Here is a 57,045-nt window from a genome sequence, read left to right on the forward strand (position 1 = left end):
TCACTATAAACGTATCGGGACGGTTAAATCAGGGACTGCTAATGCTGCAATGACCTTCACGATAAATCAATATTAATAAAACTTAAAATGAACTGTGATGTGAACCTAACCTCACAGTTCATTAAGCAGCAATAATTCATGTAAAGATGAGTTGAAAAACAGAATTGGATATTTATTCTGTAACGGCTTCCAGTAACAGGAATGCTTCTTGGCATTCACGTTATATTATTGACCAATGTATATTGATTAATAAGGAAGAAAATATTGGTTCGATCTAATATACAATTGTAAGTTTTATTCTTTTTTCAAGGAGCATTAATGAAAGAGTTATCAGTAATTGAAATGGAATCCATTGCTGGTGCATACAGCTGGGATTTTTCCTCCCTGGGTTCAGCACTGACTTCTATCGTATCAAACGGCGTTGAAGCGGTAGCATCCGCGGTCACTCTGGGATCGATTCTTGCTAGCTACGGCAGTTCTATTGGTGGAACTCATGGCAGCGATAACGGCGGGATCTTCGGCGTTGGTACCATTGGTATGGCCGTTGGTGGCTTATGGGGGCTGATCGCTGGCGGTATTATCGGTGCTATTACCGGTGCCTTACTTGGTTGGGATGATTCTATGCAACTGACCATGGACGGTTATAAAGGTTTGATTGATGGAACAACCGGCATTTTCTAATTTCACCACTGATTAAAATAAGGACATAAAATGAAAGAATTATCTGTAATTGAAATGGAATCAATCTCTGGTGCTTATAGCTGGGACTTCTCATCCCTGGGATCGGCGATTTCATCTATTGCATCAAACGGCGTTGAAGCAGTCGCTTCTGCTTTGCTGTTAGGTGCAATTACCGCAGGTGGTGGTAGCATCGTTGGTGGCTCCCACGGCAGCGATAACGGCGGTATCTTTGGCGTTGGTACCATCGGTATGATGATCGGTGGGCTCTATGGCATTATCGTTGGCGCAATTAACGGTGCCGCAGCAGGTTTCTTCCTGGGCTGGGATCAGTCAAAACAGATCGCGATTGATAGTTTAGAAGGTATCTTTAACGGTACTCCGGGCATTTATTAATCTCGATTTATTTTTCAACATAAAAAGGTACGACGTTGTACCTTTTATGTTTTTTCCCATTTCAATTTTTTATTTGAAAAATTTATCACTTCTTTTTTATTAGCAAATCATTCTAAAAAATAAAACATCATTATTATAAATTTCATCTATAGGTTTATTACAATAAACCAATTTAGTGATTAGAATTGATCAACACATCAATAGAATATAAGAAACTTATTACATTTTTTTATACTTTTAATACCCCGTTCCAGTAGCAAATCTTTTCACACATCAATTTCCATTTATAATTATTAATTAAGCTTATGTAATTTTAAACTGATTATTCTCCTCCCTTAACACAGTACCAGACTAAACAGGAAAATCAACGGATAACCCGTTAATTCAATCACTTAATAACAGCCTGAACATTCACTGGCTTCTGTCACTAGAAGAGGCGCAGGACGATCTCGAGAACTGGCGCAGGAATACAATCAATGAGAGAAAGTATTAATCAGTAAATGACATGATCCGGATGAATTTATCCGAAGTCTCCGAAAAGACGAAGATCACTGATTTAGCACAGCACTGATTTTGTACCAGGGTTACGAAGAGGATGATTAAAAATAACAATAAAAAACCCCCAGCCATTGCTGGCCAGGGGTTTCTGCTTTTTTAAGCCGTAGAGCGCACGATTACATCATGCCGCCCATACCGCCCATGCCACCCATGCCGCCGGCAGCACCTAAATCAGGCGCATCACCTTTCGGCAGGTCGGTCACCATGCACTCGGTGGTGATCATCAGACCAGCCACGGAAGCCGCGTACTGCAGAGCTGAACGGGTTACTTTGGTTGGGTCCAGGATACCGAAGTCGATCATGTTGCCGTATTCTTCAGTTGCCGCGTTGTAACCGTAGTTACCGTCGCCTGCTTTCACGTTGTTTGCCACAACAGACGGCTCTTCACCGGCGTTGGACACGATCTGACGCAGCGGTGCTTCCATTGCACGCAGCGCAACTTTGATACCGACGTTCTGATCTTCATTCTGACCGGTCAGGCCAGTGAGTTTCGCTGCAACGCGAACCAGCGCTACGCCGCCGCCAGCCACCACGCCTTCTTCAACCGCAGCACGGGTTGCGTGCAGGGCGTCGTCGACGCGTGCTTTTTTCTCTTTCATTTCAACTTCGGTAGCCGCACCGACTTTGATTACTGCTACGCCGCCAGCCAGTTTAGCGACACGTTCCTGCAGTTTTTCACGGTCGTAGTCGGAGGTCGCTTCTTCGATCTGCTTACGGATCTGAGCAACACGGCCCTGGATTGCGGATTCTTCGCCAACGCCATCAATGATGGTGGTGGTGTCTTTGTTGATAACCACGCGTTTCGCCTGGCCCAGGTCTTCCAGAGTCGCTTTTTCCAGCTCCATACCGATCTCTTCAGAGATAACGGTACCGCCAGTCAGAGTGGCGATATCCTGCAGCATAGCTTTACGACGGTCGCCGAAGCCCGGTGCTTTCACCGCAGCCACTTTAACGATGCCGCGCATGGTGTTAACCACCAGGGTCGCCAGCGCTTCGCCTTCAACGTCTTCAGCGATGATAACCAGCGGTTTGCCCGCTTTCGCTACGGCTTCCAGAACCGGCAGCATTTCGCGGATGTTGGAGATTTTTTTGTCAGCCAGCAGGATGAACGGGCTTTCCAGCTCAACGGCACCGGTGTCCGGCTTGTTGATGAAGTACGGAGACAGGTAGCCGCGGTCGAACTGCATACCTTCAACTACGTCCAGTTCGTCTTCCAGACCAGTACCGTCTTCAACGGTGATCACGCCTTCTTTACCAACTTTATCCATCGCTTCCGCGATCAGTTTACCTACGGTTTCGTCGGAGTTAGCGGAGATAGTACCAACCTGAGCAATCGCTTTAGAGTCGGAGCACGGTACGGACAGCGCTTTCAGTTCTTCAACAGCAGCAACGACAGCTTTGTCGATACCACGTTTCAGATCCATCGGGTTCATGCCCGCAGCAACAGCTTTCAGGCCTTCGTTCACGATAGCCTGAGCCAGTACGGTTGCGGTGGTGGTACCGTCGCCTGCCGCGTCGTTCGCTTTAGAGGCAACTTCTTTCACCATCTGCGCGCCCATGTTTTCGAACTTGTCTTCCAGTTCGATTTCACGTGCAACGGAAACACCATCTTTGGTGATGGTCGGCGCGCCGAAGGACTTATCCAGAACCACGTTACGGCCTTTCGGACCCAGGGTTACTTTAACTGCATCTGCCAGTACGTTTACGCCGCGCAGCATTTTTACACGAGCGTCGTTACCGAATTTTACGTCTTTTGCTGCCATTTCTTTTATTCCTCAAATTCGTTCAGGGTCGTGCGAATTACGCTTCAACAATTGCCAGGATGTCGCTTTCGGACATGATCAGTACTTCTTCGTTGTCGATCTTTTCAGTCTTCACGCCGTAGCCATCGTTGAAAATCACGATGTCACCAACTTTAACGTCCAGCGGCTGCACAGTCCCGTTTTCCAGGATGCGGCCTTTACCGACAGCGATGATTTCGCCACGCGTTGACTTAGCTGCTGCAGAACCGGTCAGAACGATGCCGCCCGCAGATTTGGTTTCAACTTCTTTACGTTTGACGATCACACGATCATGTAACGGACGAATACTCATTGATAGCTCTCCTTCGAGAAAGTCATTATCAGTTATGGGTGACGCCGGGCCGAACGCGGTTTACCGGCTAGTGCAGAGAGAGATGGGGATGGCCATTTCCGGCTTCAAGGGCAAAATTAAAAAAAATTTTTACCTTTGCGCTGGCGCACAAAAAGCGGCCATGCCAGGCAATCGGTCATAAGGAAAAGCGATTGTGATACTCTCTTTTTTTTCACTGGCGCAGGATTGAATCATGAGTGGTTTAAAACAGGAGTTAGGGCTGGGACAGGGAGTCGGGTTGCTTTCCACCTCATTGCTGGGTACTGGCGTCTTCGCTGTCCCGGCGCTGGCGGCGCTGGTCGCTGGCGATAACAGCCTGTGGGCATGGCCGCTGCTCATTCTCCTCGTTTTCCCGGTCGCCATCGTGTTCGCCCTGCTGGGCCGCCATTTTCCCAGCGCGGGCGGTGTAGCTCACTTTGTCGATATGGCCTTTGGCCCACGTCTGGCCAGCGTCACCGGCTGGCTGTTTTTATCGGTTATCCCGGTCGGGCTCCCCGCCGCCCTGCACATCGCCACCGGCTTTGGCCAGGCGCTGTTCGGCTGGCACGATACACAGTTGCTGCTGGCGGAGCTGGGTACCCTGGCCGTCGTCTGGTGGGTCGGTTCGCGTGGCGCCAGCTCCAGCGCCAACCTGCAGACGCTGGTTGCCGTACTGATTGTGGCGCTGATCGTCGCCGTCTGGTGGCGCGGTGGAATAAGCCCGGCGCTGATCCCCTTCCCGGCCCCGGCGGAAATTGACCGCGGGCAGCTCTTTTCGGCGCTGTCGGTGATGTTCTGGTGCTTTGTTGGTCTGGAAGCCTTTGCTCACCTTGCCTCGGAGTTTAAACATCCCGAGCGTGACTTCCCCAGGGCGCTGATGATAGGCCTGCTGCTTGCCGGTTCGGTCTACTGGGCCTGTACCGTGCTGGTGCTGCACTTCCACGCCTTTGGCGAGGAGATGGCGGCGGCGGCGTCATTACCGAACATCGTGGTCCGTCTGTTCGGTGTCGAAGCGCTGTGGGTGGCCTGCGTCATCGGCTATCTCGCCTGTTTCGCCAGCCTCAACATCTATATTCAAAGCTTCGCCCGCCTGGTCTGGTCGCAGGCGCAGCATAAGCCCGAAAGCTACCTCGCCCGCCTGTCGCCGCGGCAGATCCCGCGCAACGCCCTTAACGCCGTGCTGGGCTCCTGCGTGATCAGTACCTTGTGTATTTATTTGCTCGATATCAATCTGGACGCGCTGATCGTCTATGCCAACGGCATCTTCATCATGATCTATCTGCTGTGCATGCTGGCGGGCTGTCGTTTGCTGCGCGGACGCTATCGGCTATTGGCGGTGGTGGGCAGCATTCTCTGTTTGCTGCTGTTAACGATGGTCGGCTGGAAGAGTCTGTACGCGCTGGTGATGCTCGCGGTGCTGTGGCTGTTTTTACCAAAGCGCAGGCTGGCGACGGGAAGCGTATAGATCTGGAAAGAAAGCGGCCCGGACGCCTCTGCTGACCGGGCCGCTGTATGTTATTCGCGGCGATCGTCCTTATGGTCCAGACGGTCGTGTTGCTCATCCTTGCGCTGGAATTCCCCTTCGAAGGTCTCCCCGCCGCCAGTTCCGGCGCTAAAGCCGCCGCCCGGCATCCGGCTGAAACGCAGATGCGGCATCAGCTTCATCGTCAGGTGCTTTTGCACCGGCGGCAGAAGCAGCAGCAGGCCGAGGAAGTCGGTAAAGAATCCCGGGAGCAACAGCAGCAGACCGGCGATAATCAGCGATACGCTTTTGATCATCTCCGCCGCCGGACTCTCGCCCGCGGCCATCTTCTGCTGCATCAGCAGGAAGTTTTTGAAGCCCTGGTTACGCACCAGCGACATCCCCACCACCGAGCTAAAGATCACCAGAATCAGAGTCATAAAGACGCCCAGCACGTGCGCGACCTGAATAAAGATCGATATCTCAATGTAAACGTAAAGAAAAAAGGCAATAAACGGAATCCAACGCACTGGCGTCTCCTTCATCGACGGGCGCTGCGTTCAGCGCCCGTAATCATCAATTTGCTGATCGCATCCCACTAAGATGGGGGTAATGCGCGAATTTTCAATCAGCGGAAATGCTTATTTTTCTCAGGAATAGAAAAGCGGTGATTCATTTCACAGATTAATAAATCTTCACATACCCGCGATGTAATAAGTGATCAAGCTTACTGATATTCGCTATCATCAGCATATGATCTTGGGCACCGGGCCGGTTAAGGAAATAATCGTCGGCCAGAAAATATACTGAATCCTGGATATTCTGTGTATTTGGTGAATTCATTGGCAGCTTGAAAAGAAGGTTCACATGTTAAACAACATTCGTATCGAAGAAGATCTGTTGGGCACCAGGGAAGTTCCCGCAGACGCTTACTACGGCGTTCATACTCTGCGAGCGATTGAAAACTTCTACATTAGCAACAGCAAAATCAGCGACATACCAGAATTCGTGCGCGGCATGGTGATGGTGAAGAAAGCCGCGGCGCTGGCGAACAAGGAGCTGCAGACCATTCCCAAAAGCGCGGCAAATGCAATTATCGCCGCCTGTGACGAGGTCCTGAATAACGGCAAATGCATGGACCAGTTCCCGGTCGATGTCTTCCAGGGCGGGGCCGGCACCTCCGTAAACATGAACACCAACGAAGTTTTGGCAAACATCGGCCTTGAGCTGATGGGCCACCAGAAAGGCGAATACCAGTACCTGAACCCAAACGATCACGTCAACAAATGCCAGTCTACTAACGATGCCTACCCTACCGGGTTCCGCATCGCGGTGTATGCTTCCATTCTGAAGTTAATCGATGCGATTAAACAGCTGGGCGAAGGCTTCCAGGCGAAAGCCGTGGAGTTCGAGGACATTCTCAAAATGGGCCGCACCCAACTGCAGGATGCCGTGCCGATGACCCTCGGCCAGGAGTTCCATGCCTTCAATGTGCTGCTTAATGAAGAGACCAAAAGCATTCTGCGCACTGCGGAGCTGCTGCTGGAGGTGAACCTCGGCGCCACCGCGATCGGTACACGCCTCAACACTCCGGACGGCTATCAGCAGCTGGCGGTGCAGAAGCTGGCGGAAGTGAGCAACTTACCGGTCGTCCCGGCGGAAGACCTGATTGAAGCCACCTCGGACTGCGGGGCATACGTCATGGTTCACAGCTCGCTGAAACGCCTGGCGGTGAAACTGTCCAAGATCTGTAACGACCTGCGTCTGCTCTCTTCCGGACCGCGCGCCGGCCTCAACGAAATCAACCTGCCGGAGCTGCAGGCTGGCTCTTCTATTATGCCGGCGAAGGTTAACCCGGTAGTGCCGGAGGTGGTCAACCAGGTCTGCTTTAAAGTCATCGGCAACGATACCACCGTGACCATGGCCTCCGAAGCCGGCCAGCTGCAGCTGAACGTGATGGAGCCGGTGATCGGCCAGGCGATGTTCGAGTCCATTCATATCCTGACCAACGCCTGCTACAACCTGCTGGAGAAATGCGTTAACGGCATCACCGCCAATAAAGCGGTGTGTGAAGGCTACGTCTACAACTCCATCGGCATTGTCACCTACCTCAACCCGTTTATCGGCCACCACAATGGCGATATCGTCGGCAAGATCTGCGCCGAAACCGGCAAGAGCGTACGGGAAGTGGTGCTGGAGCGTGGACTGCTGACGGCGGCGGAGCTGGATGATATTTTCTCCGCGCAAAACCTGATGCATCCCGCTTATAAAGCGAAGCGTTATACCGATGAAAGCGAACAGTAATCTTTCAGGTTAGTCATTGAAAGGCATGTCAGCGATGACATGCCTTTTTTGCTTTTAAGTTTTACTAAAATACAACAATCCAATATCAACTTGTTAAAAAACAAGGAAGGCATATATGTTTGGTGCAGAACTGGTTATTGTCCTGCTGGCGATTTATCTCGGCGCCAGGCTGGGCGGCATCGGTATCGGCTTTGCCGGTGGCCTTGGCGTCCTTGTCCTGACGCTTATTTTTCAAATTAAACCGGGCGCAATCCCCTTCGACGTTATTGAAATCATTATGGCGGTGATTGCCGCTATCGCCGCCATGCAGGTCGCCGGCGGGATGGATTATCTGGTTAGTCTCGCCGAACGGATGCTGCGTCGCCACCCGAAGTACATTACCTTCCTTGCCCCGCTGGTGACCTGGTTTATGACCGTGCTCGCCGGCACCGGCCATACCGCCTTCTCCACGCTGCCGGTGATAACCGAAGTGGCCAAAGAGCAAGGTATTCGTCCCTCTCGCCCGCTATCGATTGCGGTGGTGGCCTCCCAGATAGCAATCACCGCCTCGCCTATCTCCGCGGCGGTGGTGTTCTTTGCCGGGCTCCTGGAGCCGCTGGGCGTCAGCTACCTGATGCTGCTGGCCATCTGTATTCCCGTCACCCTGCTGGCGGTGATGCTCACTGCGATTGTCTGCAACTTTCTCGGCTGCGAGCTGAAAGACGACCCGGTTTATCAGGAACGGCTGGCCAAGGGGGAAGTCAGACTGCGCGGCAGCCAGGTATTTGAGCTGAAGCCGCACGCCAAACGTTCCGTCCTGCTGTTTTTGATCGGCATTGTGGCGGTGATGTTCTACGCCACCGCCATCAGCGATACCGTCGGCCTGATCAAGAACCCGGTGCTGCCGCGTAACGAGGCGATCGTGGTGTTTATGCTGACCATCGCCACCCTGATTAGCATCACCTGCAAAATCGACACTGGCGAGGTGCTCAACGCCAGTACCTTTAAGTCCGGGATGAGTGCCTGCGTCTGCGTACTCGGCGTCGCCTGGCTGGGAGACACCTTCGTTAAGGCGCATATCAGCGATATCCAGGCCGTGGCTGGCGACCTGCTGCACAACTATCCGTGGCTGCTGGCGGTGGTGCTGTTCTTCGCCGCCACGCTGCTCTACTCGCAGGCAGCCACCACCAAAGCCCTGATGCCCGCCGCGCTGCTGCTGGGCGTCAGCCCGTTAACGGCGATTGCCTCGTTTGCCGCCGTCTCCGCGCTGTTCGTCCTGCCAACCTACCCAACCCTGCTGGCGGCGGTAGAAATGGACGACACTGGCTCGACGCGCATCGGCAAATATGTCTTTAACCACGCCTTCCTGATCCCTGGCGTTATCGCTATCACGCTGTGCGTGATCCTCGGCTTTATCTTTGGCGGGATTATGCTGTAAATACCGCTGGCGGCGGGTCTGCTGAGGGCCCGCTTCCCGTTTGCCTCCTTTCCCCGCGCGTTACCCTGATCTCCCCGCATCTTGCGTGTTATAGTGCCTCTTTCGCTGATACGAGGTTCATAATGACTACGCCTGATGCTGTTGTTGTTCTCTGTACCGCGCCGGACGAAGCGACCGCCCAGGATCTGGCGGCAAAAGCCCTGGCGGACAAGCTTGCCGCCTGCGCCACGCTGCTGCCGGGCGCCACTTCGCTGTATTACTGGGAAGGAAAGCTGGAGCAGGAGTATGAAGTTCAGATGCTGCTCAAAACAGACCTTGCCCATCAGCAGGCGTTGCTGGACTGTCTGAAGGCTCATCACCCGTATCAAACCCCTGAACTGCTGGTTCTGCCCGTCACGTATGGAGACAACGATTACCTCTCATGGCTTACCGCATCATTACGCTGATTCTGCTGCTGTGCAGCACGTCAGTTACCGCCGGGTTATTCGATGCGCCAGGGCGCTCGAACTTCGTGCCTGCTGATCAAGCTTTCGCCTTTGACTTTCAGCAGCAACAGCACGACATCAACCTGAGCTGGCAAATCAAGGATGGTTATTATCTTTATCGTCAACAGTTTACCTTCAGCGTCGCTGGCGCAACGATCGACGAACCGGCGCTGCCGGCGGGAGAGTGGCATGAAGATGAGTTTTACGGCAAAAGCGAGATCTTTCGCCAGCGCCTGACCGTGCCAGTGACGGTAAAGCAGGCGGATAAAGACGCCACCCTCACCGTCACCTGGCAGGGCTGCGCCGATGCTGGATTCTGTTATCCGCCGGAGACCAGAGTGGTCCCGCTGAGCGCCGTGCTGACGGTCTCAAGCGACGCTCAGTCAACCGTCGCCGCTCCCATGTCGTCGCCGAACCCTCGTCCAGCCTTCAACCCGCCGCTGCCGGTCGAGCCGCGCCCGGCGGCGCAAGCGCCTGCCTCTGCGCCGCCAGCGGATACTCCCGCTCGCCTGCCGTTTACCGCCCTGTGGGCGCTGCTGATCGGCATTGGCATTGCCTTCACCCCCTGCGTGCTACCGATGTACCCGCTGATTTCCGGCATCGTGCTGGGCGGGAAACAACGGCTTTCCACCGCGCGGGCCCTGCTTCTGGCCTTTATCTATGTTCAGGGGATGGCCTTAACCTACACCGCGCTGGGGCTGGTGGTGGCCGCCGCCGGGCTGCAGTTCCAGGCGGCCCTGCAGCACCCGTATGTTCTGGTGGGCCTGTCGGTGGTGTTTATACTGCTGGCGCTCTCCATGTTCGGCCTGTTCACGCTGCAGCTGCCGTCGTCGCTCCAGACGCGGCTGGCGCTGCTCAGCAATAAACGCCAGGGCGGCTCGCCCGGAGGCGTTTTCGCGATGGGCGCCATTGCCGGGCTGATCTGCTCCCCCTGCACCACTGCGCCGCTGAGCGCCATTCTGTTGTATATCGCCCAGAGCGGTAATCTGTGGCTGGGCGGCGGCACGCTGTACCTGTACGCGCTGGGCATGGGGCTACCATTGATCCTCGTGACCGTGTTTGGCAACCGCCTGCTGCCGAAGAGCGGCCCGTGGATGAGCCATGTGAAAACCGCCTTCGGGTTTGTGATCCTTGCCCTGCCCGTCTTCCTGCTGGAGCGCATTATCGGCGATCGGTGGGGATTGCGTCTGTGGTCAATGCTTGGTGTCGCCTTCTTCTGCTGGGCGTTTATCACCTCGCTGGGCGCTACCCGGCCGTGGATGCGGCTGGCACAAATTGTTCTGCTTGCCGCCGCGTTGGTCAGCGCCCGTCCTCTGCAGGACTGGGCGTTTGGTGCCCCGGCGGCCGAACAGCAGGCGCATCTGGCTTTCACCCGCGTCAGTTCGGTAGCCGAACTTGACCGGGCGCTGGCGCAGGCAAAAGGCCAGCCGGTAATGCTCGATCTCTACGCCGACTGGTGTGTGGCCTGCAAAGAGTTTGAAAAATACACCTTTAGTTCACCTGACGTGCAGCAGGCGCTGAAAGGCACCGTGTTATTACAGGTTGATGTGACGAAGAACAGCCCGCAAGACGTCGCGCTGCTGAAACACCTGCAGGTGCTGGGTCTGCCGACGATCCTGTTCTTCAACGCTGAGGGTCAGGAACAGCCTGAGCGGCGAGTCACCGGTTTTATGGATGCCGCGGCATTCAGCGCCCATTTGCGCGATTGGCAAGCGTGAGCGACACTTTAGGAGGAAAGATGGAGGAGAACACCGTGCAACGTGAAGACGTCCTGGCAGAAGCCATTAAAATTCTTGAAATTGAAGGTATCGCCAACACGTCGCTGGAGATGGTCGCTGAGCGTTTGTCCTGCCCGACGAGCGACCTGAAACGCTTCTGGCCTGACCGCGAAGCGCTGCTGTACGACGCGCTTCGCTATCTGAGCCAGCAGGTGGACGCCTGGCGTCGACAGCTCCTGCTGGACGAGACCTTAAGCGCGGAGCAAAAGCTGCTGGCACGCTATGCCGCCCTCACCACCTGCGTCAGCAACCAGCGGTACCCGGGCTGTCTGTTTATCGCCGCCTGCACCTTCTATCCGGATCCTCAGCACCCGATTCATCAGCTGGCGGAACAGCAGAAGCGAGCCTCGCTGGCCTACACCCATGAACTGCTGACGCAATTAGAAGTGGACGACCCGGAAATGGTCGCCAAGCAGATGGAGCTGATCGTCGAGGGCTGCCTGAGCCGTCTGCTGATCAAGCGTAGCCAGACGGACGTGGATACCGCCCGGCGGCTGGCAGAAGATATTCTGCGCTTCGCCCAGTGCCGCATGGGCGGGGCATTAACCTGATTCTGATATCCTAACCGCCACGTCGCGCCTATAATTTCCCCCTCACTGATTGCTGACAGGGATTGATATGCGCGCGTTCTTCTGGGCTGCCTGGCTGGGGCTTTGTTCCACGCCCCTGCTGGCGGCTCCCCTGCAAGGTTTTTCCTTTGCGCAAAATGACTGGGAGCTCGCCTGCGATAACACCGGCACCTGCCGGGCAGCGGGCTACGGTGTCCGCATGGGCGAAGTCAGCATACTGTTAACCCGCAACGCGGGCAGCGAACAGCACCTCACCGCCACGGCCACCTTCGCGCAGATCGAACACGATATCCCCGCCGACTCCACCGCCAGCCTGCTGATCGACGACAGGGATCTCGGCGCGCTGGACGCTCTGGACGACAGCCACTTCCGCCTCGACAGCGACCAGACGACCGCCTTGCTGCAGGCGTTAACGAATCAGCGCAAAATCGAATTCACCCTCAACGGTCAACGCCTGCCGCTGTCCAGCGCCGGCAGCCGCGAGGTGCTGGGTAAAATGGATGCGTTTCAACGACGCACCGGCACCGCCGATGCGCTGCTGGATAAAGGCGACGCGGGCGACGACGCCATTTTGCCAGCCACGCCCGCCCCGGAAATTATCGCCGCCCCGGTTCTCCATAACGCGCAGCCGGTGCCACTAAGTATGCTCCAGCGCCAGAAGCTGCTGCCCTCCCTGACGCCGCTGCTAAACCAGCGCTGCGACGACTGGCAGAACCCGGCCATTCCGGCGGCAGAGCGCCAGATCACGCTGACCGCGCTGGATAAAACCCATTCTCTGGTGCAGGCGCTCTGCTGGCGAGCGCCCTATAACGACGGCTATGCCCTGTGGCTGGTTGATAACGCCCAGTTAAGCAAACCGCGGCTACTGACCACCGAGGCTTCCAGCTACGCCAACGGTACTCTCGTCTTCCAGCACAAAGAACGGGGGATTGCCGACTGCGTCACCGGCGAAACCCGCGTCTGGGACGGTAAAACCTTTACCCCCAGCCTGAAGTACAGCACCGGTATGTGCCGGGAAATCACCCCCGGCGGCACCTGGATGCTGCCGACCTTTGTCAGCCAGGTGATCCCCAAACAGCAGAAAGAGGCGGATAACCTCGCCCTGCGCACGCTGTATAACGCAGTGTTAAAAGCGCAAAAAAGCGATCCAGAGCTGGCGCTGAACCGGGTCGCCGAGCAGTTTCCGTTAACCGGCCATATTACCGACTTCACGCTCACTTACGCCGACGATACGCTGGTTTCGACCAGCAAACCGTCCCCGGACATCAGCGATGATGAGTGGCAGGCATTTCTGCGCTCCGCGATCAGCGCGGATTCAGAAAACGGCAAAGTCAGCTTCACGCTTATCGATCTCGATGGCGACGGTAAACGCGATCTGATCATCGATAGCTACGTGGGCGGGACCGGGCTCTTCAGCTACACCGGTGTGCTCAAGCGAGGTGATGATGATTTTGCCGCCGTCAACGGCAGCGACAGTGATAACGGTGATGATTTCGATGCCGGAGTGCCCGGTGCCCTCTTTTCCATTAATGGCCGCGGGGCTAACCAGTGGAACCACTGGGTCAAAATCAACGGTCAGGTGTATGCCCTGTGGTACAACGGCCAGTTTGGCGAAGATAACCTTTACCTGCTGCGTCCGTTCAGCACCACCAGCCAGACGCCCGCAGTGACGGTTCGCTATCGCTATACGCTGAACAGCATCCGTTCGCCGGAGAAAGACCAACCGTTGACCCCCAGCCTGAGCGATACCGATAAAGCGGATCTGCTGCGATCGCTGGAAGTGATGCAGGGCAGCCTGCTGAAAGACAGACCCGCCAGCGACAACGACGCGCCGATCTGCCCCATCCCGCCGGGCACCTCCGCTGACGAGGCGGATAACTACTACAGCGGCGTCGCCGTTAACTATATCTATGAGACGGTGGCCTATATTCCAGTCTGGCTGAATGGGAAATGTTATATCGGCACCATTTTCAGCCACCATGGCGCCTATCGCCACGGCGTAGATGCGGAAATTACGCTGAGCTCGCCGCGAGAGGACGAGGAGGTCATTGGTGATTACCTCATCTCCGGGCTGCGCCACGTTATCGCTATTACCAGCGGCTGGAAAACCCGCGAAGGCGATAACGGCATGCAGTGAAGTTAAGCCAAAACGCGCCGTTGAACGCGGAATTGCCGCAAAGATAAGCAATCGACAAGTAATTTAAGAAATTTGGTTGACGGGGTGGGCGGATTACGGTTTAATGCGCCCCGTTGCCCGGATAGCTCAGTCGGTAGAGCAGGGGATTGAAAATCCCCGTGTCCTTGGTTCGATTCCGAGTCCGGGCACCACTTATTTAGAGAACCCGCCCAAAAGGCGGGTTTTTACTTTTCTGCATCCGGATTCTCCATCGAACTCCGTTCGATTATTCGCCGCACAGCGGCTCACCCCTTTGGGGCCAGCGCGGCAAGCGCGCTGTTCAACGCCTGCGGCGTTAGTCCGAGTCCGGGCACCACTTATTTAGATAACCCGCCCAAAAGGCGGGTTTTTGCTTTTCTGCGATCGGACTCTCCATCGAACTCCGTTCGATTATTCGCCGCACAGCGGCTCACCCCTTCGGGGCCAGCGCGGCAAGCGCGCTGTTCAACGCCTGCGGCGTTAGTCCGAGTCCGGGCACCACTATTTAAAGAACCCGCCCAAAAGGCGGTTTTTTGCTTTTCTGCATCCGGACGCTTCATCGAACTCCGTTCTATCACCCGCTGCCCGGCGGCGCTACGCTTACGCGGGCCTGGGGGACGACGAAACGCCAGACCCGTAGGCCGGATAAGGCATTTATGCCGCCATCCGGCACAACCGTGGGTACAGCGTCTGATGTGTATCGCCCGGCGGATGTACGCTTGCGCGGTCCTACGCTGTTTGAACCAGCAGAGGACTCGTAGGCCGGATAAGGCATTTATGCCGCCATCCGGCACAAAAGCGGGTTACAACATCAATGTGAATCGCCCGGCGGCGCTGCGCTTGTGCGAGCCAGGGAGGTAAGGAAACGCCTGTTGAGACGTAGACCGGATAAGGCGAAGCTGTCAGGCAAACCCCGTGAAGAAAGGTATTACTCGGCGGCCGTTTTCCCTTTACCAGGCAGCCTGAACGCTTCGCCATAGGGCTTTGCGATGCCCATGCGATACTGCGTCTCTTTGGCCGCCTGGTGGAGATCGGCAAACTCTTCTTTCGGCGCCGGCGGACGTTGCGCCTTTTTCAGACACTGGTTGCGATGGTGACGGATCCACTCTCTGTCATCATCGTCCAGACAGCGCTGCATCACCTCTATCCATCTTGATGCCGCCCGGCGGTAGAGTCCGCACGCCTCTAACCGTTCAGCAATACTGTCCCTTATTCTCATCCACCTCGCTCCTCTGATGCTTTCACGAAATTTCATGGCATTCCGGCGCATGATCCGGAATACCATGATAGAGTTAATTTATGACAAAACTATTCCTGTGCGGCGCAAGGAATATATTCATTATAATAATCGCTGTGCATAGCAAACCGCATTGGCGGTAATTACTTCCAAAGAGCTTCGAAATTATATGCCTGACGCGACCAGAGATACCAGGTAGTCATGACGGTTATACCTATCAATAGCCATTTAATTTATTACAATTCCGTCATCAAATACCTTGCGATGTCATCCGTTACCTGTACAGCAAAGCCTCAAGGGGATGCACCGGCCTGCTCCAGCAGTTTATTTCTAAAGATAAATAAGCAGGCTTCATTAAAATTATCTAATCCCAGGCGTTCATAAAGTGCGGTGCGCTTGCGGTAAAGGCTTTTTACCGACGTATTCAGATTCACCGCCACTTCCTCCATTGTCATTCCAGTCCAAAGCAAACGCAGCATCAACTGTTCGGTCATACTTAAACGCAGATCGTCAAACCACTCTTTGGTCAGTCGTTTGCTCTTCATTTCCAGAAAAAGACCAAATAATGTCGCCATATCCGCGGGTGACAATGACATGTTTAAAAATGATTTCAGACTGAGTAAATGCTCTTCCCGATGGCGCATATCAAGGACAATACAACATATTCGTTTTCGGGATTGTGCCGCCTCCATCACCAGGTAATCGTAATGGCAAAGCGGCGAACGGCTATCAACCAGCAGAGAGACGTCATCAACCTCATTATCTAAAATCGTTTTTCCGCTAGAATCCAACTGAATGATATCAGGAAAAAAATTCTTAACACCTTGAAAGAGATAGTAATCCTCGGTAATCAATATCATTGAAGTTGCCACAAATCGTCCCTTTTACATTTAATCAACAAATTCTCGTCAACCAGACGTATCCTTCGCCCTATGGAACGCTTCGCATGGCGGTGAAAATAACGAGAGCAGTGATTTATCATTAGCGCGGCATCTGAATCAGGCTAAGAAAAACCTCCTTATGTACTGATAGAAAATAAACGGATTAATTATAAATAAAAAAATCCCACAGAAAAGATGCTTTTTCTGTTATTGAGAGTTTTTGTCAGAAATCATCTTAAATATCCACAAAAAACTCTTACCACTTCACCTATATATGCCCCAGGTTACTTTTGAAACAAAATTTCACCCAAGGTTATTTTTTATTTATTTCAGTCAGTTAACAAAAACCCGTTAAGAGCCACCATGCTAATTAAGCCGATTTTACAGATTTATCTTAAAACGCAGATCACCATTAATCCATATTTATCCGCTGCCATATCGGGTATAAATTATCCATTCAATTATCAACCGGAGATATGTTTAATACCTTGCAATAAGTCATTCACCTGCAGTGCCAGTCAGCTAAATGGGACCATCCTCATCCTTTAACTCACCGTCAAAGGACGGTCGTGTTGTGCAATGGATTCTTGATGAACATATGGCAAATAGAAATGGAAAGATCACCTTATTCAAATACATTATTGTTTAATCGCAACACGAAACTCTCGCTGTCAATCGGCTTGCTTTTGCTCTTTCCCTCGTTGGTGCAAGGAGCGGACTCGGTATATGACCAGCAGATCCTGCAAGCACGTCAAGGCCAGTACACCCCCTTTCTCTCTTACCTTCAGCAGTACCAGCTGCGCCATGCTTTAACCCCCTCTCAGGTGGCGGACTGGCTGCAGGTCGCACTCTGGGCGGGTCAGGACGATGAGGTCGTGAAAGTCTGGCGACGCTACCAGGTCTATATGCCGCTTCCCGCACGCGGTACCGCCGCCGCCGCGCAGGCGCTACGCAATCAGAAACAGTGGCAAGCCTCGCTCACGCTGTGGCAACAAGCCCTCAGCCAGGCCCCCGACAGCGACGACTATCGTATCGGCTATATCAAAACGCTGGCCGATGCCCATAAGGACAGCGAGGCACTCAGCGGAGCGCGTCGCCTGGTGGCCGAGCAGGCAAGCATTGCGCACCTGCAGACGCTCTCTTATGTCTATCTGCGGCTGGGTAAAAGCAGGGATCAACTGTTGGTCGACACGCAGATCCTCGATCGTGAGCCGCAAAACAAAGCGGCGCTGGCCAGCCTGATGACGTCCCTCAGCCAAAACCGGATCGATTCCCCCGCCCTCGGCCTGGCGGATAGCGTCGCGCTGTCGCCTGCGGAAAAGCGCAACCTGCAGCTGAACGCCGCCGCCGAACTGGTGCGCCTTGCCGATACGCCTTCCCGGGAGGAAAATGCGCGCTACGCGCTGGCCCGCACGGCACTGGCGCAGTATGACGCGCTGATCGCCGCCTGGCGTCCCGACCCGCAGGCCGGCCCCGACATCATCCGGGCGCGCATTGACCGCCTGGGCGCCCTGTACGCCAGCGCCGACTACGCGCAGGTCATCCGCGAATACCACAGCCTGATCGCGCAGCAGCAGGTGGTTCCCGACTGGGCCATCGGCTGGGTCATCTCCTCTTATATCGCCCTTAAGCAGATTGAGCCTGCGCTGACGCTTATCCACCAGCATCCTTCGTGGCTGACAAGCCCACAGAATGAAGAGCATGAGCTTTTCTACGCCCTGCTGGATACCGGTCAGTACCCGGCGGCGCAACGGTATGTCGCCCGCCTCACCCGGAATGCGCCCTACATCCGTCGCCTCTACGGCTCGCCAACGCCGCAGCCGAACGATGACTGGCTCACCGCGCAGTCGCTTAACGTGCACTATTTATCCGCCACCAACGCCCTGCCGCAGGCCGAAGCTCGGATGCAGCGCCTGGCGGCAACGGCCCCTGGCAACCAGGGCCTGCAGATAGATTATGCCGCCCTTCAGCAGGAGAGAGGACAGCCGCGAGCTGCCGAACGTCGGCTAAAAGCAGCCGAATCTCTGGAGCCCGCCAGCCTGCAGCTGGAGCGCCAGCAGGCCTGGGTCGCCCTCGATCTGCAGGAGTGGCGGCAGATGGATCTGCTGACTGACGACGTCATCGCCCGCTCGCCCCGGGATCTGAATACCCAACGCTTAGCCAGAGCCCGTGAGGTCCATCATCTCTCCGAACTTCGCCTGAGCGTTGGCAAAGGGCTGCATTCTGACAACCCGGTGAGCGGCACACACGATCTCAGTTTTGAGACGGCAATTTACAGCCCGCCGCTAGCCGACAGCTGGCGCTTGTTCGGCGGCCACCGCTTTGCCAAAGGCAATTTTGAAGAGGGGAAAGGCAGCCGTCGCCAGCTGTTCGCCGGCGTTGAATGGCGCCCGCGCGACTACTGGGGCGAGCTTGAGCTCTCCAGCGTCAATTTTCACGGCGAGAACAAGCCCGGCGTCCGCCTTTCCGCCACCCACGACCTCAGCGATCGCTGGCAGCTGGGCGGCGAACTGGAGCGGATTTCGCAGCAGACGCCGCTGCGCGCGTTACGCAATGGCGTCAGCGCCAACCGCGGCGAAGGCTGGCTGCGCTGGTCTCCAAACGAACGCCGGGAGTACCGCGTCAGCGCGGCCGCCAGCCGCTTTACCGACCATAACCGCCGCCAGGAGTACACCCTCTCCGGTAAAGAGCGCCTCTGGCAGACGCCGTGGTTAACGCTGGATCTGCAGCCCGGTTTGTCGGCCAGCGCCAATAGCCGTACCGACACCGCCTACTACAGCCCGGCGCGTGACCTCGCCGCCACCGCGGCGCTGGCCGTCGATCACAGGCTTTACCAGCGCTATGACACCGTCTGGAGCCAGCAGTTGCTCGCCGGCGGCGGCAGCTACTGGCAAAAAAATCACGCCGCCGGCGCGATCACGGTGCTGGGCTACGGGCAGCGCCTGCGCTGGAACAACGTCGTCGACACCGGGGTGATGCTGAACTGGGACAAACGCCCCTATGACGGTAAACGCGAAAACAACCTCGCTATCACTCTTGATGCAAATATACGGTTTTAAGGATGACCATGCTGAACACGACCCTGCGCAACGGCCTGATGCTTCTCGTCTGGCTGTGCCTTATCTTCAGCGTGCGTGCTGAGGACGTCCCCTTCCTCACCCCGCAGCAGCGCCCCCAGCTGGAGGCTAATAAACCCTGGCCGGCGGATCGCTTTCTGGTGCTGGCCTACCATGATGTCGAAGATGACGCCGCCGACCAGCGTTATCTCTCGGTACGCACCAGCGCGCTCAATGAGCAGATCGCCTGGCTGCTTCATCACGGCTACCGTGCGGTGAGCGTTCAGGACATTCTGGATGCGAACCAGGGGCTTAAGCCACTGCCACCTAAGGCTTTTCTTCTCAGCTTCGACGATGGTTATAGCAGTTTTTACACCCGCGTCTGGCCGCTGCTTAAAGCCTGGAACGTCCCGGCGCTGTGGGCTCCGGTGGGCAGTTGGGTGGATACCCCCGCCAATCAGCCCGTTAATTTTGGCGGCCTGATGACGCCGCGCGAGCGCTTCGCCACCTGGGAGATGGTGCAGGAGTTGAGCCGCTCGCCGCTGGTGGAAATCGGCGCGCATACCTGGGCCTCGCACTACGGTCTGCCGGCCAATCCGCAGGGCAGCCGCGAGCCAGCCGCCGCCAACCGCGGCTGGGATAAAACCACCGGCCGCTATGAAAGCGACGCGCAGTTTACCCGGCGCATGGCCGATGATGTGCAGAAAGTGACGACGAAAATCCATGAGGTCGCCGGGAAAGCGCCGCGCGCCTGGGTGTGGCCCTACGGCGCCGCCAGCGGCACGACCCTGGCCATCGCCAAACAACAGGGCTATCAGCTGGCGTTTACGCTGAACGACGGGCTGGGCAACGTTCATGATCTGGACAATATTCCGCGCCTGCTGATCGCCGGGAATCCGTCGATCAAGGCCTTTGCCAACGCCGTGACCCAGATTCAGGAAGCCGACCCCGTCCGGGTGATGCATGTGGATCTGGACTATGTCTATGACCCCAATCCCGTCCAGCAGGCGAAGAATATCGATAAGCTGGTGCAGCGCGTCTATGACATGAAAATCAGCTATGTTTTCCTGCAAGCCTTTTCCGACCCGCAGGGCGATGGCACGGTCAAGTCGCTCTATTTCCCCAACCGCTGGCTGCCGATGCGCGCCGACCTGTTTAACTTCGTCTCCTGGCAGCTGCAGACCCGCGGCGGGGTCAAGGTTTATGCCTGGATGCCGGTGCTGGCCTTCGATCTCGCGTCCGATTTGCCGCGCGTTCAGCGCTGGGATCCACAAACCGGCCAGGCGCAGCTCGCCCGGCAGCCCTATGTCCGCTTGTCGCCCTGGGATCCCCGGGTGCGCCAGCAGATCACCGACATCTACGAAGATCTGGCCCGACACGCCAGCTTCAGCGGGATTTTGTTTCACGACGACGCCGTGCTGACCGATTTTGAAGACGTGAGCCCGGAGGCAATCGCTGCCTGGCGGCAGACCGGCCTGGCGCAGGACGCCGGGCCGGTGCCCCAACGTCCGCAAGAGCGCGAGGCGTGGATGCGTTTCAAAAGCCAAACCCTGACCCGTTTCACTCGGGATCTACGCCAGGCGGTGCAGGCCATCCGCGGCCCGCAGGTGAAAACGGCGCGTAATCTCTTCGCCCTGCCGATCCTGGAGCCGCAGAGCGAAGCCTGGTTTGCGCAGAATCTGGATGATTTCCTGGCCGCCTATGACTGGACGGTCCCGATGGCGATGCCGCTGATGGAGTCCGTGCCGATTGACGCCAGCCAGGCCTGGCTGACGCGGCTGGTTCAGGCCGTCGCCAGCCGCCCGGGCGCGCTGAATAAAACCATCTTTGAGCTACAGGCCAGAGACTGGAACCAGCGCCAGCAAAATGCCATTCCTGACCAGCAGCTGGCGGACTGGATGCAGTTGCTGCGGCTGAACGGCGTCAAAAACTACGGCTACTACCCTGACGACTTTATTAACAACCAGCCTGATATCTCCCGTATCAGGCCGCAATTTTCTTCCTGGTGGTACCCTGACCATGACTGATCGCATCATCGCATTGTGTATTTTATGCCTCGTTTTCGGGCTGCCGTTAGGCGTCGCGGCGGTATTTACCGGCGAGCTTATCCTCGACTTTGTCTTTTTCTGGCCGCTGTTTATGTCGGTATTGTGGATCACCGGGGGCCTTTACTTCTGGTTTCAGCTGGAACGCCACTGGCCGTGGGGGGAGGATACCCCGCCGCCGACGCTGCCGGGTAATCCGCTGATCTCGATCCTGATCCCCTGTTTCAACGAGGAGAAAAACGCCCGGGAGACCATCAGCGCGGCATTGGCCCAGCGTTACGCCAATCTCGAAGTGATCGCCATTAACGACGGATCTTCGGACAACACCGCTCAGGTGCTCCAGCAGCTGGCGCAGGAGGAGCCGAGGCTGCGGGTGATCCACCTGGCCGCCAATCAGGGAAAAGCGGTGGCGCTCAAAGCAGGCGCCGCCGCCGCCCGCGGCGATCTGCTGGTCTGCATCGATGGCGACGCCCTGCTGGACCGGGATACCGCGGCCTGGCTGGTCGCGCCGTTGATCCACTATCCGCACGTCGGGGCGGTCACCGGTAATCCGCGGATCCGCACCCGATCCACGCTGATCGGCCGTATTCAGGTGGGGGAGTTCTCGTCGATCATAGGGCTTATCAAGCGGACACAGCGGATCTATGGCCGGGTCTTTACCGTCTCCGGCGTGATCGCCGCCTTCCGGCGGCAGGCGCTGGCGGACGTCGGCTACTGGAGCCCGGATATGATCACCGAAGATATTGATATCAGCTGGAAGCTTCAGCTCCGCCACTGGGACATCTTTTTCGAGCCGCGGGCGCTGTGCTGGATCCTGATGCCGGAGACCCTCAAGGGGTTATGGAAACAGCGTCTGCGCTGGGCCCAAGGCGGCGCCGAAGTCTTTCTGGTCAACCTGCGCCGCCTGTTTCACTGGCAGCATCATCGGATGTGGCCGCTGTTTCTGGAGTATGCCTGCTCCACGCTGTGGGCCTTTGCCTACGCGGTCACCATCCTGCTGTTTATCCTCAGCCATCTGATGCCGCTGCCAGACAATCTGACGGTGCACAGCCTGTTCCCGCCGGAATTCACCGGCATGCTGCTCGGCCTGATGTGCCTGCTGCAGTTCGTCGCCAGCCTGTATATCGAGCGGCGCTATGAGAAGAAGGTCGCCAAATCGCTGTTCTGGGTGATCTGGTTCCCGATGGTCTACTGGATGATCGGCCTGCTGACCACGCTGGTCGCTTTTCCGAAAGTGATGTTGAAACGTCAACGTTCCCGCGCGCGCTGGGTGAGTCCGGACCGGGGAAAAGGAAGCCTGTGATGAATGAAAATACGCTCATCTTAACCGAACACCGTGTGCTGCCCCGGCTGGTGGACGCTGGCTTAACGCTGCTGGCCTGGCTCGGTTTTCTGTTCTTTCTGTACGCCAATTTGCTGATGCAGTTCATCGCGCCGCCCTCACCGCGCTGGGAGTCGCTGATGGCCTCGCTGAATACGGCGCTGGTGTATCTGTTGATTGCCGCGCTGAACGGCTGGCTGCTGATCCTCTGGTACCACTACAACCGGCGCCGCGCCCGTACCCGACGTCATACCGCAGTGCTCGCTCTGCGCGACGATGAGCTGGCGAGCAGCTTTAACGTCGCGCCGCAAATTATCTCGGAGATGAGCCGCTATAATTTGCTCACCGTTTACCACGATCAAATCGGGCAGATTATTGATTTGAAAAGCCACGCGTTACCGCCGCCGCAGGAAGAGAGCGATCGCGCATGAGAGCAAGGCCGCCATCGGCGGCCTTAACAGTTACTACGCCGGGGTCAGCCGCCGGCTTTTTTGATGGCGGCCTCCAGAGAGGCTTTATCTGCCAGGCCCGGGAAGACGGTAATGCTGGCTTCCGTGGCGCCGGTGGTCGGCATCACGATCACGCCCGGCGTACCGCTGAGACCAATCTCCTGCGCCAGGTCGTTAATGCTCTGCAGAACCGGTTCGACGTCGGCGGCCTTCTTCGCATCAAAGCCGGCTTTCTTCGCCTGCTGCTGGATATCCGCCGTCGTCAGCTTGCCTTCGTTATGGCCGGTCGCGTAAATCCCGTTATGGTAAGCCAGATAGGCATCCGCCCCTTTCTGCTGATAGATCTGCAGGCCGGTTTTCGCTGCCTCCAGCGAGCTTTCCCAGCGACCGCCAAAAATCGGCCACTCTTTAAAGGCGAAGCGGGTCTGCGGGTGCGCTTTAATCACCTGCTCCATCACCGGCGCCAGACGGCTGCAGTACACGCACTGGTAGTCGAAGAACTCGATCACCGTGACTTTGCCATTGGCCGGGCCGTAGGTCGGGGTATTTTTATCCTGGGTCAGCACGGCGGCGTTTTTCAGCACCGCCTGGGTGGCCGCGCTGGCCTGTTGCTCCGCCTGAATTTGCTGCAGTTTCTGGCTCGCCTGCAGCAATACTTCCGGATGGGCGACCAGATAGTCGGCAGCGATTTTGCCGATTTGCGCCTCCTGTTCCGGGGTAAAGGTCGCCGGCGCGTCAGCGGCAGCGGCCATCGCCGGCAGTAAGACTGCGCTCAACAGGGCGACAGAGAGGTATTTCTTGTGGCCAGACATAGTGGGGATCCTTGCGATAAGTGAACGGCAGGTGAGTCTGGATGACAAAATATCACCCTTTTTCGCCGAAGCCTTGCCCAACGGCGCGTTGATTCGTAACTTTATTTTTCAGGCTCTCTCTTTCCCACGCTATAGCGCAGGCCTGCGCCAGTGGTCAACGCGGCCCAGGCGGAGTACCCTGCGCAGCGGTTTTTCTTGCTCTTTTTTCAGGTGGTTTCTCTCGATATGTATGCATTTCTTCAACAATGGGACATGGCGGTGATTGTACTGCAGATTGTCGCCATCGATTTACTGCTGGGCGGCGACAATGCCGTGGTGATCGCCATGGCCTGTCGCAAACTGCCGCCACAAAAGCGCACCACCGCGATCGTCATTGGCACGGTGGGGGCGATCCTGGCGCGCGTCCTGCTACTGGCGATCGCCCTGTATCTCCTGTCGCTGCCGTGGTTGAAAATAGTCGGCGCGCTGCTCCTGCTGTGGATTGGCGTAAAGCTGGTCAATAACGAGGAAGAAGAGAACGAGGTCGGCGGTTCCGTCAGCCTGTGGCGTACCGCGATCACCATCACCGTCGCCGATGTGATCATGTCGCTGGATAACGTACTGGCGGTGGCTGCCGCCGGGAAAGGACACATTACGCTGGTTGCTCTCGGCGTGGCGATCAGTATTCCGGTTATTGTCGCGGGCAGCAAGCTGGTGCTGGCCCTGCTCACCCGCTTTCCCGCCGTGGTGCTGCTGGGCGGGATGCTCATCGGCTGGATCGCCGGGTCAATGCTGGTCAGCGACCCTACCATTCGCCAGCTGTTTCCCAGCGCCGGAGACGGCATTGCGCGCCTGGCCGGCGCCGTCGGTGCGCTGTTGGTTTTGTTCGCCGGATGGCGCCACCGCCCACGGCCGCAGACGAAAGACTAATCTTACCCACGACGCTGTCGCCCCCCGACGGCGTCAAGTTTTCGCCACTTTTCTTCCCCTTCAGGGCGCATTTGCCCTACGCTGTATACAGACGCCTGATCCAGGGAATATGTAACCACTGCACTGAGCACAGATGAGATAACACCATGGAATTGAAGGATTATTATGCCATTCTCGGGGTGCAACCAACGGACGATCTGAAAACCATCAAGACCGCCTACCGCCGCCTGGCGCGCAAGTACCACCCCGACGTCAGTAAAGAAAACGATGCCGAAGCCAAATTCAAGGATCTCGCCGAAGCCTGGGAAGTCCTGAAAGATGAGCAGCGGCGCGCCGAATACGATCAGCTCTGGCAGCATCGTAACGATCCCGGCTTCGGTCGCCAGCAGCAGTCACACGAGCAGAGCTACAGCCAGCAGGATTTCGACGACATCTTCTCCTCCATGTTTGGCCAGCAAGCGCATCAGCGCCGCCGTCAGCATGCCGCGCGCGGCCACGATCTGGAGATCGAAGTCGCGGTGTTCCTTGAAGAGACGCTGGCCGAGCAGACTCGCACCATTAGCTATAACCTGCCGGTCTATAACGTGTTTGGCATGATCGAAAGTGAAACGCCGAAAACGCTGAATGTGAAAATTCCGGCCGGGGTCGTCGATGGCCAGCGTATCCGCCTGAAGGGCCAGGGGACGCCGGGGGAAAACGGCGGCCCGAACGGCGATCTGTGGCTGGTGATCCACATCGCGCCGCATCCGCTGTTCGACATCGTCGGCCATAACCTGGAGATCGTCCTGCCGCTGGCGCCGTGGGAAGCCGCGCTGGGCGCGAAAGTCACGGTGCCCACCCTGAAAGAGAGCATTCTGCTGACGGTGCCGCCGGGCAGTCAGGCTGGGCAGCGCCTGCGCATCAAAGGCAAAGGGCTGGTGAGCAAAACCCACACCGGCGATTTGTTCGCCGTCATCAAGATTGTCATGCCGCCAAAACCAGATGAAAAAGCGCGTGAGCTCTGGCAACAATTGGCCGCCGCCGAAGCCAGCTTCGATCCGCGTAAGACATGGGGGAAAGCCTGATGGCTACAGTAACAGTGACGTTTACCATTACCGAATTGTGCCTGCGTACCGGGGTATCGGAAGAGGAGCTGACGGAGATCGTCGGCTTAGGGATGATTGAGCCGCACCAGCCGCAGGCGGAAACCTGGCTGTTCGACGACAGCGCGGTGACGATTGTCCATCGCGCGGTGCGCCTGCGTAACGAGCTGGAGCTGGACTGGCCAGGGATTGCGGTAGCGCTGACCCTGCTGGATGAGAACGCACGTCTCACACGCGAAAATCGCCTGCTCCAGCAGCGCCTGGCCCGCTTCCTCGCCCACGGATAGGGACGACATCCCGGATAGCGGCGTTCCGTCTTCGCGCCGGGTGGCGGCTACGCCTTATCCGGCCTACAAACTAAGCACAGCGCAAGCCGGGGAATTTCCCGGGTCGCGGCGTTCCGCCTTACCCGGGCTACCGGACTGGGCCCACCATTGCACTGGATCCGTAGGCCCGCGCAAGCGTAGCGCCGCCGGGCATGGCCACAGCCAGGGAGCCGCCTGTATGCCGGGTGGCGGCTACGCCTTACCCGGCCTACAAACTAAGCGGAATTTCCCGGGTCGCGGCGTTCCGCCTTACCCGTATATGGACACCTCCCGTTATGCAAGTCATCTCTGCATTTTGTGTAACGGGGTAAGGTGCGTTCGTATATCCGGCCTCTCTTACGATACCGTCGTATCCGGGCCATGATGTTATCTGCGCATCTGTTTCCATTCGGGCTAGCGGCTTTGTTTTCCAGGGAGCCTTCGGATAAGTCGGAATGACAGATGCCGGTCTTACCTGTTACTCATCACACTTTGCTGACTGCACTCTCACGGCAGGTTATTGCTCTTTTACTGCATGGGTTACAGGCCGCCGGTTAACCGGCGGCCTGTAACCCATGGTAATCTTCTTCGCGGCTCAGTATCGCCCATGCTATTCGCGCATTCTTGTTCGCCAGCGCCACCGTCGCGATATTCCGGTTTCGCCTTTCCGATAACGCCTTCAGCCACTGGCTGCGTCTGTCGGTTTTATTCTGACACGCGTTCAGCACCGCACGCGCACCGTGGATTATCAGCGTCCGCAGGTAACTGTCTCCCCGTTTGCTGATAGACCCCAGCCGCGCTTTCCCGCCACTGGAGTGCTGCCGCGGGACCAGACCCAGATACGCCGCCATCTCCCGACCACTTTTGAACTGTCTGCCATCGCCGACCGCCGCCACCAGCGCACTGGCCACCACCGGCCCCATACCCTCTATCGCCAGCAGCCTTTTTATCCGGATATCATCCCGTGCTGACTGCTCAAGCCGCCTGTCATGGCGGGCGACCCGCTCATCCAGCATCTGCAGCTCTTCCGCCAGTTCGCTCAGCAGGCGGATAAAGCGGTCATCCCACAGCTCTTGTTGCGACAGTATCTCCGGCAATGCCTTACGTAGCTGCCTTATTCCCACCGGCAGTACCAGACCAAACTCACCCAGCAGTCCCCGCATCTCATTACTCAGGGCTGTCCGGGCGCGGACGAGCCGGGCCCGGACGCGGTGCTCTGCCTGCAGCGTCTGCTGCCGCTCTGTCTTCATGGCCACAAAGCGCATTCCGGGACGGCTGATAGCCTCGCAGATAGCTTCCGCGTCGTTGGCGTCATTCTTCTGCCCTTTAAGATAGGACTTGACCCGCTGAGGCGGGATAATGCGTACGGTATGCCCCATACGGGTCAGCTCGCGGGCCCAGTAGTGGGCGGCGCCGCAGGCTTCAATCCCGATAAGGCAGGGAGAGAGTTGAGAGAAAAAGGCGGTCATGCGGTCCCGGCGCAGGGTTTTACGCAGGACAACATGTTCATGGTGATCCACGGCATGTATCTGGAAGATATTTTTAGCCAGGTCGAGACCAATACGTTTAATATTCATGATGGACACCTCCTCCGGGGATCTGGGGTTAACACCTCAGTCTGGCACTTTGATGCCGTAAGGTGGGAGGTGTCCATCACATCGGGCTACCGGACGATGCAAATAGTAGCCCGGCTAAGCGCAGCGCAAGCCGGGGAGTTTCCCGGATAGCGCAAACCGGGAACAGCGCTTAATCCGGTAACGAACCGGCGAGGTTACGCGCCGAAACACTCTCGCTGACCGGCGCGGGCGGCTCGGGTGCCTTTACCGGCGCAGCCGCTGGCGCGGAGACCGGGGTGGAAGAGGCTGGCTGGATCTCAAGGAACGAGGCCAGCATCTTACGCAGCGTTTCCGGTTTAGTATCTTCCGCCAGCAGCGCCGCCAGCATCGACGGCAGGCGGCTATCGACTTCCCCTAACGCCAGCCCTGCCAGCAGCGCCGTACGCGACATATCGCCGCGGTCGCCGCGGTGATGGGCCTCAATTTTTGCGTCCGCGAAGCGCTCGCTGGCGCTGATATCCGGGCGCAGGTAAATCAGCACTTTTCTGCGATCCAGAGTCATAGACGCTCCTTAACCGATAATTTTCAGGCCACGCACGAGGGCGAACTGCGGCTCATCGGCCACCACGAAACGGTCCTCACGCAGGCCCATACGTTCACGAATCGCATCGGCCACCAGCGGCGCGCCGCCGCCAATCACGATGGCATGCGAGTAGCCTTTAAAGCTATCGATGGCCGTCAGGACACGGGTGGTCAGACGTTCGATGCTGTTCGTGATCACCTTCTTCACCTCAGATACCGCATCCGGATCGTTGATGTTGTCGGTGAGGTACTCCTCATCATGGCGGTTGATAATAATCTGGTCGACGTTATAGCTGGAGGTGTCGGTATTTGCCCGCGCCAGCGCCAGCTTAACGGCGTCGGTCACCAGCGATACCCCCAGCTTCGGGTCGCCGTAAATGCGCGAAACCGAGGTCATCTGCCCGGCCACCATCGAAATATCCAGCGTGGTGCCGCCAAGGTCGATAATCAGCACCGAATGGGAAGGCTTCAGTTCATCGCACAGGCTAATGCCCGCCGGAATCGATTCCGGGCGTACGGTAACTTTAGTGATATTGAACACCACGCCTTTATTCAGTTTAACTTCCCGCAGCAGGCTCTTTTTCTTACGCTCAATGTTGTCGAGGCGATATTGCGCATCTTCATCGTAAAATTCAGTCAGCGGCAACGTCACGACAATTTCGACATCCTGCGGCTCAAGACCGCTGGTCAGCAGCGCGTGATGGACAGCGATGGAGTTCAACGGGCTGTATTGCCAGTCAATGTTATTGGTGGGGAGCGCATCGGGGGTGATCAGGTCGAATGAGTACTTTTCATCATCCACGGTGTAGTTAAAGGGCTTCCCGGAACCGAAGGTGGCAGACCAGCCGCGTTTGAAACTGTTGGGGCTGATATGGGTGAAAGTTTCGCCATCTTGCTCCCACAGCATCTTGATATTGGTTGAACCATCATCGATAAAAATGCGCATTGCATTGCTCCATCACTGAGACAAATAAGAGAAAATGTAAGACCCAAAAAGAGTAGCAAGAGTTAAAAAGCCGCGCAAGAGATCGAAAAAGAGACAATTCCGAGTTTTATTTGAGAGCAAATGGAGAAAAAAAACTCCCTGAGCCCGAAAAGAGAAATTATTGAGACAATATAGAGAAATACAGTTTCCTCTTTCTGTCTGTTTTGAACACGGTTTTTTGTACAAAAAGAGAGCATCCCTCCCCTCTTTCGCCAGCGGTTTTTGCACGCTTTTTACACCTGATTGGATACCACAATCGGCCGTTCCGGCTCGACGACATTTTCCGGTACCCGACGATATTTATCCAGCAGGTGAATCTGAATACGCCGCAGCATGTCGCCATTCAGTTTGTAATAACGGAAATAGAGAAACAGCGTCAGGGCAAAAAAGAGCGTCGGCAGCGCAATCATTATCGCCTGCATTCCCAGCAGGGTGTGTGGTGATTGCACCGCATTCGGCACGTAGCCGATGATACCCAGCACGATAGCGATAAACCAGGCCGCAAACGCCGAGCCCGCTTTCACCACCAGCGTCTGTACCGAGTAGGCGATGCTTTCGCAGCGGATATTCATCGTATATTCGCCGTAGTCGACGGTATCGGCCACCATAATGACCTGCAGCACCCAGAACAGCGCGGTGCCAATATTCAACAGCACCCCGGCCAGCGAGATCAGCGCGATGTTGTAAACACCGCTCAATGCCATCAGCAACAGCACGCCACAGCCCAGCACCGGCATAATCGATGCTCCTGCCCACAGAATGCGCCGCGACAGCCCTTTTACCAGTCGTGGGAACAGGATCAGCGTCAGCAAATTCGCCGCCCCCGCGTAGGACATGTAATACGGGAACATCTCCGCGCTGCCAATGACGTAGGTAAAGTAATAAATCGCGAAGCCGGCGATAATATTCGCCGCCGTGTTATAGGCCAGCGCCATGCCCAACAGGCAGGCCAGCTGATCGTTTTTATAGATGAGCGCCACCATCTGGCGCAATGAAAGATGGCTGGCATCCTCGCTCACGCCGCTATCCGAGGAGTAAACCTCATGGACATTACGCAGAGTGACCAGGGTGGAAATCACAAAGAAGGCGATCAGCACCAGGGTAAACATCTGGAAACCAAAACCGCGGTCGGCGCCGCCGACGGCGCTGACAAACGGCAGCGTGACGCCGGCCGTCACAAACCCGGCAAGGCTGGCGAAAAAGCGCGGGTAAGGCACCAGTTGTTCACGTTCGCGTTTATCGAGGGTAATGGTCGGCACCAGCGACCAGAACGGCACATCCATGATGGTGTAGGTGAAGCCCCACAGCAGATAGGTCAGCCACACCCACGCCAGCAGCGCCCCGCCGGAGAAGTGATGGGCGCTGAACAGCATATACAGCACCACCGAGTTGGTTATCGTGCCGATCAGGATCCACGGTTTAAACTTCCCCCATCGCGATCGCGTGCAGTTGACGATCCATCCCATGATCGGATCGGCTATCGCATCGAGGATCCTTGCCACGAGGAATAAGGTGCCGACCACCCCAACCGATAATCCGACAATATCGGTGTAGTAATACATCAGGTACATGTAGACGATACCGATAGCGAAATCTTTACCAAAGGCACCAAATCCGTAGCTGAGCTTTGTTGTCATTGAAATACTCATAGGGTACAGGTCGCTGTCGCCAGCGCCTCCTTCAGTGTTTGATAGAGCGTGACAGGCACCGCCGGGTTCATTGCCCCCGGCGGCATGAGAGGATTAACGGTGTAGCCAGGCCGGCAGCCAGTCGCCATGGCTGGCGATCAGATCGTCCACCAGCGCGTAGATCTCTTCGATCCCCAGCACCGCGGCGGTGTGCGGATCCATCATCGTGGCGTAATAGACGTAATCGCGATTTTCGGTGAGGATCGCCTCTGTGAGCAGCGTCTGCACGTTGATATTGGTCTGCATCAGCGCCGCCAGATGCGCCGGCAGCGCGCCCACTTTGGTTGGCTGAATGCCGTTAGCGTCCACCAGGCAAGCCACCTCCACGCAGCAGCCCTGCGGCAGATTGTCGATAAGATTATCGTTGCGCACGTTGCCGTACACCACGCTCGGCTCGCCGGTCCAGATGGCGTTCATGATGGTGCTGGCATATTCGCGGGATGGTTTCACCTCGATGCGCTCGCCGCGCTTATAGCTCTCCAGCTCCTGATGCCAGTTGGCCAGTTGCTCGACGCAGCGTTTAGGATACTCATCCAGCGGCACTTTATAGCGGGCAATAAGGTCATCACGCCCCGGCTTGATAAACCATGGCGTGTATTCCGCGAAATGCTCCGACGATTCAGTGACGAAGTAGCCCAGTTTTTTGAACATCTCGTAGCGGACGATGTTTTCGCAGCGCGGGTTGCCGTGCAGGTTCGGCTTCGGCGCCCGGCCCTCGGCGTAGGCCTGCAGCAGGTCGGGATAGAGACTGACGTAGCTGCCGTCGGCGCGCTTTTTCTCCAGCGACAGATAGAACGCCATATGGTTAATGCCCGCGCAGCGGTAGCGTAAATCCGCCGGGTCGAGGTCAAGATCGCGCGCCAGCTCTTCCGCTGTTCCCTGCACCGAATGGCACAGGCCAACCTGCTTGATATGCGGGTAGCGGGCGTACATCGCCCAGGTATTCATCGCCATCGGGTTGACGTAGTTAAGCAGGGTGGCGTCCGGGCAGACCTCGGTCATGTCGTCGCAGATAGCCCACAGGTGCGGGATGGTCCGCAGGGCGCGCATAATACCCCCCGGCCCCAGCGTATCGGCGATGGTTTGCTCCAGGCCGTGGCGCTTGCAGACTTCAAAATCGGTCACGGTGCAGGGCTCATAGCCGCCAATCTGGAAAGCGACGACGACAAAATCGGCGCCCTGCAGGGCGGTTTTACGATCGCGGTGGCAGCTGATTTCGCCGTTCGCGCCCACCGAATCCATCAGCTTGCGCACCACGATATGCGACTCTTCCAGCCGGGTTTCATCGATATCCATCAGCGCGATATGCGCCGATTTCAGCGCCGGGCGCTGGAAAACGTCACCGAGAATATTTTTGACGAACACCGTCGAACCGGCGCCGATAAAGGTAATTTTGGGGGCAGACATCGTGCTCTCTCCATCAGGTCATTGAACACTTTCAGAGTGGCACGCCGCTCCCCGCTGCGCTGCCCCGTTCCCGCCGGAGCATTCCCGGAAACTCAGATCGGCCATTAAGCGCCACAAAATCTGAGTTTTCGGGAACATATTGAGCAAAAAGGAGAGAAAACGGGCCGATTATTCCGCTAAGCTGTCGTCAGTTCTGGCGAAAAATACAGCCACTCTGACAATCCAGGAATACGCTAACGATGGAACATCGCTTCACTTCCCTGCCTCCCGACCCTTTTATGTGCAGCAGCGACGAAAAGCAGAGCCGTAGCCCGCTGGCGCTCTACTCCGAGTACCAGCGTATGGATATCGAACTGCGCCCACCGCACGCCATGCCCACCAGCCACTGGCACGGCCAGGTGGAGGTCAACGTGCCGTTCGACGGCGACGTGGAGTATTTGATTAATAACGAAGTGGTGCGCATTGAGAAAGGCTATATCACCCTCTTCTGGGCCTGTACGCCGCACCAGTTGACCCGCCCCGGCGACTGCCAGCAGATGGCGATATTCAACCTGCCGATGCATCTGTTTCTCTCATGGCCGCTGGATCGGGAGCTTATCAACCACGTCACCCATGGGATGGTGATTAAATCACTCGCCGCCCAGCAGTTAAGCGCCTTTGAAGTACGCCGCTGGCAGCAGGAGCTGAACCACGACAACGAACAGATTCGCCAGCTGGCGATCGATGAAATCGCCCTGATGCTCAAACGGCTGAGTCTCTCCGGCTGGCAGCCGATCCTGGTCAATAAAACCTCGCGCACGCACAAGAACAGCGTCTCGCGCCATGCGCAGTTTTATGTCAGCCAGATGCTGGAGTTTATCGCCGCGCATTACGACCAGGCGCTGACCGTCAATGCCGTCGCCGAACACGTGAAGCTCAACCCGAACTACGCGATGGGGATTTTTCAGCGGGTGATGCAGCAGACCATGAAGCAGTACATTACCGCCATGCGGATCAATCACGTTCGGGCGCTGCTGAGCGATACCGATAAGACCATCCTGGATATCGCCCTCACCGCCGGATTTCGCTCCAGCAGCCGCTTCTACAGCACCTTTACCCGCTACGTGGGTATGCCGCCGCAGCAGTACCGTAAACTCAGCCAGCAGCGACGTCACGGGCTGGCCCTGGCGCAGACATAAAAAATGCCGCCGGGGAAGCCCGCGGCGGCATTTTTAACAGCGAAAAGCGTTAGTCGTTGATGCGTGGATGCTGCTGCACCAGACGTGAGCGTTTTGCCTGCAGGTCGGCGATCTCCTGATCGATATCTTCGATTTTTTGTTCGATGTTATCGTAGTGCTCGCCAAGAATTTCTTTCGCTTCCTGGATATCCGACGCCGCCGGGGTCGCCCCTTTCAGCGGGCGGTTAGCCGTCTCTTTCATCGACAGACCCGTCGCCATCCCCACCACCGCGATGACCATCAGATAGTACGCTGGCATCATCAGGTTCTGAGTGGTTTCCACCAGCCACGCCGCCAGGGTTGGCGTCAGACCAGCAACCAGCACCGAGATGTTAAAGGCGCTGGCCAGGGCGCTGAAGCGGATGTGCGTCGGGAACATCGCCGGCAGCGAAGAGGCCATCACGCCGATAAAGCAGTTCAGCACGACCGCCAGCAGCAGCAGACCGGCGAAAATCAGGCCAATCACGTTGCTGTTAATCATAATGAAGGCCGGGATCGCCAGGGCAAACAGCGCCACGCTACCAATCAGGATAAACGGACGACGGCCGAAGCGGTCGCTGAGCATACCGATAACCGGCTGGACAAACAGCATGCCGACCATGATGGCGATGATGATCAGCACCCCATGATCTTCCGAGTAGTGCAGGTTATGCGACAAGTAGCTCGGCATGTAGGTCAGCAGCATGTAGTAGGTTACGTTGGTGGAAATCACCAGACCGATACAGGTCAGCAGGCTGCGCCAGTGCTTGGTGGCAATCTCTTTAAAAGAGACCTTCGGCCCATCCTGCAGCCCTTCACGGTCGCCCTGCTCCATGGTGTCGACATGCTGCTGGAACGCCGGGGTCTCCTCCAGGGCATGGCGCAGATAAAGACCGATGATCCCTAACGGCAGCGCCAGGAAGAACGGGATACGCCAACCCCAGTCGAGGAAGTTCTGTTCACCCACCACGCTGGAGATGAGAACCACCACGCCGGCCCCCATCACAAACCCGGCGATGGAGCCAAAGTCCAGCCAGCTGCCCATAAACCCGCGTTTACGGTCAGGAGAGTATTCCGCGACGAAGATCGACGCCCCGGTATATTCACCACCGACCGAAAAGCCTTGCGCCATTTTACACAGCAGCAGCAGGATCGGTGCCCAAATACCTATCGTGGCATACGACGGAATAAGGCCGATACAGAAAGTACTTATCGACATGATCACGATGGTTATCGCGAGGATTTTCTGCCGACCATATTTATCGCCCAGCATCCCGAAGAACAGGCCGCCCAACGGACGAATTAAAAAGGGAACAGAGAAGGTACCGAGTGCAGCAATCATCTGTACGCTTGGGTCGGCATCGGGGAAGAAGACTTTACCTAAGGCGTAGGCCACAAAGCCATAGACGCCGAAATCGAACCACTCCATCGCGTTACCCAGTGAGGCCGCGGTGATCGCCTTTTTCAGTTTACCATCGTCGATGATGGTCACATCCTTAAGGGTGATGGGCTTTATTTTTTTCCTTTTAAGCATAATTTTCCTCTGCTACTCCGCCTTGAGTGCACGCCTCTTCGCCGAATGGCAAGGCCATTCGCATCGTGCGTCAGGAGCGATAATTGCTGTGCTCCTCATTTCAAGCGTAGCAGGTTTGCCTGCACTGTCTGCTGACAGAATGTACAACCGAACCTGTTGACGCCTGCTCTGGCTACTGGTGAATAAATAGAGCGGCTCATCGTGATAATTGATGAAATTGACCTGCTCCCCTTTTTTACCCTAACAGTGTTTATATCTGCGATCAACTTCACAGAAATTTACCGCCTAATGACAGAGTGCCAGAAAATAAATAAGTTCATTCTCTGGCGGTCTCGCGGAAATTATTCCGTCGATTTTTATCCGCCACGGCAGGTTAATTTTCGCGGGTATTCTGTTTTCAACGGAATAACGAGAGGGGTAATTTTCAGCAAAAAAACACCCGACAAAAGTGGGTGATTGCGCTATAATCACCACCACTTTCGGCTATCAGCCGATGTTTAAAGGACCAACGTCCTGTTTTTCGACGACATCACGAGGAACGTCATGCAACTGCCACACTGCCCAAAATGCGATTCGACTTACACTTATGAAGATAACGGCATGTACATTTGCCCGGAATGTGCCCATGAGTGGAACCCTGCCGAGGCGACAGAAGAGAGCGACGTTCTGATCGTTAAAGATGCCAATGGCAATTTACTGGCCGATGGCGACAGCGTTACCGTCGTGAAAGATCTCAAGGTTAAAGGCAGCTCTTCGATGCTGAAAATCGGCACCAAAGTGAAGAATATCCGTCTGGTCGAAGGCGATCACAATATTGACTGCAAAATTGACGGTTTTGGCCCGATGAAACTCAAATCGGAATTCGTCAAAAAGAACTGATTTATTTTCGGGGTGGCGGCGCGATTATTTTCTCACATCGCCGTCGCCGCTCCCGATATCCTGGTTGCCGTTCGTCCCCCTGCGCATCCTGTTATTTCCCTCGCCAGCAGCCGCTATTTACGCTGCTCTCTGCCACGGTATTCCAGCGCCCCTTTTCGCTCTGCCGTCTGGCCCAATTGCCTTCCGCACGACTACGCTTAACGGGTTACGGTCACTGAGGTATTCACCATGTCCTTAAGTCCCTACCTTGCCTTTGCGGGCAACTGCGCCGAGGCGATCGCCTTCTATCAGCAGACGCTGGGCGCGGAACTGATGTTTAAAATGACCTTTGGCGAAATGCCACCTTCGGCGCAGGAAGACTCTGACGGCTGCCCGTCAGGGCAGAAGATGGCGGATGATGCCATCGCCCACGCCAGCCTGCGCATCAATAATGGCGAGCTGATGCTGAGCGACAGCGCCTTCGGGCCCGATGTGCACTACGCCGGCTTTACCCTCGTGCTCGACCCCGGCGATGTCGATGAAGGCCAGCGCTGGTTCGACGCGCTGGCCGTCGGCGGACGCATTGAAATGGCCTGGCAGGAAACCTTCTGGGCCCACGGCTTCGGCAAAGTCGTCGACCGCTTTGGCGTCCCGTGGATGATCAACGTGGTCAAACAAGGCTGACGCCCCCAGGGCGGCCCGGCCGCCCTGTCATCCGCCTGGCATCAACTTTTCATCCTTTAGTCATCATCACTTAACCGAAATGCAACATAAACCGGTCAGGATCGGCCCACAACGCGAGGAAGCTCCTCGCCTATGTTGTGTGAGGCTTGATGACTATGCACCTGTCCAGACATCCGACCAGTTATCCCACGCGCTATCAGGAAATCGCCGCCCGGCTTGAGCAGGAGCTGCGCCACCACTATCGCTGCGGCGACTATCTGCCCGCCGAACAGCAGCTGGCGACGCGCTTTGACGTTAACCGCCACACCCTGCGCCGGGCCATCGACCAGCTGGTGGAACGCGGCTGGGTCCAGCGCCGTCAGGGCGTCGGCGTGCTGGTCTTAATGCGCCCCATCGACTACCCGCTCAACGCTCAAGCGCGGTTCAGCCAGAACCTGCTGGAACAGGGCAGCGATCCCACCAGCGAAAAGCTGCTGTCGGTGCTGCGTCCCGCCAGCGCCCATGTGGCCGAGGCCTTTGGCATCAATGAGGGTGAGAACGTCATCCACCTGCGCACCCTGCGCCGGGTCAACGGCGTCGCCCTGTGCCTGATTGACCACTACTTCGCCGACCTGCGCTTCTGGCCGGTATTGCAGACTTTCAGCCACGGCTCGCTGCATGACCTGCTGCGCGATCGGCTCGACGTCGAACTGACCCGGGTGCGCACCAAAATCAGCGCCCGTCGCGCGCAGGCGAAAGAGAGCAAGCTGCTGGAGATCCCCAATATGGCGCCGCTGCTCTGCGTACGCACGCTCAATAGCCGCGAGGGCGAGTCGGTCACGACGGAGTACTCCGTCAGCCTGACCCGCGCCGACATGATTGAATTTACCATGGAGCACTGAATGCACTTCGATACCGCTACCCGCCAGCGCTGGATGTCCGTGCTGGCCCACAGTGAACCGCAAGATCTTCTGGCGCGCATGCAATCGCTGCGGCTGGCCCCGGAGTATGAATTAATTCGCGCCCCGGAAACCGGGCTGGTACAGCTCCAGGCGCGTATGGGCGGCATCGGCGACCGTTTCTTTGCCGGCGACGCCACGCTTACCCGCGCGGCGGTACGTCTGGCCGACGGCACCCTCGGCTACAGCTGGATTTTAGGCCGCGACCGCCCGCACGCTGAACGCTGCGCGGCGATCGACGCCCTGCTGCAGTCGCCCCGCCATTTTCACACCTTAATGGAAACCCTGATAACCCCGCTGGAAGCGCTACGCAGCGCGCGCATTGAAGCCCGACGCGCCGAAGTCAACGCCAGCCGGGTCGACTTCTTTACCCTGGTTCGCGGAGATAACGCATGACCTTACAACCCGCTTTTCCCCTGGCTGTGCAGGATGCCCAACACAGTTTTCGTCGCCTGTTGAAAGCGATGAGCGAGCCGGGAGTGATTGTCTCCCTGCAGCAGCTTCAGCACGGCTGGCAGCCATTGAACGTGGCGTCCACCAGCCTGCTGTTGACCCTTGCCGATCACGAAACGCCGGTCTGGCTCGCCAGCGCCCTGCATAACGATCTGGTGGGGCAGAATCTGCGCTTTCACACCGGTGCGCCGCTGGTGGACCAGCCGCAGCAGGCGGTCTTTGCCGTCGCCAATGACGGCATCAGCGCCGAGCAGCTCAACGTCCTTTCCGCTGGCACCGTCACCGCGCCGGAAACCGGCGTCACGCTGATTGTTCAGCTCGCCAGCCTCAGCGGCGGACGCATGCTGCGCCTGACCGGGGCAGGCATTGTCGAAGAGCGAATGATCGCCCCGCAGCTGCCGGACTGCATCATCGACGAATTAACCGAACGCCCGCACCCGTTTCCGCTGGGCATCGACCTGATCCTCACCTGCGGCGAGCGCCTGCTGGCGATCCCGCGCACCACCCACGTGGAGGTGTGCTAAATGTACGTAGCCGTCAAGGGCGGTGAGAAGGCGATCCTCGCCGCTCACGCCTTACAGGAACAGAAGCGGCGGGGCGATGGACGGCTTCCCGAACTGAGCGTTGACCAGATAGGCGACCAGCTCAGCCTGGCGGTGGACCGGGTGATGACCGAGGGCGGTATCGCCGACCGCGAACTGGCGGCGCTGGCGCTCAAGCAGGCCAGCGGCGATAACGTCGAAGCGATCTTCCTGCTGCGCGCCTACCGTACCACTCTGGCGCGGCTGGCGGTCAGCGAACCGGTAAACACTGCGGAGATGCGCCTCGAACGCCGCATCTCCGCAGTGTACAAAGACATTCCCGGCGGCCAGCTGCTGGGCCCCACCTACGACTACACCCATCGCCTGCTCGATTTTACCCTGCTGGCCAACGGCGAAGCGCCGTCTGTGCAGCAAGCCGATGGCGAAGCGCAGCCCTCGCCGCACGTCTTCCATCTGCTGGCGCAGCAGGGGCTGGCAAAAGCGGAGCAGGACCACGGCACGCCGCCCGACGATATCACCCGCACCCCGCCGGTCTACCCCTGCTCGCGCTCCTCGCGTCTGCAGCAGCTGATGCGCGGCGATGAAGGCTACCTGCTGGCGCTGGCCTACTCGACCCAGCGCGGCTATGGCCGCAACCATCCGTTTGCCGGCGAGATCCGCAGCGGTTATGTGCAGGTGGAAATCGTCCCGGAAGAGCTGGGCTTTAGCGTCAATATTGGCGAGCTGCTGCTGACCGAATGCGAGATGGTCAACGGCTTCGTCGCCCCGCAGGCGGAGCCGCCGCACTTCACCCGCGGTTACGGTCTGACCTTCGGCATGAGCGAGCGCAAAGCGATGGCGATGGCTCTCATCGACCGCGCCCTGCAGGCGCCGGACTATGGTGAAGAGATTGCCGGCCCGGCCCAGGACGAAGAGTTCGTGCTGGCCCACGCCGATAACGTTGAAGCCGCCGGTTTCGTCTCGCATCTGAAGCTACCGCACTATGTCGATTTCCAGGCCGAACTGGCGCTGCTGAAACGCCTGCAACGGGAGAACGAACGTGGCTAACCCACTGACTGGCTATAACTTTGCTTATCTCGACGAGCAAACCAAGCGCATGATCCGCCGGGCGATCCTCAAAGCGGTGGCGATTCCCGGCTATCAGGTGCCGTTTGGCGGCCGCGAAATGCCGATGCCCTACGGCTGGGGCACCGGCGGCATCCAGTTGACCGCCAGCGTCATCGGCGAGAACGACGTGCTAAAGGTGATTGACCAGGGCGCGGATGACACCACCAACGCGGTGTCGATTCGTCAGTTCTTTAAGCGCGTCACCGGCGTCGCCACCACCGAACGCACCGAAGACGCCACCCTGATCCAGACCCGCCACCGCATCCCGGAGACGCCGCTGGCGGAGGATCAGATCCTGATCTATCAGGTGCCGATCCCGGAGCCGCTGCGCTTTATCGAGCCGCGCGAAACGGAAACCCGCACCATGCACGCCCTGGAAGAGTACGGCATCATGCAGGTGAAACTGTATGAAGATATCGCCCGCTTCGGCCATATCGCCACCACCTACGCCTACCCGGTGAAGGTCAATGGCCGCTACGTGATGGACCCTTCGCCGATCCCGAAATTCGATAACCCGAAAATGCACATGATGCCGGCGCTGCAGCTGTTCGGCGCCGGGCGCGAAAAGCGGATCTACGCGGTGCCGCCCTATACCCCGGTGGAGAGTCTCGATTTCGACGACCATCCCTTTACCGTGCAGGAGTGGGATGAGCCCTGCGCCATCTGCGGCTCGCGCCACAGCTACCTCGACGAAGTGGTGCTCGATGACAGCGGCCAGCGGATGTTTGTCTGCTCCGATACCGACTATTGCCGCCAGCAGAGCGAGGGGCAGAAAAAATGAACCAGCCATTACTTGCGGTGAATAACCTCACCCATCTCTACGCCCCGGACAAAGGTTTTCGCAATGTCTCCTTCGAACTGTGGCCGGGGGAAGTGCTCGGCATCGTCGGTGAGTCCGGCTCCGGTAAAACCACCCTGCTGAAGGCGATCTCCGCCCGCCTGACGCCGCAGCAGGGCGAGGTGCTGTACCAGCAGCGCTCGCTGTACGCCATGAGCGAAGCCGAACGCCGCCGCCTGCTGCGCACCGAATGGGGCGTGGTGCATCAGCACCCGATGGACGGCCTGCGTCGCCAGGTCTCCGCCGGGGGCAACATCGGCGAACGGCTGATGGCTACCGGCGCCCGCCACTACGGCAACATTCGCGCCACCGCCGAAAAGTGGCTGCAGGAGGTGGAGATCCCGCCCTCGCGCATCGACGACCTGCCGACCACCTTTTCCGGCGGCATGCAGCAGCGTCTGCAGATCGCCCGCAATCTGGTCACCCAGCCGAAGCTGGTGTTTATGGATGAACCCACCGGCGGGCTGGATGTGTCCGTGCAGGCGCGGCTGCTAGACCTGCTGCGCGGCCTGGCGGTGGAGCTGAATCTGGCGGTAGTGATTGTTACCCACGATCTCGGCGTCGCCCGCCTGCTGGCGAACCGTCTGCTGGTGATGAAGCAGGGCCAGGTGGTGGAGAGTGGCTTAACCGACCGGGTGCTCGACGATCCGCATCATCCTTACACCCAGCTGCTGGTGTCGTCGGTGTTGCAGAACTAACCCTCGGTGCCATTCCCGGCGGCGCTGCGCTTGGCCGGGCTACAAATTCTACAGGTGCGTTATTCGTAGGCCGGGTCAGCGAAGCGCCACCCGGCAACCCAACCCCGCGAGAGCTAACATGATACGCGTTGAAAACATCCATAAAACCTTTGTTCTGCACCAGCAGCACGGCGTGCGTCTGCCGGTGCTGGCCGACGCCTCGCTGACCGTTAACGCCGGGGAGTGCGTGGTCCTCCACGGCCATTCCGGCAGCGGAAAATCGACGCTGCTGCGTTCGCTGTACGCCAATTATCTGCCGGACAGCGGCCATATCCATATCCGCCACGGCGACGAATGGGTCGATCTGGTCACCGCCACGCCGCGCAAGGTGCTGGAAGTGCGTAAAACCACCATCGGCTGGGTCAGCCAGTTTCTGCGGGTGATCCCGCGCATTTCGGCGCTGGAGGTGGTGATGCAGCCGCTGCTCGACCTCGGGATGCCGCGTGAAGCGAGCGCCGCAAAAGCCGCCCAGCTCCTGACCCGCCTCAACGTTCCGGAACGCCTGTGGCACCTTGCGCCGTCGACCTTTTCCGGCGGCGAACAGCAGCGGGTCAACATCGCCCGCGGTTTTGCGGTCGACTATCCGATCCTGCTCCTTGATGAACCCACCGCCTCGCTGGATGCCAAAAACAGTGCTGCCGTGGTCAACCTGATCCACGATGCCAAAGCGCGCGGCGCGGCCATCGTGGGGATTTTCCATGACGAAGGGGTGCGCCGTCAGGTCGCCGACCGACTGCACTCCATGGGAATGACAGCATGATTATCAATAACGTAAAACTGGTTCTCGACGACGACGTGGTCCACGGTTCACTGGAAGTCCAGCACGGTCGCATTCTCGCCTTCGCGGAAAGCCAGAGCCGGCTGCCGCAGGCGCTGGATGGGGAAGGCGGCTGGCTGCTGCCAGGCCTTATCGAACTGCATACCGATAACCTCGACAAGTTCTTTACCCCGCGACCGAAGGTGGACTGGCCGGCCCACTCGGCGATGAGCAGCCATGACGCCATGATGGTCGCCAGCGGTATCACCACCGTGCTCGACGCCGTGGCGATTGGCGACGTGCGCGATGGCGGCGATCGTCTTGAGAATCTGGAGAAGATGGTCAATGCGGTGGAAGAGACGCAAAAGCGCGGCCTTAACCGCGCCGAGCACCGCCTGCACCTGCGCTGCGAACTGCCGCATCACACCACGCTGCCGCTGTTCGAAAAGCTCATCGAGCGTGAGTCGGTGAGCATGGTCTCTCTGATGGACCACTCGCCGGGCCAGCGTCAGTACGCCGATCGCAGTAAGTATCGCGACTACTATCAGGGAAAATACCATCTGACGAATGACGAGATGGACCGTTTTGAAGCCGAGCAGATGGCCCTGGCCGCCACCTGGTCACAGCCCAATCGCCAGACCATCGCCGCCATGTGCCGCGCCCGCCGTATCGCCCTCGCCAGCCACGACGACGCCACCGAGGCCCATGTGGCCGAATCCCACCAGCTGGGGAGCGTCATCGCCGAGTTTCCCACCACGCTGGCCGCGGCGCAGGCTTCACGTCAGCATGGGATGCACGTCCTGATGGGTGCGCCCAATATCGTGCGCGGCGGTTCCCACTCCGGCAACGTCGCCGCCCACCAGCTGGCGAGCCACGGTTTGCTGGACATCCTCTCCTCTGACTATTACCCCGCCAGCCTGCTGGATGCGGCGTTCCGCATCGCCGACGCCGAGGATAACGCCTTCACCCTGGCGCAGGCGATCCGCCTGGTCAGTCAGCATCCGGCGCAGGCGCTGGGCCTTGACGATCGCGGCGTCATCGCCGAGGGGAAACGCGCCGACCTGGTGCTGGCGCACCGTCGCGGCGAGCATATCCACATCGACCATGTCTGGCGCCAGGGAAAGAGGGTCTTTTAATGCCAGGAAAACTGATTTGGCTGGTGGGCCCTTCCGGCTCCGGTAAAGACAGCCTGCTGGCGGCGCTGCGCCAGCGCGAGCACCCGCAACTGCTGGTGGCGCATCGTTACATTACCCGCCCGTTTAACGCGGGCAGCGAGAATCATATCGCCCTCAGCGAACATGAATTCTTTACCCGCGCCGAGCAGCATCTTTTTGCTCTCAGCTGGCACGCCAACAATACTTACTATGGCATTGGCGTGGAGATCGACCTGTGGCTACACGCTGGCTTTGACGTGGTGGTCAACGGCTCCCGCGCCCACCTGGCGCTGGCCCGGGAACGCTACGGCGAGGTGCTGGTGCCGATCTGTCTCGCCGTCTCGCCGCCGGTGCTCCGCCAGCGGCTGGAGCAGCGCGGCCGGGAAAACGCACTGGAAATCGCCCAGCGTCTGGATCGCGCCGCGCGCTATAAGCCGGACAATTGCCTGACGTTGAATAATGACGGGAGTCTTCGACAATCGGTTGACGATTTCTTCCGCCTGCTGCGCAGCCACGTGGCACGCGTAGAGGATCAGCCGGTATGAGTGAAAGGTGACACGATGAGCCTGACAATCCGTTTAACCGGCACCGGCGGCGCCCAGCTGGTGCCCGTCTTCGGCTGCGACTGCGCGGCCTGCCGCCGCGCCCGCCGCGAGGAGAGCCACCGCCGCCGCCCCTGTAGCGGCGTGGTCACGTTCAACAGCGCCGTGACACTGCTTGATGCCGGACGACCGGATCTGATGGAACATCATCCTGCCGGTAGTTTTCAGCAGGTGCTGCTGACCCACTACCATCTGGATCATGTGCAGGGGCTGTTTCCGCTGCGCTGGGGAGTCGGCGCGTCGATCCCGGTCTATGGCCCGCCGGACGACGCCGGCTGCGACGATCTGCTCAAGCACCCCGGCCTGCTCGATTTTAGCCATACCGTCACGCCGTTTGTGGTGTTTGACCTGCAGGGGTTGCGGGTAACGCCCCTGCCGCTCAACCACTCGAAGCTCACCTTCGGTTATCTGCTGGAGTCGGCCCACAGCCGGGTGGCCTGGCTCTCGGATACCGCCGGGCTGCCGGACAAGACGCTGAAGTTTTTACTTAACAACCGCCCGCAGGCGATGATCATCGATTGCAGTCATGAGCCGCGCGCGCAGACCCCGCGTAACCACAACGACCTAAACACCGTCCGCCACCTTAACCAGGTGATTGGCTGTCCTCGGGTGATCCTCACCCATATCAGCCACCAGTTAGATGTCTGGATGATGGATAACCCGCTGCCGACAGGTTTCGAAGCGGGCTATGACGGGATGGAAATCGTGCTGGATTAAGTGCTGGTCCGTTGCGGGGCGATCAGTAGCTATCATCCAGACGACGCTGGTCGCTTTCTAACTGACGACGATCCTGATCGAGCTGACGCTGGCGTTCATCCAGCTGGCGGCGGCGGTCGTCAAGCTGGCGCTGGCGATCGTTATATTGCTGCTGATTATCCCTACGCTGCTGGCGGCTGCCCTGATAGCTGCCATCATCATACCGGCCATCGTCATCGTATCTGTCGTCGTCATCGGAGCGACTGCTGCCCGGGTTATAGGCGTCGTTAATGGCTTGCTGAATATTGCCGATCGCGTCATCGATAATATCGGCGCGAGCGGCCAGGCTGGTCAGCGACAGGGTGCAAAAGAACAGTGCGGTTGCGTAACGTTTCATCGGGGCCAATCTCGTCAGAGTCCTGCCGCTACCTTAATCAAGCGTACACCCCCCGAGTAGCGGAGGAATCTCAAATCCTCGCGTACGCCGCGCTCAGCGCCTGCGCCAGCTGGGCGCGGGTAAACGGCTTACGCAGCCACTCTACCTCCGGCAGGGCCGGGTTCTGCGCCGGACGCAAATCCTGGCCGCTGATCAGCAGCACCGGTAGTGCCGGAAAGCGGCGTCGGGCGGTATGGATCACGTCGGCGCCGCTCAGGGCGCCGGGCAACATCAGATCGCTAATCAACAGGGCGATATCCGGCGACGCCGCCAGCAGCTGCAACGCCTCTTCACCGCTGGCGGTTTCCAGCGTCAGCCAGCCCAGCTGATGCAGCTGTTCACATAGCGTCTGGCGGACATCCTCTTCATCTTCCAGCACCAGCGCCAGCCGCTCGCCCGCCGGGGGCGGCTCGTCCACCGCTGGCGCCACCTCCTTCTCAACCTCGGTCAACGCTCGCGGCAGCTGCAGCCGCACCGTCGTCCCCTGCCCCGGCGCGCTCTCCAGCGCCACCCGGCCGCCAGACTGGCGCACAAAGCCATACACCATCGACAGCCCCAGGCCACTGCCGCTGCCGGTGGCTTTGGTGGTGAAGAAAGGTTCAAACACCCGGGCTTTCACCGCCTGCGACATCCCGCTGCCATGATCGATCACCTCCAGGGCCACCATATCCTGCCGCTGGCCGCTGCTGCGGGTGACCCGCTGATTCCAGGTGCGTATTTTGATGACCCCGCCGCGCCCCGCCATGGCGTCGCGGGCGTTCATCACCAGATTGATCAAGGCGTTTTCCAGCTGGCCAACGTCTATCCATGCCGGCCACGCCGGCGACTGCGCCTCAATCTCCAGGCTTAAGGTCGCCGGCAGGGAGTGACGCATCAGCTCGCTGAGGTTCTCCAGTAGCGGCGCCATCGCCACCGCCTGGGGATGCAGCGCCTGCTTGCGCGAAAAGGCCAGCAGCCGCTGGGTCAGAAGCGCCCCACGCTCCGCCGCCTTCAGCGCCCTGGAGAGGCGCGGCGCATCGCGCGCATCCGGCTCCACCAGCTCAAGACTGCCGATAATCACCGCCAGCAGGTTGTTAAAGTCATGCGCCAGACCTCCGGTCAGCTGGCCGACGGCCTTCATCTTCTGACTATGCAGCAGCGCCTCCTCCAGCTCCTGGCGCTTAATCCGATCGATCTCCATCTGGTTGGTCTTCTCTTTCAGCAGCCGGGTGGTGTGCTCCAGCGACGCCATATTGCGGGCGAAAACGTTAAAGGCCCGCGCCAGCTCCCCCAGCTCGTCGCGCCGCTGCAGGGCCGGCACCGAGACGTTCGGCTCTCCCTGAGCCAGCCGCGACATCGCCAGGGAGATGGCGGTCAGGTTCGAGCCGAGGTTACGGTAGATATACCATCCTGCGCAGCCGGTGATCGCCAGCGCCAGCAGCGCGGAAAGCAGGATAAACATGCTGATGGAGCGCAGCTCGCGATGGCTCTGCGCCGCCCGCTGCTCGGAGGCTTGCGCCACGCGGGTCACGTACTGATTGATGTCCTCGTTAAGCAACGCGACCAGCGCTTTGATGTGGTACATGTACCAGCTGATCGTCAGGTCGCTCTCCTCCAGCTGGGCCGACAGCGGGGCCAGCGTCGCCAGCTCCCGGGTAACGTCGGGCAGGAAAAACGCCAGCGCGGGATCGGCGCTATGGGCCGGCAGGTCGCCGCGCAGCTGGTCGAGCTGCAGGACGATCGACCGCGGCGTGACGGTATGGATCGCCGCCACGATCAGCCGGTCCATCTCGGCCAGCCGGCGCGGATCGATCGCCTTATTCCCGCCGCGATCGTTAAGATCGGCGAGATGGCGCAGGTTGCTCTGATTCTGATAAAGCGAACTCAGCAGCGCATTGCGCTGCAGATGGCGGCGCTGGCCGCGCTCCAGCATCTCCGCCACGCTCTGCTGCAGCGCGTTGCTGCGGCGAATAATATTGGCCACCCGCGCCTGCTCCTGCTGCGCCAGCGGGGCCGCCGCCAGCTGGGCCAGCGAGTGCTTCAGCGCCTGCTGCGTCGCCAGTAGCCGTTCCGCTTCGCTTTTGTACTCCAGCGCCCCCACCACCTGCGACAGGCGCACCGCCGCCGTGGCGACATTCGCCGTGTCCCGCGCCAGATCCATACTGCCGCGCATGTCGTTGAGAGTCTGGCGCTGCACCTGTTCCTGCAGCTGGCTGGCATGGTGAAAGCCAAACACCGCCACGCCGCTGACCAACAGGGTGACCACGCCCATCAGCAGATTAAAGGAGAGCAGGCGGCCACGGGCGCTGGTGAAAAACGGGTGTCGGCGAGCGGTCATAGCAACTCCGGTGAAGGATCGGTCGGCAGATAGGCGTGACGGTGCAGAAAATGACGCCGCGTAACTGTGATCGCGGTTAACTATTTATCACTATGACAAATATGAATGGATTCTGACATCCTGCATTTATTTTCCGGTGGTGGACTGCAGCTATGTTCTCACAGACAGGAGCGCCGCGATGACCGCCACCCCGGTACTGGAAATGCGCCATATCGCCAAAGCTTTTGGCAAATTCTACGCGCTGAAGGGCGTCGACCTGACGGTCTGGCCCGGCGAGATCCATGCCCTGATGGGCGAAAACGGCGCCGGAAAAAGCACACTGATGAAGATCCTCGCTGGCGCCTATACCGCCACCAGCGGCGAGATCCTGATCGACGGCAAACCACAAACCATCCGCGGCCCAAAAGATGCGCTGGCCGCCGGGATCACGCTGATCTACCAGGAGATGCAGCTGGCGCCGAACCTCACCGTCGCGGAAAACATTTTCCTCGGCAGCGAGCTGGCGCGCGGTGGTCTGGTGCAGCGTAAAGCGATGCTCAGCCAGGCGCAGGCGGTGATCGACCGTCTCGGCGCCCAGTTCAAAGCCAGCGACCGGGTGATGACCCTGACCATCGCCGAACAGCAGCAGGTGGAGATCGCCCGCGCGCTGCACCGTCAAAGCCGCATTCTGGTAATGGATGAACCCACCGCCGCCCTCTCCTCGCGGGAAACCCAGCGCCTGTTCGATCTCATCCTGCGCCTGCGCGATGAGGGGATGGCGATTATCTATATCAGCCACCGCATGGCGGAAGTGTATGAACTTTCCGACCGCGTCAGCGTCCTGCGCGACGGGCAGTATGTCGGCAGCCTGGTACGCGACAAGCTCAACGCGCCGGAGCTGGTGCGCATGATGGTCGGCCGCCCGCTCAGCGATCTGTTCAATAAAGAACGTGACATCCCCCGCGGCCAGCCGCGCCTGCGGGTCGAGGCGCTGACCGATGGCGGCAAGGTGAAGCCCAGCAGCCTGGTGGTGCATGCTGGCGAAATCGTCGGCCTCGCCGGACTGGTCGGCGCTGGACGTTCCGAACTGGCGCAGCTGATCTTCGGGGTGCGCAAAGCCACCGGCGGGGTGATTGAGATCGACGGCGAGCCGGTGGTGATCCACTCGCCCCGCGAAGCCATCGACCTCGGGATCGGCTTTCTGACCGAAAACCGCAAAGAGCAGGGGTTGTTTCTCGAACTGGCGGCCCAGGAAAACATCACCATGGCGACGCTGGAGCGCGACGCGAACTGGGGGATGCTCAACCGCCGGAAGGCGCAAACCATCTCCGATGACGCCATCCAGTTGCTTAACATCCGCGTGCCGCACGCCCAGGTGCGCGCCGGCGGGCTGTCCGGCGGCAACCAGCAGAAATTATTGATTTCACGCTGGGTGGCGATTGGCCCGCGCATCCTGATCCTCGATGAACCCACCCGCGGCGTCGACGTCGGCGCGAAAAGCGAGATTTACCGCATCATGAACGACATGGCGCGCCAGGGCGTCGCCATTCTGATGATCTCCAGCGAGCTGCCCGAAGTGGTGGGCATGAGCGACCGGGTCTATGTGATGCGCGAGGGCGCTATCGCCGGCGAGCTGCAGGCCGGCGATATCAGCCAGGAAAGCATCATGACGCTGGCCACCGGCGTGAACGATTCTCACCTAAAGGCAGGGCAACTATGAGCATACCGAAAGAGACCTCCGCGCCGGTCGCGAAATCCGCTTCGGCGAAAAAAATGTTGATGGGCGACCTGATGCAGACCGTCGGCATTCTGCCGATCCTCATCCTGATCGTCGCCGTGTTCGGCTTTATCGCCCCCAACTTCTTCACGGAAAGCAATCTGCTGAATATCACCCGCCAGGCCTCGATCAACATTGTACTGGCGGCGGGAATGACCTTCATCATCCTCACCGGCGGCATTGACCTCTCCGTCGGCTCCATCCTCGGCACCACGGCGGTGGCGGCAATGGTGGTCTCACTGATCCCGGCGTTTGCGTTGCTGTCGATTCCGGCGGCGCTGATGCTCGGCCTGCTGCTCGGGCTGTTCAACGGCGCGCTGGTCGCCTTCGCCGGGCTACCGCCGTTTATCGTCACCCTCGGCACCTACACGGCGCTGCGCGGCGCCGCCTATCTGCTGGCTGACGGCACCACGGTGATCAACTCCGATATCAGCTTTGAGTGGATCGGCAATGACTATCTCGGCCCGGTGCCGTGGCTGGTGGTCATCGCCCTGGCGGTTATCGCGGTGTGCTGGTTTATCCTGCGCCGCACTACCCTTGGGGTGCATATCTACGCGGTGGGCGGCAACATGCAGGCGGCGCGGCTGACCGGCATCAAAGTCTGGCTGGTGCTGCTGTTTGTCTACGGCATGAGCGGCCTGCTCTCCGGTCTTGGCGGGGTGATGAGCGCCTCGCGGCTGTACAGCGCCAACGGCAACCTCGGCGTCGGCTACGAGCTGGATGCCATCGCCGCGGTGATCCTCGGCGGCACCAGCTTTGTCGGCGGTATCGGCACCATCACCGGTACGCTGGTGGGGGCGCTGATTATCGCCACCCTCAATAACGGCATGACCCTGATGGGGGTCTCCTACTTCTGGCAACTGGTGATCAAAGGGGCGGTGATCATCATTGCGGTGCTGATCGACAAATACCGTACCCGACACCATCAAAGTGCATAACAACAACATCTTACCTGCGAGGAAAAGCGAATGCGTTTAAAACCGATAGTGACCGCGCTGTGTGCTGGCGCGCTGCTGGCCGCCTCCCCCTTTGCGTCGGCCAAAGAGCTGAAAGCGATTGGCGTGACGGTGGGCGACCTTGCCAACCCGTTCTTTGTGCAGATCACCAAAGGGGCGGAGCTGGAGGCCCGTAAGCTGGCGGGAGATAACGTCAAAGTGACGCTGGTCTCCAGCGGCTACGATTTGGGCCAGCAGGTGGCGCAGATCGATAACTTTATCGCCGCCAAAGTCGATATGATCATCCTCAACGCCGCCGATTCGAAGGGCATTGGCCCGGCGGTGAAGCGAGCCAAAGAGGCCGGGATCGTGGTGGTGGCGGTTGACGTCGCCGCCGAAGGCGCCGACGCCACCATTACCTCCGATAACACCCAGGCGGGCGAGCTGGCCTGTAAATACATTAGCGACCGCCTGAACAACAAAGGCAACGTGGTGATCATCAACGGGCCGCCGGTCTCCGCCGTTCAAAACCGCGTCGAAGGCTGCGAAACGGAGTTCAAAAAACACCCGGATATAAAAATTCTCTCCGCCAACCAGAACGCCAAAGGCAGCCGGGAAGGCGGCCTGGAGGTGATGACCTCCCTGCTGGCGGCCAATCCGAAGATTGACGGCGTGTTCGCGATCAACGATCCGACGGCGATTGGCGCCGATCTGGCGGCAAAACAGGCGCAGCGTAGCGAATTCTTCATTGTGGGCGTCGACGGCAGCCCGGACGGCGAAGAGGCGCTGAAGCGTAAGAACTCCCTGTTCGTCGCGACGCCGGCGCAGGATCCGCAGGTCATGGCGGCGAAGGCGGTGGAGATTGGCTACGACATCCTGCAGGGCAAACCGGCGCCGACCGCGCCAGTGCTAATCCCGGTGACGATGATCGACAAAAACAACGTCAGCTCTTACAAAGGCTGGACCGTGAAATAAGCGCAACCCGGCGCACAATCGTTCCGCCGATTGTGCGCTACGCTTAACAAGTATGACGGCGCGGAGTAGCGATCATGGAACGTAAAGGGATTATTGCCGCAGGCAACATGCTGGTCGATCATGTCCACCAGATCAGGCAGTGGCCGGAGCGCGGCTGGCTGGTGGAAATTGTCCATAGCGAACGCGCCACCGGCGGCGCGCCGCTGAATGTCCTGCTGACCCTGGCTAAAATGCATGCCGGACTGCCGCTGCAGGCGGTTGGCCTGATTGGCGAGGATAACGACGGCGACTACATTACCGCCATGCTCGATCAGTACCATATCAATCGCCAGCTCGTGCAGCGCACCAGCTCCGCCCCCACCTCGATGACCCAGGTGATGACCGACGCCGACGGCCAGCGCACCTTCTTTCACTCACCCGGCGCCAACCGCCTGCTTGACCTCCCGGCCTTTGAGCCGCTGGATGCGCCGCTGAAGATTTTCCATCTCGGCTATCTGCTGCTGCTCGAAAGCCTTGATCGGCCCGACGAGGCGTTCGGCACCCGCAGTGCGCGACTGCTGGCGCAGATGCGCGATCGAGGCTATGAAGTGTCCCTCGACCTGGTGTCGCGCAAAGGCGATCCGCGCTACCGGCCGCTGGTCCTGCCGGCGCTGGCGCATCTCGACTACCTGACCATCAATGAGCTGGAGGCCAGTGAGTTTAGCGGGCTGGAAATCCGTCTGCCCAACGGCGAGCCGCACGTCGCTAATATCGCCCGCGCCGCCAGCGCATTACTTGACGCCGGCGTGCGCCAGCGGGTGGTGATCCATTGTCCGGAGGGGGCATGGGGTGTATCCCGCACGGAAGCCGGGCGCTGGGTACCGTCATGGCGGCTGCCGCCGGAGGAGATTATCGGCAGCGTCGGCGCGGGGGATGCCTTCTGTGCGGGCCTGCTGTATGGCAGTCACGAACGCTGGCCGTTAACCGACAGTCTGCAGCTGGCCCACGCCTGCGCCCGCGCCAGCCTGCAGGCCGCCAATGCGATCGACGGCGCCAAAACGCTCCCTGAGCTGCAGGCGTTTATTCAGTTGCAGAATGGTTAGACTGGGTAGATCCCGCTATCAGGGCGATGCCACAGGAGAACGACGTATCATGGCGAGAAAAGGGATACGGTTTTTTCAAATCACGCCTGTTTTACGCTGAGTTCAACAAGGGCGGGCCAGGTAACTAACTGCGCCACTCGGCCAACACCTTTTCCAGTTTATCTAATGACTCAGCGCGTTTTATCGCTGGCATCTGATGAATATTGCGCAATTTCCACTGCACGGCAGGCAAATCCTGAATACGCGTTTCCGGCGCTAAACGCCAGTCTGGTTCGCCTCGTTTAAATGACAGCAAAAAATCGACATCCTGTTGCGTGAAACAGGATTTTAACGCATCAATCATCCTGTAGGGGACTGCTGTCAGTTCCTCCAGGGCTATCGTCTCAAATGTCATCCCGCTGAATTCACGGTAAAAGGGTTCAGCAATATCTTTCCAGCGAGGACTAAGCACTTCAGCCAGAGGCCGATTATGGCTAAGTAAATACGCGATAAACCCATTGAAAATGGGACGGTTAAGCTCCTGCGCATCAAGAAGTAATTTCACATCATAAAAATCTCTGGGATGCTGGCGATCCAGCGCCGCGCATAATTTTCCACCGTAGAGATCGGGCAACGAAACCACCGGAAGGCTGGCATAGCCAAAAACGTCCTCTACCGCCCCCACCACTTCTCGCTCCTGTGGCGGATATAATGTTCCCCGTGCGACCGGTGAGACCTCTATCTTTATTTGTGCGCTATCGGTAGTAACAATGACACGCATCTCATCGGAACGATTAGCTTGTAATACAGCGTTCATACCTGCCTGTTGTTGCAGATTGGCGGCAATACGTGCAAGCGCATCCCGTATATGAGGTAAAGCGATCGCTCTGCTTTCCAGGGGCACCCAGGCGAGGTCGATATCCACCGATAATCGTGGGAAATCACGGATAAAGAGATTGATTGCCGTGCCACCTTTCAGCGCAAATTCCCGTTCGACGGCAACATAGGGTAAAACCTGCATTAACAGAGCAACCTGCCGATAATAGGGCGCCTGTATATCCCTATTTTTTATTCCTTTTGAAAGCGTTCAGGCACAGTGATTTGGTATTGAGCATTGAACTTGCCATTTACCACGATTTGCCGCTTACCCGCTCCCAGATCGATTTTTTGGCTATCGATTCGTCTGAGCCAACCATGCTCGTAAAAACTGGCGAAAAAGAGATACAAACGCTTGGTCTGCACGGACTGGCTGACAGAAAGCAGATACTCTACTTTACGAGGATTAAGATTAACCAGTCCCTGGAAAAGCTCTGCCGCGTGGTTAAATGAGAGGGTCCCCGGTACCGCGCTCAACAACTCGTAAGCAGCCAGTTCCGGCGCACTGCCGGTGAGTCTTTTCCCTTTTACATCAAGCATTACGCGGTATTTATCATCCAGCACCGGTAGTTTTTGCCCCGATATGACTATCCACTCCACACCCGGGAATTCCCTGAACCATTTTGGCAGCAGCGCTTTATTTTCCATACTCAGCCAGCACTGGTTTTGTTTTAGCTGAAGATAGTGTGAACGGCCCTGCCAGACTAAGCTACTGAGCCCCGCGACATACACCGGAGCGGCTAGCTGATTTTGCAAACATGCTAATGCATCGTTCCACTCTGGCTCACGTCCCGCACGCGCGTATACGCCGTTGCCTCGTTTTTTTAACCAGCCACTTTGCGTGTATTTAAAGGCCAGAGAGGGAGAGATGGCATGCCGGCTTAACCAAGACTGAAGGATCACATCTCCGGGAGCACTGTTTTGCAGCAGCCAGTTTAATTTTGATGGCATAGATTAACCCAGGGTGTCACTTTAATAAAAAAAGTAAACTCGCTGCGCCAAATAAAGTCAAGAGCGGGTTGGCAGCCCCCGCCCTACGCCGCCTTCTCGCTGTGGGTCACGTCGGCGGAAAAGACATAGCCCAGACCGCGCAGGGTTTTAATCAACGTCGGCTGATGCGGGTTTAACTCGATTTTGCGGCGCAGGCGCATGATCAGCACGTCGATGGTCCGGTCGAACACCTCAGTGCTTTCATTATGAGTCAGCGCCAGCAGCTGTTCGCGATTCAATACCCGGCGCGCGTTCTGCGCCAGCGCCAGCAGCAGGCCATATTCTCCCTGGGTCAGCGGGATCGCCTGCTGCTGCGGGTTATACAGTTCGCAGCGCGTGGTATCCAGCCGCCAGCCGTTAAACGTCAGGCCGCTGCCGACGCCCGACGTCTCGCCGGCCAGCGCCCCGCTGCGTCGCAGTACCGCTTTCACCCGGGCGACCACCACCCGCGAGCTGAAAGGTTTGGCGATGTAATCATCGGCGCCCATCTCCAGGCCCACCACTACATCAGACTCACTGCCCAGACCAGACAGCATCACCACCGGCAGCTCAGGCCGCGTGCGCTGCAGCTGCTGAAGCACCTGCAGACCATGGGTATCCGGCAGGATCATATCCAGCAAAACCAGCGCGATGTCTGCCCGCTGCGCCACCCTCGCCAGCGCGTCGCCGCCGGTCTGGCAGACCAATACTTCAAACGCGTGCGCGCCAAGCACATCGCTGAGCAGCTCGCCCATCGCCCTGTCATCATCCACCACCAGAATGACTGGTTTCATTTTTGCCTCTGCCCGCCGGGAAATAGTGTCAGTCTGATCGATTCTGCAAGGGTGCGCCGACAAATTCCTCTCCCGGTGACATTTTTTCAAGCGCCGTCACATCTCCAGCGTATCGACACGTCAAATCTGTCGACAGGCTGTTTTTCGTCAGCATTTCGCCCAAAAAAGCCACGTATTATCAAGGAATACCCACAGTGAAAATATGGCATAGAAGATGCATAGTGACGGCGCGATAGCGCAAACGCGCCCATTGAATAACTGGAGCAAGACCGATGAAAAAAGTCGTCACGGTTTGCCCGTATTGCGCATCAGGTTGCAAAATCAACCTGGTGGTCGATAACGGCAAAATCGTTCGGGCTGAAGCGGCGCAGGGGAAAACCAACCAGGGAACCCTGTGCCTGAAGGGCTATTATGGCTGGGACTTCATTAATGATACCCAGATCCTGACGCCGCGCCTGAAAACCCCTATGATCCGTCGTGAACGCGGCGGCAAGCTGGAAGCCGTCTCCTGGGACGAGGCGCTGGATTACGTCGCCACCCGTCTCAGCGCCATTAAAGCCAAATATGGCCCGGATGCAATCCAAACCACCGGCTCCTCCCGCGGCACCGGTAATGAAACCAACTATGTGATGCAAAAATTCGCGCGCGCCGTTATTGGTACCAATAACGTCGACTGCTGCGCTCGCGTCTGACACGGCCCTTCGGTTGCAGGTCTGCACCAGTCGGTCGGTAACGGCGCCATGAGTAATGCCATCACGGAGATTGATAACACCGATCTGGTGTTTATCTTCGGTTATAACCCGGCGGATTCCCACCCTATCGTGGCGAATCACGTCATTAACGCTAAACGCAACGGGGCGAAAATTATCGTCTGCGACCCGCGCAAAATTGAGACTGCGCGCATCGCCGATATGCACATTGCGCTGAAGAACGGCTCGAATATCGCGCTGCTCAACGCCATTGGCCACGTGATTATTGAAGAGGATCTGTACGATAAATCCTTCGTCGCCAGCCGTTCCGAAGGCTTCGAGGAGTATCGAAAAATCGTTGAAGGCTATACGCCGGAGTCGGTAGAAGAGATCACCGGGGTCAGCGCCCAGGAGATCCGCGCCTGCGCCCGGATGTACGCCAGCGCCAAATCCGCCGCCATCCTGTGGGGCATGGGCGTCACCCAGTTCTACCAGGGCGTGGAGACAGTACGGTCGCTGACCAGCCTGGCCATTCTCACCGGCAACCTCGGCAAGCCGAGCGTCGGCGTCAACCCGGTGCGCGGTCAGAACAACGTCCAGGGCGCCTGCGATATGGGCGCACTGCCGGACACCTATCCGGGCTACCAGTACGTCAAGTTCCCGGAGAACCGCGAGAAATTCGCCAAAGCCTGGGGCGTGGAAAGCCTGCCGGCGCATACCGGCTATCGCATCAGCGAATTGCCGCACCGCGCGGCGCACGGTGAAGTGCGGGCGGCGTACATTATGGGTGAAGATCCGCTGCAGACCGATGCCGAACTCTCGGCGGTCCGCAAAGCATTCGACGATCTGGAACTGGTTATCGTCCAGGATATTTTCATGACCAAAACCGCCTCCGCGGCCGACGTCATCCTGCCGTCCACCTCGTGGGGCGAGCACGAAGGCGTCTATACCGCAGCGGACCGCGGCTTCCAGCGCTTCTTTAAAGCGGTGGAGCCGAAGTGGGACCTGAAAACCGACTGGCAGATCATCAGCGAAATCGCCACCCGGATGGGCTATCCGATGCACTACAACAACACCCAGGAGATTTGGGATGAGTTGCGGCATCTGTGTCCGGACTTCTACGGCGCCACCTACGAGAAAATGGGTGAGCTCGGCTATGTCATGTGGCCGTGCCGCGATGAGTCCGACGCCGACCAGGGGACGTCGTATCTGTTTAAAGAGAAATTCGATACCCCGAACGGGCTGGCGCAGTTCTTCACCTGCGACTGGGTCGCGCCGATCGATAAGCTTACCGACGAGTACCCAATGGTGCTGTCGACGGTGCGCGAAGTCGGCCACTACTCGTGTCGTTCAATGACCGGTAACTGCGCGGCGCTGGCGGCGCTGGCGGATGAGCCTGGCTATGCGCAAATCAACACCGCCGATGCCGAACGGTTAGGCATCGAAGATGAAGCGCTGGTGTGGGTGAATTCGCGTAAGGGCCGCATCATCACTCGCGCACAGGTCAGCGACCGGCCGAATAAAGGCGCGGTGTACATGACCTACCAGTGGTGGATTGGTGCCTGTAACGAGCTGGTGTCGGAGAACCTGAGTCCGATAACCAAAACGCCGGAGTACAAGTACTGCGCGGTCAACGTTGAGCGGATTGCCGATCAGCGCGCGGCAGAACAGTACGTGATCGATGAGTACAACAAGCTGAAAGCCCGCCTGCGCGAAAGCGCAATGGGTTAAGGTTCGAACCTTTGTACCATTGAGTAGCCCCGGTAAGCGATAGCGTACCGGGGATTTTCCCCGGAGGCGGCGCATTGCGCCTTCTCCGGGCTACCAAATCACACAACGCTGTAGCCCCGGTAAGCGGTAGCGCTACCGGGGATTTTCCCCGGAGGCGGCGCATTGCGCCTTCTCCGGGCTA

The 57,045-nt window shown here is 58.3% G+C and carries 52 protein-coding genes, 1 tRNA gene and 1 pseudogene (1 of these 54 only partly in view); 36 read left to right on the forward strand and 18 right to left on the reverse strand.

Going from position 1 to position 57,045, the window contains the following annotated elements:
- From B8P98_RS25520 to B8P98_RS25530, 3 genes are all read left to right on the forward strand, one after another.
- A protein-coding gene (locus B8P98_RS25520; protein ID WP_042929398.1) for a fimbrial protein crosses the window boundary here: on the forward strand, positions 1-76 show its 3' end. The gene continues 884 nt to the left of window position 1, outside the view; the window shows 76 of its 960 coding nt (coding positions 885-960); its start codon lies off the left edge, out of view; the stop codon is at positions 74-76.
- 242 nt (positions 77-318) lie between these two features.
- Positions 319-681, forward strand: coding sequence for a hypothetical protein (locus tag B8P98_RS25525; RefSeq protein WP_009309364.1), 363 nt, complete (start codon positions 319-321; stop codon positions 679-681).
- 30 nt (positions 682-711) lie between these two features.
- The gene (locus B8P98_RS25530; protein WP_025712597.1) at positions 712-1,074 is read left to right on the forward strand and encodes a hypothetical protein; all 363 of its coding nucleotides are present in this window, start codon (positions 712-714) and stop codon (positions 1,072-1,074) included.
- Positions 1,075-1,748: 674 nt separating this feature from the next.
- On the opposite strand, the gene groL is transcribed toward B8P98_RS25530, so the two are convergent.
- Both groL and B8P98_RS25540 read right to left on the reverse strand, forming a co-directional pair.
- Positions 1,749-3,395, reverse strand: a complete 1,647-nt coding sequence (gene groL, locus B8P98_RS25535; RefSeq protein WP_025712596.1) for a chaperonin GroEL — start codon at positions 3,393-3,395, stop codon at positions 1,749-1,751.
- A gap of 37 nt (positions 3,396-3,432) precedes the next feature.
- Positions 3,433-3,726, reverse strand: coding sequence for a co-chaperone GroES (locus B8P98_RS25540; protein ID WP_004152420.1), 294 nt, complete (start codon positions 3,724-3,726; stop codon positions 3,433-3,435).
- Between the two features lie 232 nt (positions 3,727-3,958).
- Between B8P98_RS25540 and yjeH the strand changes: the two genes are divergently transcribed.
- Complete coding sequence (yjeH, locus tag B8P98_RS25545) at positions 3,959-5,209, forward strand: L-methionine/branched-chain amino acid transporter (RefSeq protein ID WP_095033545.1); 1,251 nt, start codon at positions 3,959-3,961, stop codon at positions 5,207-5,209.
- A gap of 50 nt (positions 5,210-5,259) precedes the next feature.
- Here the strand turns inward: yjeH and B8P98_RS25550 are convergent, their stop codons facing one another.
- Positions 5,260-5,736, reverse strand: a complete 477-nt coding sequence (locus B8P98_RS25550) for an FxsA family protein (protein WP_025712594.1) — start codon at positions 5,734-5,736, stop codon at positions 5,260-5,262.
- Between the two features lie 337 nt (positions 5,737-6,073).
- On the opposite strand from B8P98_RS25550, the gene aspA reads away from it, so the two are divergent.
- From aspA to B8P98_RS25590, 7 genes are all read left to right on the forward strand, one after another.
- Positions 6,074-7,510 carry an aspartate ammonia-lyase gene (gene aspA / locus B8P98_RS25560; protein ID WP_025712593.1) on the forward strand — a complete coding sequence of 479 codons (1,437 nt, stop codon included), beginning with the start codon at positions 6,074-6,076 and terminating at the stop codon, positions 7,508-7,510.
- 115 nt (positions 7,511-7,625) lie between these two features.
- Positions 7,626-8,927, forward strand: a complete 1,302-nt coding sequence (locus tag B8P98_RS25565; RefSeq protein ID WP_025712592.1) for an anaerobic C4-dicarboxylate transporter — start codon at positions 7,626-7,628, stop codon at positions 8,925-8,927.
- A gap of 122 nt (positions 8,928-9,049) precedes the next feature.
- On the forward strand, positions 9,050-9,373 hold the full coding sequence (cutA, locus tag B8P98_RS25570) for a divalent cation tolerance protein CutA (RefSeq protein ID WP_025712591.1): 324 nt from the start codon (positions 9,050-9,052) through the stop codon (positions 9,371-9,373).
- Positions 9,349-11,130: a protein-disulfide reductase DsbD gene (locus B8P98_RS25575; RefSeq protein WP_095033547.1), complete on the forward strand. Its 1,782-nt coding sequence runs from the start codon at positions 9,349-9,351 to the stop codon at positions 11,128-11,130. The genes cutA and B8P98_RS25575 overlap by 25 nt, the downstream gene beginning before the upstream one ends.
- 35 nt (positions 11,131-11,165) lie before the next feature.
- Positions 11,166-11,741, forward strand: coding sequence for a transcriptional regulator (locus B8P98_RS25580; RefSeq protein WP_025712589.1), 576 nt, complete (start codon positions 11,166-11,168; stop codon positions 11,739-11,741).
- Positions 11,742-11,808: 67 nt separating this feature from the next.
- Positions 11,809-13,896 (forward strand): DUF1176 domain-containing protein, encoded by a 2,088-nt coding sequence (locus B8P98_RS25585; protein ID WP_080897635.1) that lies wholly within the window; start codon positions 11,809-11,811, stop codon positions 13,894-13,896.
- Between the two features lie 115 nt (positions 13,897-14,011).
- Positions 14,012-14,087 (forward strand) — tRNA-Phe (locus B8P98_RS25590).
- A 755-nt stretch (positions 14,088-14,842) separates the two neighbouring features.
- Here B8P98_RS25590 and B8P98_RS25600 read toward each other — a convergent pair.
- Together B8P98_RS25600 and B8P98_RS25605 are read right to left on the reverse strand one after the other, a co-directional pair.
- Complete coding sequence (locus B8P98_RS25600) at positions 14,843-15,199, reverse strand: PerC family transcriptional regulator (RefSeq protein ID WP_306418750.1); 357 nt, start codon at positions 15,197-15,199, stop codon at positions 14,843-14,845.
- A gap of 245 nt (positions 15,200-15,444) precedes the next feature.
- Positions 15,445-16,011 (reverse strand): helix-turn-helix transcriptional regulator, encoded by a 567-nt coding sequence (locus tag B8P98_RS25605; RefSeq protein WP_025712586.1) that lies wholly within the window; start codon positions 16,009-16,011, stop codon positions 15,445-15,447.
- 632 nt (positions 16,012-16,643) lie between these two features.
- Between B8P98_RS25605 and pgaA the strand changes: the two genes are divergently transcribed.
- From pgaA to pgaD, 4 genes are read left to right on the forward strand one after another with little or no spacing between them, the layout of a single operon-like run.
- A complete protein-coding gene (gene pgaA / locus B8P98_RS25610; RefSeq protein WP_167382684.1) occupies positions 16,644-19,091 on the forward strand; it encodes a poly-beta-1,6 N-acetyl-D-glucosamine export porin PgaA in 2,448 nt (815 codons plus the stop codon).
- Between the two features lie 8 nt (positions 19,092-19,099).
- Positions 19,100-21,115 carry a poly-beta-1,6-N-acetyl-D-glucosamine N-deacetylase PgaB gene (gene pgaB, locus B8P98_RS25615; protein ID WP_025712584.1) on the forward strand — a complete coding sequence of 672 codons (2,016 nt, stop codon included), beginning with the start codon at positions 19,100-19,102 and terminating at the stop codon, positions 21,113-21,115.
- Entirely contained in the window at positions 21,108-22,436 is a 1,329-nt protein-coding gene (gene pgaC, locus B8P98_RS25620) for a poly-beta-1,6-N-acetyl-D-glucosamine synthase (protein WP_095033549.1), read from the forward strand. The genes pgaB and pgaC overlap by 8 nt, the downstream gene beginning before the upstream one ends.
- Positions 22,436-22,885 (forward strand): poly-beta-1,6-N-acetyl-D-glucosamine biosynthesis protein PgaD, encoded by a 450-nt coding sequence (gene pgaD / locus B8P98_RS25625; RefSeq protein ID WP_095033550.1) that lies wholly within the window; start codon positions 22,436-22,438, stop codon positions 22,883-22,885. The genes pgaC and pgaD overlap by 1 nt, the downstream gene beginning before the upstream one ends.
- Positions 22,886-22,929: 44 nt before the next feature.
- Here the strand turns inward: pgaD and B8P98_RS25630 are convergent, their stop codons facing one another.
- Positions 22,930-23,715 (reverse strand): DsbA family protein, encoded by a 786-nt coding sequence (locus tag B8P98_RS25630; RefSeq protein WP_095033551.1) that lies wholly within the window; start codon positions 23,713-23,715, stop codon positions 22,930-22,932.
- A 225-nt stretch (positions 23,716-23,940) separates the two neighbouring features.
- Here B8P98_RS25630 and B8P98_RS25640 point away from each other — a divergent pair, with 225 nt between their 5' ends.
- The gene (locus tag B8P98_RS25640; RefSeq protein WP_095033552.1) at positions 23,941-24,624 is read left to right on the forward strand and encodes a TerC family protein; all 684 of its coding nucleotides are present in this window, start codon (positions 23,941-23,943) and stop codon (positions 24,622-24,624) included.
- Here B8P98_RS25640 and B8P98_RS31500 read toward each other — a convergent pair.
- A pseudogene (locus B8P98_RS31500) lies at positions 24,584-24,695 on the reverse strand (hypothetical protein); the annotation flags it as partial. The gene B8P98_RS25640 and the pseudogene B8P98_RS31500 sit on opposite strands and share 41 nt — an antisense overlap.
- 75 nt (positions 24,696-24,770) lie before the next feature.
- Between B8P98_RS31500 and cbpA the strand changes: the two are divergent.
- Entirely contained in the window at positions 24,771-25,688 is a 918-nt protein-coding gene (gene cbpA / locus B8P98_RS25650; protein WP_025712579.1) for a curved DNA-binding protein, read from the forward strand.
- Positions 25,688-25,993, forward strand: coding sequence for a chaperone modulator CbpM (gene cbpM, locus B8P98_RS25655; RefSeq protein WP_012543142.1), 306 nt, complete (start codon positions 25,688-25,690; stop codon positions 25,991-25,993). The genes cbpA and cbpM overlap by 1 nt, the downstream gene beginning before the upstream one ends.
- Before the next feature lie 572 nt (positions 25,994-26,565).
- Here cbpM and B8P98_RS25660 read toward each other — a convergent pair.
- The 5 genes from B8P98_RS25660 to melA form a co-directional block, all read right to left on the reverse strand.
- On the reverse strand, positions 26,566-27,588 hold the full coding sequence (locus B8P98_RS25660; protein ID WP_095032646.1) for an IS110 family RNA-guided transposase: 1,023 nt from the start codon (positions 27,586-27,588) through the stop codon (positions 26,566-26,568).
- A gap of 169 nt (positions 27,589-27,757) precedes the next feature.
- Positions 27,758-28,129 carry a plasmid partitioning/stability family protein gene (locus B8P98_RS25665; protein WP_025712578.1) on the reverse strand — a complete coding sequence of 124 codons (372 nt, stop codon included), beginning with the start codon at positions 28,127-28,129 and terminating at the stop codon, positions 27,758-27,760.
- 9 nt (positions 28,130-28,138) lie between these two features.
- Complete coding sequence (parM, locus tag B8P98_RS25670) at positions 28,139-29,095, reverse strand: plasmid segregation protein ParM domain-containing protein (RefSeq protein WP_025712577.1); 957 nt, start codon at positions 29,093-29,095, stop codon at positions 28,139-28,141.
- Positions 29,096-29,367: 272 nt separating this feature from the next.
- Positions 29,368-30,783 (reverse strand): melibiose:sodium transporter MelB, encoded by a 1,416-nt coding sequence (gene melB, locus B8P98_RS25680; RefSeq protein WP_025712576.1) that lies wholly within the window; start codon positions 30,781-30,783, stop codon positions 29,368-29,370.
- Between the two features lie 93 nt (positions 30,784-30,876).
- Positions 30,877-32,229 carry an alpha-glucosidase/alpha-galactosidase gene (gene melA / locus B8P98_RS25685; RefSeq protein ID WP_080897637.1) on the reverse strand — a complete coding sequence of 451 codons (1,353 nt, stop codon included), beginning with the start codon at positions 32,227-32,229 and terminating at the stop codon, positions 30,877-30,879.
- Positions 32,230-32,468: 239 nt separating this feature from the next.
- On the opposite strand from melA, the gene melR reads away from it, so the two are divergent.
- Positions 32,469-33,407 carry a transcriptional regulator MelR gene (gene melR / locus B8P98_RS25695; RefSeq protein ID WP_025712574.1) on the forward strand — a complete coding sequence of 313 codons (939 nt, stop codon included), beginning with the start codon at positions 32,469-32,471 and terminating at the stop codon, positions 33,405-33,407.
- Between the two features lie 49 nt (positions 33,408-33,456).
- Here the strand turns inward: melR and proP are convergent, their stop codons facing one another.
- Positions 33,457-34,959 (reverse strand): glycine betaine/L-proline transporter ProP, encoded by a 1,503-nt coding sequence (proP, locus tag B8P98_RS25700; protein ID WP_025712573.1) that lies wholly within the window; start codon positions 34,957-34,959, stop codon positions 33,457-33,459.
- Between the two features lie 543 nt (positions 34,960-35,502).
- Here proP and B8P98_RS25710 point away from each other — a divergent pair.
- From B8P98_RS25710 to phnP, 12 genes are all read left to right on the forward strand, one after another.
- Positions 35,503-35,838, forward strand: a complete 336-nt coding sequence (locus B8P98_RS25710; protein WP_008807241.1) for a zinc ribbon domain-containing protein YjdM — start codon at positions 35,503-35,505, stop codon at positions 35,836-35,838.
- Between the two features lie 228 nt (positions 35,839-36,066).
- Positions 36,067-36,501, forward strand: a complete 435-nt coding sequence (yjdN, locus tag B8P98_RS25715) for a VOC family metalloprotein YjdN (RefSeq protein ID WP_025712572.1) — start codon at positions 36,067-36,069, stop codon at positions 36,499-36,501.
- 155 nt (positions 36,502-36,656) lie between these two features.
- Positions 36,657-37,382, forward strand: coding sequence for a phosphonate metabolism transcriptional regulator PhnF (gene phnF / locus B8P98_RS25720; RefSeq protein ID WP_025712571.1), 726 nt, complete (start codon positions 36,657-36,659; stop codon positions 37,380-37,382).
- Positions 37,383-37,835: a phosphonate C-P lyase system protein PhnG gene (phnG, locus tag B8P98_RS25725; protein WP_025712570.1), complete on the forward strand. Its 453-nt coding sequence runs from the start codon at positions 37,383-37,385 to the stop codon at positions 37,833-37,835.
- A complete protein-coding gene (gene phnH / locus B8P98_RS25730; RefSeq protein WP_095033553.1) occupies positions 37,832-38,416 on the forward strand; it encodes a phosphonate C-P lyase system protein PhnH in 585 nt (194 codons plus the stop codon). Before phnG ends, phnH begins: the two co-directional genes overlap by 4 nt.
- Positions 38,417-39,481 carry a carbon-phosphorus lyase complex subunit PhnI gene (locus B8P98_RS25735; protein WP_080897640.1) on the forward strand — a complete coding sequence of 355 codons (1,065 nt, stop codon included), beginning with the start codon at positions 38,417-38,419 and terminating at the stop codon, positions 39,479-39,481.
- On the forward strand, positions 39,474-40,322 hold the full coding sequence (locus B8P98_RS25740) for an alpha-D-ribose 1-methylphosphonate 5-phosphate C-P-lyase PhnJ (protein ID WP_025712567.1): 849 nt from the start codon (positions 39,474-39,476) through the stop codon (positions 40,320-40,322). The genes B8P98_RS25735 and B8P98_RS25740 overlap by 8 nt, the downstream gene beginning before the upstream one ends.
- Entirely contained in the window at positions 40,319-41,077 is a 759-nt protein-coding gene (gene phnK / locus B8P98_RS25745) for a phosphonate C-P lyase system protein PhnK (RefSeq protein WP_004177787.1), read from the forward strand. Before B8P98_RS25740 ends, phnK begins: the two co-directional genes overlap by 4 nt.
- A 118-nt stretch (positions 41,078-41,195) precedes the next feature.
- Entirely contained in the window at positions 41,196-41,876 is a 681-nt protein-coding gene (phnL, locus tag B8P98_RS25750; RefSeq protein WP_080897641.1) for a phosphonate C-P lyase system protein PhnL, read from the forward strand.
- On the forward strand, positions 41,873-43,009 hold the full coding sequence (gene phnM / locus B8P98_RS25755; protein ID WP_025712565.1) for an alpha-D-ribose 1-methylphosphonate 5-triphosphate diphosphatase: 1,137 nt from the start codon (positions 41,873-41,875) through the stop codon (positions 43,007-43,009). The genes phnL and phnM overlap by 4 nt, the downstream gene beginning before the upstream one ends.
- Entirely contained in the window at positions 43,009-43,572 is a 564-nt protein-coding gene (gene phnN, locus B8P98_RS25760) for a ribose 1,5-bisphosphokinase (RefSeq protein WP_025712564.1), read from the forward strand. Before phnM ends, phnN begins: the two co-directional genes overlap by 1 nt.
- 15 nt (positions 43,573-43,587) lie before the next feature.
- Positions 43,588-44,346 (forward strand): phosphonate metabolism protein PhnP, encoded by a 759-nt coding sequence (gene phnP / locus B8P98_RS25765; protein WP_008807250.1) that lies wholly within the window; start codon positions 43,588-43,590, stop codon positions 44,344-44,346.
- Between the two features lie 22 nt (positions 44,347-44,368).
- On the opposite strand, the gene yjdP is transcribed toward phnP, so the two are convergent.
- Both yjdP and B8P98_RS25775 read right to left on the reverse strand, forming a co-directional pair.
- Positions 44,369-44,722: a DDRRRQL repeat protein YjdP gene (gene yjdP, locus B8P98_RS25770; protein WP_080897642.1), complete on the reverse strand. Its 354-nt coding sequence runs from the start codon at positions 44,720-44,722 to the stop codon at positions 44,369-44,371.
- Positions 44,723-44,792: 70 nt separating this feature from the next.
- Positions 44,793-47,078, reverse strand: coding sequence for an ATP-binding protein (locus B8P98_RS25775; protein ID WP_095033554.1), 2,286 nt, complete (start codon positions 47,076-47,078; stop codon positions 44,793-44,795).
- A 178-nt stretch (positions 47,079-47,256) separates the two neighbouring features.
- On the opposite strand from B8P98_RS25775, the gene B8P98_RS25780 reads away from it, so the two are divergent.
- The 4 genes from B8P98_RS25780 to B8P98_RS25795 all read left to right on the forward strand — a co-directional run bounded on the left by B8P98_RS25780 (position 47,257) and on the right by B8P98_RS25795 (position 51,826).
- Positions 47,257-48,777, forward strand: a complete 1,521-nt coding sequence (locus B8P98_RS25780) for a sugar ABC transporter ATP-binding protein (RefSeq protein ID WP_025712561.1) — start codon at positions 47,257-47,259, stop codon at positions 48,775-48,777.
- Positions 48,774-49,772 carry an ABC transporter permease subunit gene (locus B8P98_RS25785; RefSeq protein ID WP_002885172.1) on the forward strand — a complete coding sequence of 333 codons (999 nt, stop codon included), beginning with the start codon at positions 48,774-48,776 and terminating at the stop codon, positions 49,770-49,772. Before B8P98_RS25780 ends, B8P98_RS25785 begins: the two co-directional genes overlap by 4 nt.
- 30 nt (positions 49,773-49,802) lie before the next feature.
- A complete protein-coding gene (locus B8P98_RS25790; RefSeq protein ID WP_002885156.1) occupies positions 49,803-50,744 on the forward strand; it encodes an ABC transporter substrate-binding protein in 942 nt (313 codons plus the stop codon).
- Positions 50,745-50,818: 74 nt separating this feature from the next.
- Entirely contained in the window at positions 50,819-51,826 is a 1,008-nt protein-coding gene (locus B8P98_RS25795) for a carbohydrate kinase family protein (protein ID WP_080924695.1), read from the forward strand.
- A gap of 124 nt (positions 51,827-51,950) precedes the next feature.
- On the opposite strand, the gene B8P98_RS25800 is transcribed toward B8P98_RS25795, so the two are convergent.
- From B8P98_RS25800 to B8P98_RS25810, 3 genes are all read right to left on the reverse strand, one after another.
- Positions 51,951-52,826 carry a nucleotidyl transferase AbiEii/AbiGii toxin family protein gene (locus tag B8P98_RS25800; RefSeq protein WP_080924696.1) on the reverse strand — a complete coding sequence of 292 codons (876 nt, stop codon included), beginning with the start codon at positions 52,824-52,826 and terminating at the stop codon, positions 51,951-51,953.
- A gap of 47 nt (positions 52,827-52,873) precedes the next feature.
- Positions 52,874-53,632, reverse strand: a complete 759-nt coding sequence (locus B8P98_RS25805) for a type IV toxin-antitoxin system AbiEi family antitoxin (RefSeq protein WP_040971113.1) — start codon at positions 53,630-53,632, stop codon at positions 52,874-52,876.
- Positions 53,633-53,715: 83 nt separating this feature from the next.
- Positions 53,716-54,444 (reverse strand): response regulator transcription factor, encoded by a 729-nt coding sequence (locus B8P98_RS25810; protein WP_095033555.1) that lies wholly within the window; start codon positions 54,442-54,444, stop codon positions 53,716-53,718.
- Positions 54,445-54,716: 272 nt separating this feature from the next.
- On the opposite strand from B8P98_RS25810, the gene fdhF reads away from it, so the two are divergent.
- Complete coding sequence (gene fdhF / locus B8P98_RS25815; RefSeq protein ID WP_077598918.1) at positions 54,717-56,864, forward strand: formate dehydrogenase subunit alpha; 2,148 nt, start codon at positions 54,717-54,719, stop codon at positions 56,862-56,864.
- Positions 56,865-57,045: the final 181 nt, after the last annotated feature.

This window comes from Klebsiella quasivariicola (genome assembly GCF_002269255.1).
Lineage (GTDB): Bacteria > Pseudomonadota > Gammaproteobacteria > Enterobacterales > Enterobacteriaceae > Klebsiella > Klebsiella quasivariicola.

What these genes read in the sequence shown, in the direction of transcription:
- pgaD (WP_095033550.1), top strand. Translation starts at nt 22,436, where the DNA reads ATGAATGAAAATACGCTCATCTTAACCGAACACCGTGTGCTGCCCCGG.
- B8P98_RS25585 (WP_080897635.1), top strand. Translation starts at nt 11,809, where the DNA reads ATGCGCGCGTTCTTCTGGGCTGCCTGGCTGGGGCTTTGTTCCACGCCC.
- B8P98_RS25780 (WP_025712561.1), top strand. Translation starts at nt 47,257, where the DNA reads ATGACCGCCACCCCGGTACTGGAAATGCGCCATATCGCCAAAGCTTTT.
- B8P98_RS25710 (WP_008807241.1), top strand. Translation starts at nt 35,503, where the DNA reads ATGCAACTGCCACACTGCCCAAAATGCGATTCGACTTACACTTATGAA.
- B8P98_RS25785 (WP_002885172.1), top strand. Translation starts at nt 48,774, where the DNA reads ATGAGCATACCGAAAGAGACCTCCGCGCCGGTCGCGAAATCCGCTTCG.
- B8P98_RS25575 (WP_095033547.1), top strand. Translation starts at nt 9,349, where the DNA reads ATGGCTTACCGCATCATTACGCTGATTCTGCTGCTGTGCAGCACGTCA.
- groL (WP_025712596.1), bottom strand. Translation starts at nt 3,395, where the DNA reads ATGGCAGCAAAAGACGTAAAATTCGGTAACGACGCTCGTGTAAAAATG.
- phnF (WP_025712571.1), top strand. Translation starts at nt 36,657, where the DNA reads ATGCACCTGTCCAGACATCCGACCAGTTATCCCACGCGCTATCAGGAA.
- melA (WP_080897637.1), bottom strand. Translation starts at nt 32,229, where the DNA reads ATGTCTGCCCCCAAAATTACCTTTATCGGCGCCGGTTCGACGGTGTTC.
- B8P98_RS25790 (WP_002885156.1), top strand. Translation starts at nt 49,803, where the DNA reads ATGCGTTTAAAACCGATAGTGACCGCGCTGTGTGCTGGCGCGCTGCTG.
- B8P98_RS25795 (WP_080924695.1), top strand. Translation starts at nt 50,819, where the DNA reads ATGGAACGTAAAGGGATTATTGCCGCAGGCAACATGCTGGTCGATCAT.
- B8P98_RS25805 (WP_040971113.1), bottom strand. Translation starts at nt 53,632, where the DNA reads ATGCCATCAAAATTAAACTGGCTGCTGCAAAACAGTGCTCCCGGAGAT.
- melR (WP_025712574.1), top strand. Translation starts at nt 32,469, where the DNA reads ATGGAACATCGCTTCACTTCCCTGCCTCCCGACCCTTTTATGTGCAGC.
- cbpA (WP_025712579.1), top strand. Translation starts at nt 24,771, where the DNA reads ATGGAATTGAAGGATTATTATGCCATTCTCGGGGTGCAACCAACGGAC.
- B8P98_RS25800 (WP_080924696.1), bottom strand. Translation starts at nt 52,826, where the DNA reads ATGCAGGTTTTACCCTATGTTGCCGTCGAACGGGAATTTGCGCTGAAA.
- B8P98_RS25530 (WP_025712597.1), top strand. Translation starts at nt 712, where the DNA reads ATGAAAGAATTATCTGTAATTGAAATGGAATCAATCTCTGGTGCTTAT.
- cbpM (WP_012543142.1), top strand. Translation starts at nt 25,688, where the DNA reads ATGGCTACAGTAACAGTGACGTTTACCATTACCGAATTGTGCCTGCGT.
- aspA (WP_025712593.1), top strand. Translation starts at nt 6,074, where the DNA reads ATGTTAAACAACATTCGTATCGAAGAAGATCTGTTGGGCACCAGGGAA.
- B8P98_RS25525 (WP_009309364.1), top strand. Translation starts at nt 319, where the DNA reads ATGAAAGAGTTATCAGTAATTGAAATGGAATCCATTGCTGGTGCATAC.
- pgaB (WP_025712584.1), top strand. Translation starts at nt 19,100, where the DNA reads ATGCTGAACACGACCCTGCGCAACGGCCTGATGCTTCTCGTCTGGCTG.
- B8P98_RS25640 (WP_095033552.1), top strand. Translation starts at nt 23,941, where the DNA reads ATGTATGCATTTCTTCAACAATGGGACATGGCGGTGATTGTACTGCAG.
- B8P98_RS25775 (WP_095033554.1), bottom strand. Translation starts at nt 47,078, where the DNA reads ATGACCGCTCGCCGACACCCGTTTTTCACCAGCGCCCGTGGCCGCCTG.
- B8P98_RS25735 (WP_080897640.1), top strand. Translation starts at nt 38,417, where the DNA reads ATGTACGTAGCCGTCAAGGGCGGTGAGAAGGCGATCCTCGCCGCTCAC.
- B8P98_RS25665 (WP_025712578.1), bottom strand. Translation starts at nt 28,129, where the DNA reads ATGACTCTGGATCGCAGAAAAGTGCTGATTTACCTGCGCCCGGATATC.
- B8P98_RS25565 (WP_025712592.1), top strand. Translation starts at nt 7,626, where the DNA reads ATGTTTGGTGCAGAACTGGTTATTGTCCTGCTGGCGATTTATCTCGGC.
- cutA (WP_025712591.1), top strand. Translation starts at nt 9,050, where the DNA reads ATGACTACGCCTGATGCTGTTGTTGTTCTCTGTACCGCGCCGGACGAA.
- phnG (WP_025712570.1), top strand. Translation starts at nt 37,383, where the DNA reads ATGCACTTCGATACCGCTACCCGCCAGCGCTGGATGTCCGTGCTGGCC.
- yjdN (WP_025712572.1), top strand. Translation starts at nt 36,067, where the DNA reads ATGTCCTTAAGTCCCTACCTTGCCTTTGCGGGCAACTGCGCCGAGGCG.
- B8P98_RS25660 (WP_095032646.1), bottom strand. Translation starts at nt 27,588, where the DNA reads ATGAATATTAAACGTATTGGTCTCGACCTGGCTAAAAATATCTTCCAG.
- phnK (WP_004177787.1), top strand. Translation starts at nt 40,319, where the DNA reads ATGAACCAGCCATTACTTGCGGTGAATAACCTCACCCATCTCTACGCC.
- B8P98_RS25810 (WP_095033555.1), bottom strand. Translation starts at nt 54,444, where the DNA reads ATGAAACCAGTCATTCTGGTGGTGGATGATGACAGGGCGATGGGCGAG.
- yjdP (WP_080897642.1), bottom strand. Translation starts at nt 44,722, where the DNA reads ATGAAACGTTACGCAACCGCACTGTTCTTTTGCACCCTGTCGCTGACC.
- phnP (WP_008807250.1), top strand. Translation starts at nt 43,588, where the DNA reads ATGAGCCTGACAATCCGTTTAACCGGCACCGGCGGCGCCCAGCTGGTG.
- pgaA (WP_167382684.1), top strand. Translation starts at nt 16,644, where the DNA reads ATGGAAAGATCACCTTATTCAAATACATTATTGTTTAATCGCAACACG.
- phnH (WP_095033553.1), top strand. Translation starts at nt 37,832, where the DNA reads ATGACCTTACAACCCGCTTTTCCCCTGGCTGTGCAGGATGCCCAACAC.
- proP (WP_025712573.1), bottom strand. Translation starts at nt 34,959, where the DNA reads ATGCTTAAAAGGAAAAAAATAAAGCCCATCACCCTTAAGGATGTGACC.
- B8P98_RS25600 (WP_306418750.1), bottom strand. Translation starts at nt 15,199, where the DNA reads ATGGTATTCCGGATCATGCGCCGGAATGCCATGAAATTTCGTGAAAGC.
- B8P98_RS25540 (WP_004152420.1), bottom strand. Translation starts at nt 3,726, where the DNA reads ATGAGTATTCGTCCGTTACATGATCGTGTGATCGTCAAACGTAAAGAA.
- phnL (WP_080897641.1), top strand. Translation starts at nt 41,196, where the DNA reads ATGATACGCGTTGAAAACATCCATAAAACCTTTGTTCTGCACCAGCAG.
- phnN (WP_025712564.1), top strand. Translation starts at nt 43,009, where the DNA reads ATGCCAGGAAAACTGATTTGGCTGGTGGGCCCTTCCGGCTCCGGTAAA.
- yjeH (WP_095033545.1), top strand. Translation starts at nt 3,959, where the DNA reads ATGAGTGGTTTAAAACAGGAGTTAGGGCTGGGACAGGGAGTCGGGTTG.
- pgaC (WP_095033549.1), top strand. Translation starts at nt 21,108, where the DNA reads ATGACTGATCGCATCATCGCATTGTGTATTTTATGCCTCGTTTTCGGG.
- B8P98_RS25630 (WP_095033551.1), bottom strand. Translation starts at nt 23,715, where the DNA reads ATGTCTGGCCACAAGAAATACCTCTCTGTCGCCCTGTTGAGCGCAGTC.
- parM (WP_025712577.1), bottom strand. Translation starts at nt 29,095, where the DNA reads ATGCGCATTTTTATCGATGATGGTTCAACCAATATCAAGATGCTGTGG.
- phnM (WP_025712565.1), top strand. Translation starts at nt 41,873, where the DNA reads ATGATTATCAATAACGTAAAACTGGTTCTCGACGACGACGTGGTCCAC.
- B8P98_RS25605 (WP_025712586.1), bottom strand. Translation starts at nt 16,011, where the DNA reads ATGATATTGATTACCGAGGATTACTATCTCTTTCAAGGTGTTAAGAAT.
- melB (WP_025712576.1), bottom strand. Translation starts at nt 30,783, where the DNA reads ATGAGTATTTCAATGACAACAAAGCTCAGCTACGGATTTGGTGCCTTT.